Origin of the sequence: Nostoc sp. (assembly GCF_036917415.1) — a bacterium.
Classification (GTDB): Bacteria; Cyanobacteriota; Cyanobacteriia; order Cyanobacteriales; family Nostocaceae; genus Nostoc.
On sequence record NZ_JBALDJ010000084.1, the window covers coordinates 1 to 57,671 of the forward strand.

A 57,671-nucleotide genomic window follows, 5' to 3' on the forward strand; every position below is an offset into this window, starting at 1 on the left:
CTCTCCCAATTTTGGGAGAGGGGTTGGGGGTGAGGGTCAAACCTGGAAAGTTCGCCAAATCTAGCTTATACGTTAAGTTGACACCAATGAGCATTGCTGTGCCCTTACGACAGATGTGGTTCAAATACATGAAAACTGCTGTAAATACAGTTTTAGTGAATAGTGGTGACTCCTGCAATACACTGAGACTGCAAGATAATTGCGTGTATCTTCCCATGAATACAACAATACCGATTGAAATCGCCAGTATCTTACTGCGGTTTGCGGCGCTAGGCGATTAAAATTACGAACGCAGATATAATCAACTTTAGCCAACAATACCTGCAAACTATCCGCACCCATGTCGAAAGTTGAGAAACAAAATCTAACATCTACTCTATGCTAGAAGTAATTGCATTGAGCAATCAAATGCAAGGTGCTTTTGTAAGCACCTCGCAATCCGTGTCGCTTAACGATTAGAGAATCTAATTACGATTAAACAAGCACAAAATTCTTTTCGGTTAGTGACAGTCCAGCAGATAGTTGTGCAAATTTTACCTGAGTAAACCCAGATGCACTGCCGTCCTGGTCAAAGAACAATGCACCTGTAGAAAAGTCATAGATCAATCGTTGATTGGTTGTCGTTGCAGATGTTCCAATGGTAAACTGACTTGTTTGAAGTGAACCTCTTGATAACCCGCCACCAAAATCAATAGCATCTACCTGAATTAATTCATTAGTGGCGTTGAAGTCATAAATAGTGTCAACACCCCCAGTGTAATTATAGAAACCAAAGGTATCAGTCCCATCCCCTCCAGTTAGGCTGTCATTACCGTCTATACCAATAAGGATATCATTGCCATTGCTACCAACAATATTGTCATCATAGCTCGTACCTGAGATATTTAATTGTTCGATATTGTTGTAGTTAACTCGATACAAGCCCACCGTAATTGAGCCAGTGTTAGTAGTAGCATTGAATGTCGAAGTAATTCCCCCAGCAGCAAAGTAGTAATTGGTGAACAACGAATCATTACCATTACCCCCATCTACTGTTTGAGTCACTAAATCAGACAGGTCAGTATTTAGGGAGTTAGCGATTAGATTGAAGGAATCATTGCCATCACCCCCAGACAGAAGGTTATCACCTGTTAAACTACTGAAGCTCAAGTTATCGTCACCAGCGCCTCCTTCTAGGGTGTTATTACCAGACGGGCGAGAGTCGGAGTAGTCGTAGGAGGCATAATAGGAGTAGTCGCCAGAAATGTTAAGGGAATCATTGCCATCACCCCCAAAGAGCAAGTTATCACCTGTTGAACCACTAGCACTCAAGATGTCGTCACCTACACCTCCATTAAGAGTGTTATTGCCTAATGAGCGAGAGTCGGAGTCCTGGCCAGAACTGTTGCTGTAGCTGCCAAATATGTCAAGAGAATCATTGCCATCACCCCCAGAGAGCAGGTTATCACCTTTTGAACCACCAGCACGCAATGCATCGTTACCGGCACCTCCGTTGAGAGTGTTATTGCCTAATGAGCGAGAGTCAGAGGAGTAGCCATAATTGTTGCTGTAGCTGCCAGAGATATCAAGAGAATCATTGCCATCGCTCCCAGAGAGTAGGTTATCACCTTTTGAACCGCTAGCACTCAAGGTATCGTCACCTGCACCTCCATTGAGAGTGTTATTGCCTAATGAGCGAGAATCGAAATTGCTGAATCTGTCACTGAATGTGTCGCTGAATATGCTGCCAGAGATATCAAGAGAATCATTACCATCGCCCCCAAAGAGCAGGTTATCGCCTGTTGAACTGCTAGCACTCAAGGTATCGTCACCAATACCTCCTTCTAGGGTGTTATTTCCCGCACCACCTCTGAGCAGGTCATTACCACTCAAGCCGTCGATGATGTCGTCACCCCCCTGACCATTGATGACATCATTAGAGTTGTCAAAACCCTTAATGTTATTGTCGAGGTCATTGAGGAAGGTGACAGTGTTTTTATTGAACAAGCTAGTTTGAGTGGAATTAGCATCAAACACATCAAAACTGTCAACGATACTGGTTTCTCCATCAAACAGGATATTGCCAATAGCTGGTCGTGAAGAAGTTGCTGGCAGATTATCCAGGTTTTCTAACTTGAAGTTTTGCAAAATGACTTTGCTGCTATTATTGAAACCTTCAAAGTTAATTTCTAAGTTGTTACCGTTTTGAGTTAATTGAAGATTTTCAACAGTGAAACCTATAAATTGCAAAGTGTCTAAGGAGGCAATCACGGTTGCTGAGGGATTTGAACCTTTACCTAAGCCACCGAAATCGGTGATAATATCAGTGTTAGTGCCGTCATAGTAGCTGTCGCTCAAGCTATAAACAAATTTATCATTGCCCGCGCCACCAGTTAGGGTGTCGTCCCCACTCCCACCTGTCAAGATATCATTACCTACACCGCCAATAATCGTATCTTTGCCATTGCTCCCGGAGAGCGTATCGTTTCCACTGTTCCCCAGAATGTTGTCGTCGTAAGCTGTGCCTGAGATATTTAATCGTTCGATGTTCTTGTAGTTAACCCGATTTGTGCCCGCCGTAATTGAGCCAATCTTAGTAGTAGCATTGAATGTTGTTGCGATCCCCTTTGTACTATTATTGACATTAGATATGTAATCAACGGACAATACATCGTCACCCGCTCCCCCATCGATTGTATCTTTGCCACTATCGCCCGTAGAGAGTGTATCGTTTCCATTATTGCCAACAATATTGTCGTCGTAAGCTGTACCTGAGATATTTAATCGTTCGATATTCTTGTAGTTAACCCGATTTGTGCCCGCCGTAATTACTCCCTTGTTTGTAGTGGCATTGAATGTTGTTATGATACCCGCTGTAGCATTGCTGTAGCTGTAATCAACGGACAACAAATCCTCACCTGCTCCCCCATCGATTGTATCTTTGCCACCATACCCCCCAGAGAGCGTATCGTTCGCACTGCTTCCCACAATATTGTCATCATCGGCTGTACCTAAGATATTCAATCGTTCGATATTCTTGTAACTAACCCGATATGTGCCCGCCGTAATTTCTACCTTGTTTGTAGTGGCATTGAATGTCGTTGAAATACCCGCTGTAGCGAAGCTGTAATCAACGGATAACAAATCGTCACCCTTACCCCCATCTACCGTTTGAATTGCTAAATTAGAGGGGGCAGTATTTGAGGATGTGGGGCTTAGATAGAAGGAATCATTGCCATCATCCCCAGAGAAGAAGTTATTCCCTGTTGAATACTCAGCCTTTAAGGTATCGTCACCAGCACCACCACTAAGGGTGTTATTGCTTGAAGAAGGGTAATAAAACTCTCCACTGCTCGAGGGGATAACATAGCCAGAAAGGTCAAAAGAATCATTGCCATCGCCCCCAGAAAGTAAGTTATTCCCTGTTGAACCGCGAGCATTTAAGGTATCGTCACCAGCGCCACCATTGAGGGTGTTATTGCCCTCTGAGTTAAAATTAGGCTCCCCTTTATAAGTTCTCATTCCAGAGGTAGAGAGAAAATCATTGCCATCGCCCCCAAAGAGTAAGTTATTCCCTGATGGAGACTGAGCATTCAAGGTATCATCACCAGCGCCACCATTGAGGGTGTTATTGCTTGAGGAGGGGTAATAAATGTATCCGCTGACGCTGCTATAAACGTTAGAGGTGGAGAGAGAATCATCGCCATCGCCGCCAAAGAGTAAGTTATTCCCGGATGTTGCCCCAGCATCCAAGGTATCATCACCAACACCACCGTTGAGGGTATTATCGCCTGTTGAAAATTCAACATTTAAGTAATCGTTACCAGTAGCACCAACGAGGTAGTCATTGCCCGCACCACCAACGAGGGAGTGATTACCTGTGGAAGAGTCATTACCCGTACCGCCAATGAGAATATCATTCCCCACACCACCAATGAGGGAGTCATTGCCCGCACCACCTCTGAGCGTGTCGTTCCCACTTAAGCCGTTAATGATGTCATCACCGTCCTGACCATTGATGACATCATCTGAGTTGTCAAAGCCGCTAACATTATTGTTCAGGTCGTTAAGAAAAGTGACTGTATTCAAGTTGAAGATAGTGCTTTGGGTGGAGTTGGCATTGAAGACATCAAAGCTATCTATAGTGGTAGTTTCTTCAGAAAACAGAATATTGCCCAAGTCTACAGTGGCACCTGTAGATTTACTCAAGTTTTTCAGGTTTTCCAGGGCAAAGTTTTGCAGGATAACTGGGGCATCAAAAAACCTCGTTGTATAAGCATCCCCTGCAAAGCTGATTTCCAGATTGTTGCCTTTTTGGGTCAACAGCAAATTTTGGGCACTGGTGCCATCGCCCTGGAATTCTAGCGTATCCACTTCGGCAATGATTGCTGCTGTCGGGTTTGTCCCTTTACCTACACCACCAAAATCGGTGACGATCGTAGTATCGTTGTTATTGTAGTAGTAGTAGACGAATTTATCGTTGCCGCCTCCACCACTTAAGGTGTCTTTGCCACCGTTAGGATATATGGTATCGTTGCCTGCAAGACCCTTAATCGTATCCGCGTCATTATAAGTACCCTGTAGGGTATCATCACCGTTAGTTCCAATGATATCTGCCATAACTTTTACCTACCTGAATCGATTTTTTCAGTAACTTCAGTTGTCAATTTGCAGATTGTGCTGTTTAAGGGCGCAAAAATTCACCGAAATCTACATACTTTATACGTCACCCTTGAAAAACAGTAAAGTTCTCGAAAATTTCCCCGATTCCAAGGTTTTTACGTATACTTTTTTTAAGAGTCTCAAACTATCTAAGTCTTAAGCACTGTACAAATTAATTAGCGTGTGAATTTGCGATAACTGGTCATTTCAGGTTTTTTTATCATCCTTTTTGAGTAAAAATCGCTCTTTTAAGTATCGAAAAATTCAGCTTCAATGGTTAAAATTCATCCTTCATATTTATTTTTTTCCCAGCCCCTAAGTCCTACTAAAAGATAAAATAATCAACAGTTGATTCTTAATCGGGAAAAAGATTTTGATGCCTTCCTTGTAGGCTGTTATCCGTGGGCGTCTAGCTTGAAAATAGAGAACATCTCAAGAGCTTCAAAATAGCTACATAGTCAATATCATACTTAGATGTCTATACTTAAATACTCATCTTTGCATACTCTTCACATTACTTGCTGAAAAATGTATACACAAGTATTGAGCTTTGTATATTCTTCATGTTCTACTGGGGTCTAGGCAATAAGAAAGTAGAACCTAGTAGGCAAATATTTTAAGAAGTGATAAAAAATACATATTTTCTTTTTTAAAGGCTGCGATCGCCTGCGGTTTTTACTAGCCTACACCTTGGTTAACTTATACTACGATCAGAGCGATCGCGTGTCGATGTATTGTATGTAAGCAAGAATTGTTAGAAGTTGCTAGAATTACAAACGCAGACATGATCGAACTTAGCCAAGAACACTTGCAAATCATCCGCACCCATGCCGAAAGCACCTACCCAGATGAGTGCTGTGGTATAATTTTGGGCTATCTGGCTAATGAGGGCAAAACTGTGGTAGAAGTCATACCAACAGAAAATGCTTGGAATACAGAAGCGGCGGCTAAGTTTCCAGGAGAACGCACAACAGAAAGTAAAAGACGACAATATACGATCGCACCCGAAATTATGCTAAAAACACAAAGGGAAGCACGCGATCGCTCACTGAATATTATCGGCATTTTTCACTCCCACCCAGATCATCCTGCTATACCCTCAGAATGCGATCGCCTATACGCTTGGCAGGGATACTCGTATATAATAGTATCCGTCCAAAATGGCAAAGCTGGAGAACTCAAAAGTTGGAGCCTTGATGATACTCATCAGTTTCAAGCAGAGAAAATTGAAAATATAAAATAACTAGCTTAGTTTAAAGACAGTCACTCATCGCGGTTTTCGCCGCTATCACAGATGAAAATTCGTCTTTCCCACTCCTATCTCTATATAAGATCCAGTTTTTCGATAGGATTAATATTCCGCTTTCCCACATCATAACTGCTATGCTCAATCCCAATCTGGACGAAATCCAGTTGACCAAAGACGATTACGAACGCTACTCCCGACACCTGATTTTACCGGAAGTAGGGCTAGAAGGACAGAAGCGCCTGAAAGCCGCTAGTGTAATGTGTATCGGGACAGGTGGATTAGGTTCACCACTACTTTTATATTTGGCGGCGGCGGGTATTGGACGCATCGGGATTGTCGATTTTGATGTTGTCGATACTTCTAATCTGCAACGCCAAGTAATTCACGGTACATCCTGGGTGGGTAAACCCAAAATTGAATCGGCAAAAAACCGCATTCACGAGATTAACCCCTATTGTCAAGTTGATTTATACGAAACCCGTTTGAGTTCCGAAAACGCCCTGGAGCTTATTCAACCTTACGATATCGTAGTGGATGGTACTGATAACTTCCCCACCAGATATCTAGTTAACGACGCCTGCGTATTGCTGAATAAGCCCAACGTCTACGGTTCAATTTTACGCTTTGAAGGGCAAGCTAGTGTATTTAATTACGAAGGTGGCCCGAATTATCGTGACCTTTTCCCAGAACCACCACCACCAGGAATGGTTCCTTCTTGTGCAGAAGGTGGCGTACTAGGAATTTTGCCAGGAATTATTGGTTTAATTCAGGCAACCGAAACTGTTAAAATTATTCTGGGACAAGGCAACACTCTCAGCGGGCGATTGCTGCTATACAACGCCTTGGATATGAAATTTCGGGAGTTGAAACTGCGTCCGAACCCGATTCGCCCAGTGATTGAAAAGCTGATAGACTACGAAGAATTCTGCGGGATTCCACAAGCTAAGGCAGAGGAGGCAAAACAGCAGATGGAAAGTCAAGAAATGACCGTCAAGGATTTGAAGGAGTTGTTAGATAGCGGTGCGAAGGATTTTGTACTGCTAGATGTCCGCAACCCCCATGAGTACGACATTGCCAAGATTCCGGGTTCAGTGTTGGTGCCCTTACCAGACATTGAAAATGGGAATGGCGTTGCTAAGGTGAAGGAAATATTAAACGGTCATCGTTTAATTGCTCATTGTAAGATGGGCGGGCGATCGGCAAAAGCCCTCGCTATTCTCAAGGAAGCCGGCATTGTCGGGACAAATGTTAAAGGCGGAATTACCGCTTGGAGTCGAGAAATCGATCCTTCAGTTCCAGAGTATTAACAAGAGAGGCAGGAGGCAGAAGGCAGGAGGAATACTGCCATCTGTTTCCTGCGGCGACCAGAGGGAATTTTCGCTGTCAAAATTGGTAATCGTCAAGCAATGCTTTGTGGGATCTGTGCAATCATTCCTTCGTTATTGATAATGATATCTGTGGGCGCACAAATTCCGATAATTTTGTTAATCGTTGCTGCCTTTAGTTTAATCGTCAACGGGGCAATTCCTTTTGCTTTGGGACTAGTGCCTCAGCGGTGGGCGGGATTAGGAATTGGGATGTATTTTGGTGGGTTCACTTTAGCGATGAGTTTGTTTGGCGTTCTATTTCCCCAACCGCAAGCAATTAGGGATTTCCAGGAAATAAATTATCCAAAGAAACGAACCACAGAGGCGCAGAGAACACAGAGAGAAAAGAAATAGAGAAGATTTTTATGTCAGTTTTAAAATATTTTTTGATTTGGAAGTCCCTTACACCTCTTGTTGATGCCGTTGGGGGTGCATTGGCATTTTTCGTCGCTGGTGTTTGCATTGCGGTAAGTGGCATTTCTGAAACGCATAGGAACGCAGAGGTTTAACGCAGAGGGACGCAGAGAATAACTCTGCGTCTCGCTATAGTATGAACTCTGACTTTTCTAATTATGAATGAGCTACAGGTTTAACTTGACTCAACAAATTGTGCAGTTTTTCGCCTTCAATGACTTCTGTTTCCAAGAGTTGAGTAGCGATCGCTTCTAGCAAGTCTCGATTCTGTCTGAGAATCTCTAGGGCTTGTTCGTGGGCTGTTTCCACGATTTCCTTGACTTCGATATCAATCGCTTTTGCTGTATCTTCGCTTACCAATCTGCGGGGATTAGTAGCACCATTACCCAAAAATGCTGCTTGTTGTCCTTGTTGATAAGCCAATGGCCCTAAAACTTTGCTCATACCATAAGTTGTTACCATCCGTTCTGCCAAGTCAGTTGCTCGTTGCAAATCGTTGGAAGCACCTGTGGTAATACTGTTAAATACAACCTCTTCGGCGGAACGTCCACCTAATAAAGTTGCAATCTGACCCCGCAATTCTGTTTCATTCATCAAAAAGCGGTCTTCAGTTGGTAATTGCAGAGTGTAGCCCAAAGCTGCCATCCCACGAGGAATAATCGAAATCTTTTCTACGCGACCGTTTCCTGTTGTCAGCGCCCCGACCATTGCGTGACCAACTTCATGGTATGCAACAATCTTTTTCTCAGTCTCGTTCATCACGCGACTCTTCTTCTCTAAACCAGCGACTACCCGCTCAATTGCTTCGGCAAAGTCTTCTTGAGCAACCCTTTCACGCAGATTGCGTGCTGCCAATAATGCGGCTTCGTTGACCAAGTTTGCCAAATCTGCGCCAGCAAAACCAGGGGTACGAGTAGCGATCGCTTTTAAATCTACATCATCTCCTAATTTTACCTTTTGAGCATGAATTTTGAGAATTGCTTCACGACCAGATAAATCGGGACGGTCTACTAACACTTGGCGGTCAAAGCGACCTGGACGCAGCAATGCAGGGTCTAGGGTTTCGGGGCGGTTGGTAGCAGCTAGGACAATCACCGTTGCATCCCCAGCCGCAAACCCATCCATCTCAGTTAGTAATTGATTGAGGGTTTGTTCTCGTTCATCGTTACCACCGTAGAAGCCGTTACTGCTGCGAGACTTACCGATCGCATCCAATTCATCAATGAATACAATACAAGGAGCTTGTTTTTTAGCCTGTTCAAACAAATCTCGGACTCTGGAAGAACCTACACCGACGAACAATTCTACAAACTCGGAACCAGAGATGCTGAAGAATGGAACTCCTGCTTCTCCTGCTACGGCTTTCGCTAAAAGTGTCTTACCAGTACCAGGAGGGCCAACTAACAGCACACCTTTAGGAATCCTAGCGCCAATTTGGGTAAACCGTGCTGGAGTCTTGAGGAAATCTACAATTTCTACTAACTCAGTTTTCGCTTCTTCTACCCCAGCCACATCTGCAAAGGTGATTTTAGCAGATTCGCCTTCAACGTAAACTTTAGCTTTGCTCTTACCAATGGAAAGCGCACCTTGGGGGCCACCGCCACCACCACGAGCGAGAAAGAACTGCCAAATACCAATAAAAATCAGTGGTGGAATCACCCAACTTAAGAGGGTTGTAAACCAAGTATTTTTGGGTGGCGGTGTAGCAGCGAACTCAACTCCCTTTTCTTCTAGCAGTTTGGGTAACTCTAAATCAAAGATGGGTGTAGTTGCAAACACCTGGCCCGGTTCGGAATTTTCTGTTTTTATTTGGTAGACGATCTGATTTTGACCAACGGAAACGCGGTTGACTTCCCCTTCCTGTACTTGATGAATAAACAAGCTGTAAGGAACACCAGTCGGCCCAGAAGCAAATAAATTAGGCAAAAATAAATTTAAGAGCAGGAATAGCCCTGATACTGCCAGTAATATATTAGCAACGATCCGAAACCGAGGTGACTTAGGCTGTTCTTTAATTCCCATAAATGTTACCAATCCTTAATAATGAAAACTAACTTGAAAATTGGGCATGGGGGAGCCACTGCGGTCTTGGGGTCTCCCCAAGTGGAGCAAGTGGCGTCATTGGACGGAATTGGGGATTAATTATTCTCCTCTGCTCCCCTGCCTCCCCTGCCTCCCCTGCCTCCCCTGCCTCCCCTGCCTCCCCTGTCTCTCATTTTCCTTAACGCTTTGAAAAACTTGATTAAAGACTGGTCAAAAATGTTGGTATATTTGCCCAATCTAAGCAATGTCTACGATGGGCTGTGACGATCATGATGTTCGTTTGCTCTTGGCAGAAGACTTGCTAACGGCGACATAAAGTTGTTCAGCTTGTCTCGATTGTCAAGCATACTACTGCTTCTCATAAATCCTCCTTTGTAGCAATGTTTGCAGCATTTTTTTATTTATGTAACTAAACTTAACAATTAAATTAATCTTTGGGAACTAACGAGCAAATACGGTTTACCGTACTCAAAAAATATGCAGAGATTGGAAGACGCAAATAGAAATCCCCCACAAAGAGTTATTCTGAAGCTTTGGCGGAGCTTTCCTTGCTCCACTCCTGAATTCTTCTTGAATAATTTCACTTTGAACTTTGGAACTGCGTTCTCCATATATGCAGTTCCTCCTATCCATTAATGTCCATCATGCGACCAGTGGGGGCGATCGCTAGATAATTTAATCACACCGTAAGAACGGCCAACCTGCCATAAAGTAGAATTTTCATAACTCGTTCGTGGCTGATTAATACTAACTGTAGTTCCACTAGCGTTTTTGATATTTAAGGTTCCTGACCAAGTAATTTCCCAATCAATTGCTAATCTTTGGGTATGACGAGAGGTAAGAACAGGTCGAAAAGCAATATTATAAGCAAACACCATTTCTTTAGCAGCTTGGACAGAACCAGCATTGGTGTAATGTAGCCAATTAATATCTACATTAGGCATAGGTGGAACATCTTTGGCAGCAATTTCATTATTACCAATACGGAAAGCATAGTGCATTAAATAAGCTCTTTCTGATGGGCGAAATACTGAAGATATATCGATATTAGCTCCAGCATTTTTTAATGCTTGCTCAAAAGTTTGTACTTTTTGACGAAAGGGAGAAGCTAAATCATCAATTAAGTCGCTGTCTGGGAAAAAAATAACCCAAGCTTTTCCACTCAGTCGTTGTCTTAATTTTTTGGCGTATTCTGTGATGTTGTCTAAAGCCAACTCCAAATCAATGCCAAGCTTGGTTTTTGTTGTATTAGAAAGCTGTTGAGCTAATTCGGCTCGAAAATTGATGTCTCTTATTTTATAAGTTTCAGCTAGTCCTTTTGTACTGTTGGCCCCAAAGTCCCCATCAGCTACTAACGGCGGATTCAAACGACCGATCGCTGTTAAACTTTTTTGTAAGTCTTTGACCTCATTCTCTCCAAAGTTAAGATAGGTTAATAATTTATTCCCGGCATCGGTATAGATAGCAAAATAAATTGCAAAACCTTGCTCTAGCGCTTTTTTATAAGTAGCAGTATCGACAATTCCCGTTACTGTTAAAGCATTACTAGTCTGATAATCACGAGTTGCTTGAGCTGTAATATTCCCAAAATCCCCATCAACGGCAGCAATAGGGAAGTCATAATCTAAAAGAAATTTCTGCCAAGCAATTACAATCAGCCCTTCAGATTTTTTTTGGAGAGTAGGAAGTTGCAAAGCTTGAAGTTTAAAGCTCATAGTTTTTATTGAATGAAACAATTGTTTTCAACTAATTTTTCTGTCACTATTCGTCGTATAATTTCAGTTGCGATCGCTGCCAAATTTGGTATCTTGTACTTCATTAGAGCGATTGGAATCCAATAAACGCTGTTTGGCAAAACCCACTTTGAATTATAACATCCGCAGTTATGCTAGCTTTTCGCAGGGATACTTAAAATAGGAAACAGCGATCTCTTTGACTTGCCCCTAACAGCTGTCAGCAAACGGGGTCAGAAACTTTCTGGAGGTCAGCCAAAGCGAATTGCGTAGGCTAGCAAAAACCGCAGGCATCGCCCATACTATTGTCAAAGATTCGCCAATTCTGATTTGGGATGAGGATACTTCTGCGGTAGATAATGAAATCGGACGTCCCTTTGTCACCCCGTCAGACTGGAGCGGCTATTCAAAAATCTCTGGCTATGATTACCCAAAATTGTATAACCATAGCGATCGCTCATCGCCAATATAGACGCCTCTACCCTTTTTGTCTTTCTGTGGTATCTTGCGGTCAGTCGCTACGCGTAATTACGTTAATTAAATTCATCCTATTGGGTGAGTCTAATGGGTGAGGTACAAGAAACACGAAGTATTGTACCTTGAGGCTATAAATGGTTGTTTTGTACACCAATTTATAGGCTCAAAATTTAGGAAGCAGATAATGACTGTAAACCAAATTATTGGAGATTCAAAAAATCAGATTTTTGCAAACTTTGGTAAACATTTTTTTGCCTGGATGATGGCTCCAAGTCCTAGCAAATATGATAAAATTGTCAGCGATCGCAAACGTTCTCTTTTTGCTAATCTCCAAGGTAAAGTGTTAGAAATTGGCCCCGGAATAGATTCTAACTTACCCTACTATTCTAAAGATATCCACTGGATAGGAATCGAGCCAAACCCACAGACGCATTCCTCTCTCCAAAAACAAGCAGAAAAACTGGGTCTAAACATCGACCTCCGCATTGGTAATGCTGAATGGTTAGATGCCGAAGATAACAGCATAGATACTGTTGTTAGTACATTGGTTTTGTGCTCAGTGCCGAATATAGATTATACATTACAGGCAATTTTAAGAGTACTTAAACCAGGTGGACGCTTCTTATTTATTGAACATATCGCCGCACCTCAAGGAAGTTTATTGCGACAACTACAAAACACAATTAGTCCGATTTGGAAAGCGATCGGTAATAGTTGTCATCCAGATAGAGAAACTTGGATAGCATTAGGAAATGCTGGTTTTAGTAGCATCACTTATGAGCGATTTGATGCACAATTGCCAATTGTTAGTCCTCATATTATCGGCGTAGCGACAAAGTGATATCATGTCCGGTCAAAGACTTATCATTTAGACCGCAGTTCTTGCTGGGAGCAGGGAGCAGGGAGCAGGGGGAAAGAGACTTTTCCGATTTTTGCACAGAGCCGATAATCATAAGTGATTAACCGGACTTGATATGAAACAACTTTTAGCGGTTGCTGAATAAAAGTATGAATAAGCCCCCGGCTAAAGCCGTGGGGTTTGTGAGGTTTTCCAGCAGAGATTTTATGGATTCTGGCGCAGGAAAGTATCAATATCATTTAGTTCCTGCTGATTGAGGCGAAAGTCTCCAGCACCAATGATTCCTTCCACCTGCTTGGGATTGCGTCCGCCAACGATCGCCGCAGTCACCGCCGGATTATTTAAAGTCCAAGCGATCGCAACCTCACCTGATGAGCGATCGTGTTGTTGACCAATGTGTTGTAACACCTCGACTAGCTTTAGGTTACGAGATAGACGTGGCTCTTGAAATTCACTATTGTTTTTGCGCCAATCATCCTCTGGGAAATTAGCAACCCGCTCAGGTGTAATCGCGCCTGTAAGCAAGCCAGATTGCATAGGTGAATATACAATCACACCTATATTATTTTCTTTAGCAAAAGGCAGAATTTCTTTTTCGACATCACGCTTCACCAGTGAATAAGGCGGTTGCAATGACGTTACTGGTGCAATCTCCTGGATACGTTTCAACTGTTCGACATTGAAATTTGAAACTCCGATATAGCGAACTTTCCCCTCATCCTTGAGCTTGGCCAGAGTTGTCCAGCCTTCTTCTATGTCTGAGTCAGGATTGGGCCAATGGATCTGGTAGAGGTCAATGGTTTCAATGTCGAGCCGGCGCAGACTGGCTTCAACCTCTCGCCGCACAGAATCCGCCTTCAGGCTGCGACCAATTTCGCCCTTTTCATCCCAGATCATTGAGCATTTAGTGAAAATGTAGGGGCGACTAGATCGACCTTTGAGTGCCTTAGCAACAACCTCTTCAGAATGGCCCAGACCATAAATAGCTGCGGTGTCAATCCAATTAACGCCGAGGTCAAGAGCGCGATCGATCGCTGCGATCGATTCTTGGTCATCTTGCTCTCCCCAACCAAAAGCCCACCCACCTCCACCAATCGCCCAGGCACCAAAGCCGATTGGGGTAATGTTAAGCTCTGAATTACCCAGCTGTTTGGTTTGCATATCTACCTTCTGCAAGAATTTTTGAGTCAACTGCTACTTTAAGCTGCAAATATTCTCTCAACAGCTATCTGAAGTATGAATTACTACTAGTGCAAATATGACAGGCGATCGCTACTTGTGTAGGATTACTAAATCTTAAATATTGTGTTGATACACACTACTTGTATACTAAACTTGCTCAAAGATAGTAACAGTTGCCAGTGCCGATCAAAATAGAGAAGTAATATGTCAGAAGATTTAAAAGGCAAAGTTGCGCTGATCACAGGTGCAAACAAAGGTATTGGGTATGAGATTGCCCGCCAATTAGGTTCTAAAGGTGCTACTGTTCTTGTTGCTTCAAGAGATATAGGACGTGGTGAAGAAGCGGCGAATAAACTTCGTTTGAGCGAGATCGATGCCCGAACAATTCAACTTGATGTGATTGACCAAAAAACAATCGATTCTGCGCGTGAACAAATCGAGAGCGAATTCGGAAAACTTGATATCCTTGTGAACAATGCTGGAATACTAAGTGATGGCGATCGCCTTCCACCTAGTCAAGTTGATATTGAAACGCTACGACATACTTATGAAACGAATGTATTTGGAGTGTTTGCAGTTACAAAAGCGTTGTTGCCACTTTTAAATAAATCAAAAGTAGGGCGAATAGTGAATTTATCAAGTGGTTTAGGTTCTTTAACTCAGAACTCCGATCCAAATTATGAATTCGCTGATTTTAAACTTCTTGCTTATAACTCATCAAAGACAGCAGTGAATGCAATCACAGTTTTATTGGCTGCCGAACTTAAAGATACCCCGATTAAAATCAATGCTGTTGACCCTGGTTTTACAGCAACTGACATTAATCAATACCAAGGGTATCGCACTGTTGAGCAGGGTGCGATCGCAGCAGTAAGACTTGCTACTCTACCTGATGATGGTTTTAGCGGAGGTTTTTTTGATGAAAATGGTGTGGTTCCTTGGTAAAAGTAGAAGGCAGATCGCAAGCTAATGCAGCATCTCGTAGAGAGCTTCATTACGAATTACTAAAGCTACCGGATATTAACCTCTTGCAAGTAATTTACTTCTTGAAGAGATTCAATCTTAGTAACTGACTTTTTCGGGACAAATAAATTTGTTCTTTTTGCAGAAGCTATCCTTTGATTGTCGGCCAGTACACGTTGTTTTTGAGTATATTCATTCAATTTGACTTGAGCTTGAGCATAAACTAGAGTATCTTGGGGAACATTTCTGAGAAATTTTACAGCTCGATCGAAATCACCAATAGATGCTTTTTTATAGGCTTTCTGTAAAAAGTAAGCTGCTCTGATCTGCCGCTTTCGATTGTATTCAGCTAACTTGTCTTGAACTAAAGCACCTGCATGACTTTCTTGAGGAATTTGACGCAGATATTGTAAGGCGGCAGAAAAATCTTTTTCAGCAGCTTTTTCGTAAGCTTTTGCTAATAAATCTTGCGTCTGTATTTCAATGTTGACCGATGCTTGCTGAACTATTTTATCTATTTTAGATTGCCAATAAAAAATCTTTGGAACTTTAGCAGCAGTATGAAGAACATCTGACCATCTGCTCTCTTTAAAAGCTGTTTGTGCGATTTCGTATTGTTGTGCAGCTACTTGCCATTGCTCTTGCCATTCTTCAACTGTAGCTTGCGCTTCTGGATAAACATTGCTGTGAGAAGGAATTGATTTAGCGAGTGCGATCGCTTCTTCCAAATCTCCTGCTTGATATTCTTTTGTTGCTTTATATAATGTATCTGTTTCTGAGTATGCAGGTGCAGTATTAACTAAAGAATATACACCAAATCCCATTACTAAAGAATTAGCTGCCAATCCTACTTTCATTCCCGTTAATAATGGAGATGATTTTCCAGACGCAGGATTTTTCGCTACTTCAAGGGTAAATTGAGAATCTTCCTTTAATGTTTCTGATGGCTGAGGTTCCCAGATTATTTGTTTGAGTACCCGCAGCACTTCACCCGCAGACTGAAAGCGGTCTTGGTAATTATAGCGGATCATTTGGCTGAGAACAGCAGCTAGATAATCGTTAACTGGCGTGTTTTGAGAACGCCAAAAAATTTCATTAGTAGAAGGATCGGTTTTTAATTGTAGTGGTTCTAGCCCTGTTAAAGCCTGGATAGCAATCATACCCAAAGCATAAATATCACTATTGGGCTGTGTTTGACCAATAAATTGCTCTGGCGGTATGTATCCCAATGAAGTAACGGGAATTCTATAAATGGGTAATTCCGCACCTATGCCAAAATCGATCGACTGGATTGAGCCAAAGTCAATCATAACTAACTTGTTATCAACAGTACGTCTGATCAAGTTTTCCGGTTTGATATCGCAATGGATCACACCTTGAGAGTGAACAAATTCTAGAATACCTAAGACATCTATCAAAAATTCTACAACTTCGCTTTCACTCCACAGACAGCCCCATTGTTGATTGATGGGCAATTCCGCAGTCAGCGCATGTCCTTCAATGCACTCTTGCACTAAATAAAATCGCTCGTCTTCTTCAAAGCAGGCGATAAATTCAGGAATTTGGTCATGACTTCCCAGAAGCTTCAGGGTTTGAGTTTCACTCAGAAACAGTAACCTCAGCATCTCCAAGTAGCCGGATTCGGAACTGCTAACTTTAATCTGCTTAATAACGCATCTGGGATTCTCTGGATAATCTACGTCTACAGCAATGTATGTTTGTCCAAACACCCCTGCACCGAGGCTTTGGACAACTTGGTAACGCCCTTGTAGTAATTTACCGATTATGTGGTAGGTCATGACCTGGTTACTCAGTAAGTCCTTATTATTTAGTTTTTCTGACATTCCCTGCTGTTTCCGGAATGCTTTAGAAATAAATAACCAGAGTTTTGATACCTTGAATGCAAGTCTAATTTGTTAAGTATTTTTACGCAATAAAAGATAATATTTTATTAAATTTCTTAATCTTTCTAATACTATTTCCAAGACGTATAGAAATAACCCCACCTCCTGCGGTATGTCCCCTTACTAAGAGGACGTTGGGAGGGGTCAAAATAATGTGCAGCTTCACAGAGAATTGGATAAGAGTAACTGTACAGAAACCTGTTAAGTTAACTAAAGCTAATCCACTACTTTCACTAGCTAATGCAATATCTAGCTGATATTTCATATCTGCTGATATTCGTCTTCTTTCCTGCAAATAAACTATTTCGACTAAGCAAATTGTTGGTATATAGATTGTAATTTCACCTCGATCGCATTTGTCAAATGCTTCGTTGGCAGCAACACTAAGGTTAGGGCTATCCTCTAAATACCAAATTAGTGCATGAGTATCTGTTACCAAATCAGACATTAAATATCCTCATCCGAAAAGTTTCTCCAAACTTGTTGCCGCATCTGGTTAATATCCGATTCAGAAACATTACTACCTCGCCACAATCCTCGCAACGACTTTCGTGGTTTAGATTGAGTATTTGTTAACTCGTGTTCAATTTGGGGTGCAATTCGTTCGATTAAACGTATTTTATCTATCAACGAAAGCTGTTTTATTAATTCTAATGCATCTTCAATAGTTACTGTTTGATCCATTGTTCTTTTACCTTGACTTTTGTCAATAGGCTAGCACAGTTAAAAGCCTAATAACAGTAAGCATATAGGAATAATATAGGACTAGTATTTGATTTTTGAAATATACGTAGGGTGCGTTAGCGTAGCGTAACGCATCATCCCAAGCTTATGGTGCGTTACGACGTTCCGTCTAACACACCCTACAGGTACTTATATTTTTTCAATAATCAAATATGATTCCTATATTTAATTTTTAAAATATACGTCGTAGGGGAGCCAGTTGCTGAGGTTCCCGACCTCAATGATATCGTGTCCGGTGAAAGACTTATCATTAAGACCGCAGGGGGCAGGGAGCAGGGGGAAAGAGGGTTTTCCGATTTCTGCATAGATTACGGGAATTATAACTAATTAACCGGACATGATATGACTCGCTAAGGCTACGCTATCCGTTGTAGCAACTGGCGTTGCGTTAGCCAAAAGCTAACGCAATACCTCGGCTTTTAAGTGCGTTACGCTGCGCGATAACACACCCTAGATATACTTAGATTTTTTCAAAAATCAAATCAGATTGCTATATTTATTTTTTAATTGTTTAACTATTGACTTCTTCATCGTGTTCAACTATTTCAGCTTTATCTTGTAACGGCTTCACCACTCGCGCGATCGCTTCTTGAATAAAAGCTTTAATAAATTCATCTCGGCGATTAATTTGAAACTGTTTCTGCACAACTTCCGTCATTCCACCATCACCCCAATCTTGGTCATGACGAAAATATTCAATAAAACTTTTACCGGCAATTCGCGTTAAATAAGCTGCTGTCACGCCCTGAATTGCCCTACCAACCAGAAAGGTAGCAACGTTGAGTTGCAACGCTGTAGATAATAATTGAATTGCTCCTTTGACAATGCCCAAACTAGCGATGGTTTTCGCTAAAGAAAGAGCTAATTCTCGTCCCCGTTCCATATTCAATTCACAGCCATATACTCTGCCAATTTCTACAACCATTTGAGCGTTGACAGCGGCTGTCGCTAATAAATCTACCATTGGTATAGGCGTAACTGATACCACACCAGCACCAATCCATTGAAACCGTTCTACGATTTTGTCAGCTTGACGGCGACGCTGGCCATCAATGAGTTTTCGCGCCTCGTCTCCCAATCGCAGAGATTGCAAAAGAATATTATCTGCTACTAAATCCTCACCTTCGGCGCGTAAAACGGTAGCCGTGCGCCGCAACAAGGGAACAATATCCGGTTCTGGCTGGTAGGTTTCGCCAGTTTCTAGTTGTGCAGATTGGGGATTAGCAGCGATCGCCACTACATCATTAGTAGCAATAAATCCCCGTACCCGTTGACGCAATCTCGCGAGGATGGATTCTTTATCTTCATCTGTATATAAATCAGTTTTGTTGAGAACTAGGAGCGATCGCTTCCCAATTTCTGCCAACCCCCGCAGCGGCTCATATTCTGAGCGGCGTAAATCATTATCCACTACAAACAACAGTAAATCTGCTTCTGTTGCCAGTTCTCGCGCCATTTGTTCCCGTTCCGTTCCCGCCACCCCTGCTTCTAAAATCCCTGGCGTATCTGTAATTAAAATCTTGCGTTCTAATCCCTTCAACCGCAGACAATAGGTTTCCCCAACCTGAGTTGTACCCATTGGTGCATCCACCTGACCGACCATACGCCCCATAATCGCATTAACCAGGGAAGTTTTGCCAGCACTCCCCGTACCAAATACCACTACTTGAATTTCGCCCCGTGCTAGGTTGGCTTCAATCTCTCGCGATCGACTTAATAAAGCTTGGCGGGTTACTTCATCTTGAATTTGCGCTACCTGTTGCCGCACAGCCTGTAGAGTTGTAGAAGCAGCGTCAGATTTAGCAGCCGGAATTTGTGCCGCAGTCACTCGTTTCGGGTTGCGACGCGATCGCTTTTCCCCTGACTGAATCACCAATACATAATAGACAAAAGCGGCAACCAAAGCTCCAATCAGGACAATCAGCAATAACAGCAACAAATTGCCTAGCAACGGCGAATAGGACAATTGCCAATAGAGGCGTGATAGGGAATCAATTAGCCATAGGACTAGCCCCAAAATTACAATTAGACCGACAATCAGCGTTACTATGCGTGACAGAGGCATGGGTGGGAAAGTTTAGTAAGTATTCAGTAGGCAGATGCTTCTAATCTTAATAGTTTCAATATTTTTTACCAGAGTAGTGAGAAGGAGGCAGGAGGCAGGGGGCAGGGGGCAGGGGGCAGGGGGCAGGAGGCAGGAGGCAGGAGGCAGGAGGCAGGAGGCAGGGGGCAGGGGGCAGGAGGCAGGGGGCAGGAGGAAAACAGGCTTTCTTGATAAACCAACAATGCTCACTCCATTTTTTGTATCTTTAAAAAATTGCAACAATATAAAAATGCAATTGTCTACATTATCAATATTTCCAAAAGTTTTAGTATGCAGACTATTACTAAAAAGTCAATAAATAAGTCCTGGGCTGGTGCGATCGCAGAACCAGCAAAAGAATTTCCCCTGACTCAGCTATCAATTATTTCTGGCAAGATTCCAGATGGCTTGCGTGGCACACTTTACCGCAATGGCCCCGCACGGCTAGAACGCGGTGGCCAACACGTGGGACACTGGTTTGATGGAGATGGGGCAATTCTCGGTGTCCATTTCACAGATGCAGGTGCTACCGGAGTCTATCGCTATGTGCAAACAGCAGAATATCTAGCTGAAACTCAAGTGGATAGGTTTCTTTATGGTGTCTATGGGATGCATCCGCCAGGCCCCATCTGGAAACGCTGGGGTCAACAAATCAAGAATGCAGCGAATACTTCAGTGTTGGCTTTACCTGATAAATTGTTGGCTTTATGGGAAGCAACCAATCCTTATGCCCTTGATTTACAAACTTTAGAAACGAAGGGATTGGATGATTTAGGTGCTTTGGATAACGGATTACCTTATTCTGCTCATTACAAGCGTGATTCACAAACAGGCGAGATTTTTAACTTTGGAATCAGTATCGGCAGTTCTGTACAACTGAATCTCTACAAAAGCGATCGCACTGGCAAAATTATCCAAAAAACTGCTTTTAAGCTAGATCGCTACTCGATAATGCATGATTTTGTTTTAACCCAAAGGTATCTGGTGTTTTTTATGCCACCGATGCGGATGAAAATGCTGTCACTTTTGCTAGGTGTGACTACATTTAGTGAATCCCTATTGTGGGAACCTCAATTAGGAACCCAGGTGTTAATCTTCGACCGAGAAAACTTATCTTTAGTTAGTCGTGGCGAAACCGATCCTTGGTTTAATTGGCATTTTGGCAATGGTTATGAAGATGGAGACGGTTCCGTGATTCTGGATATGGTGCGATATTCAGATTTTCACCAAACTAATGAGTATCTTAGAGAATTTGCAAGTGGTGAGACGCACACAGTTCCTAGAGGAACATTGTGGCAAGTTCGCCTCAATCCGCAAACTGGGAAAGTGACGGCAATACAGGAAGTTGTCAATCGCAAGTGTGAATTTCCTATAGTGCAGCGTTCGCAAGTTGGGCAACCTTGGCGCTATACTTATGTATCATTAATGCCCCAAAGAGGGGATACAGACAAAGAATGGTTCGGTGCGATCGCCCGCTTCGACTACAAAACTGAAACCCTCACGGAAGCAGATTTAGGAGAAAACCGCTATCCTTCAGAACCCATCCACGCTCAAGATGCCCAAAACCCTGAGCAAGGCTGGGTGTTAACCGTTGTATACGATGGTAATTCTCATAGTAGTGAAGTTTGGGTATTTGATAGCGATCGCCTGGATGCAGAACCTGTTTGCAAATTAGGATTACCTAGCGTCATTCCCCACAGCTTCCACGGCACTTGGAACCCAGCATAATATCATGTCCGCTTAAAGACTTATCATGAAGACCGCAGGGGGCAGGGAACAGGGAGCAGGGGGAAAGAAGGTTTTCCGGTTATTGCACAGATGTGGTACTCATAGCTAATTAACCGGACATGATATAACAATTCAAAATTCCAGATTGAAGAGAAATCTTTGATAATTGCTAAAGTACAGTTTTGCGTAAAGCGTAGCGTTTTTAATGCAACCGACGCATTGGCATTGTAGAGAGATGCATTCACAATGCAACCGACGCATTGGCATTGTAGAGAGATGCATTCACAATGCAACGGCAAACATTGGCATTGTAGAGAGATGCATTCACAATGCAACGGCAAACATTGGCATTGTTAAGATATTGCCAAATTTAATTCGCTACAAATTTATGAGATGCTGTACTAAGTTAGAACTTATGCATATTTTCTTACTCAGCACTGAGTATGGTAAAAACGTAGTATTCTACATATTGGTATCTAAAAACAAGTCCAAAATCATGAGGAGAAACCCCATAGCATTACTACTTAGCACAGTGATTGTCAGCTTCGGACTGTCATCAATGTTAGCTCAAGCACAACAACAGGTTTCTGATGCCCAAGTCGCGGCAATGGTAGAGGCGCTGCGACTAGCTGCACCGCAGACCGGCATCGCCAATGATGGACTTTATAGTGAATGGCAAGTTAAACCAGAAACCTTAAAAGGCTGGTCGAAACATTGTCTCAAACAAGAACTAACACCAACGCAGTTTGAAAACAGTCCGGCGACGGCACGCCAAGTTGTATCTTGCATCACGCGCCGTGAGTTAAACAAGCAATTTCTTGCCACTAATAATAATGAAACCGCTGCTGTGCGTGGCGTCGGTTGTTGGTGGATGACTGGCAGCTATACAGGCTGCAACAGCGGATTTACTGCTACATATCTTCAAAAAGTTGTGGGTTTTTACCAGCAGCAGCGTTCAAAACCAGCAACTACTAGATAGACATCACCAAATTAATCGCTATGTGGCAATAGAAATATGAGTGAAAAAGAATGTAGAGACGTAGCAGTGCTACGTTTCTACAAAAATTATGGATAACGCATATTTAATTTCTAGAAATGTCTAATGATTAAGCGATCGCAATTAAGGAAAATCAACTCCTATGCGTCTACGTTGACTTTAATAACAAAGTTTTAGTCTTAACCCAACCGTATTGAGTTATATCTAAACAAGGGATTGTTTAAACTTTGTCAATCCTGTTAAAATGCATCGATGTCAAAAAAGCAACATTTCTTAAACAAAAAACCCGGTTGGTCTTTGGATGAGCGAGATCCAAAGTTCATAGAATCTCTGATGCCACTGTTTGACTTTTTGTATCACTACTATTTCCAAGTTCAAACTAGTGGCTGGGAGAATATTCCACCCCAACAAAAAGTCTTATTTGTTGGTTCACACAATGGTGGACTCGCAGCCCCTGATATGGCAATGATGATGTACGACTGGTTCCGAAGATTTGGTGTAGAGAAACCAGTTTATGGTTTGATGCATCCCAAGGTTTGGCAAGTTAGCACGCCACTAGCGCAACTAGTCGCTAAGGCTGGAGCAATCATCGCTCATCCAAAAATGGCTTACACTGCCTTACGCTCTGGAGCGAGTGTGCTAGTTTATCCCGGTGGAGCCGAAGATATCTTCCGGCCGAATTATTTACGTAACAAAATTTACTTAGCAGGGCGACAAGGATTTATCAAGTTAGCGTTACGGGAAAATGTGCCGATTGTGCCTGTGATTTCCTGGGGCGCTCACGATACACTCATTATAATTGCTGACTGCTACAAAGTTGTGCAGCAACTCCACAAGTGGGGAATGCCTTGGCTATTAGGTATCGATCCAGAAGTTTTTCCAATCTATCTCGGACTGCCTTGGGGATTAGGAATTGGCCCATTGCCTAATATTCCATTACCAGTGCCCATATATACGCGAGTTTGTCCGCCAATTGTATTTGAACGCTACGGCCCTGAAGCAGCTAGCGATCGCTATTATGTCAATGAATGTTATGAATTAGTTGTTAGTCAGATGCAGCAAGAGTTAGATAACTTAATAAAGCTAACTGCTAAGACCAATTCTCTTTGAATGAATCTTTAATTTGTCACTCCTAACTCCTAACTGCTTTCCTAGCCGCCGCTGACTGGTGGAATCAACACAACCTCATCCCCATCTTGTAGTAGGGTATCTGGTTCGACAAAGATCAAATTAATCCCAAAACGGGTTATATCTCGCCATTGTGAGAGTTCAGGGTGTTCAGCTATGAGGCGATCGCATACTGCTTTGACTGGCATACTATTAGGAAATTCCAGCACTAGTTCCGAAACCCTAAAGGCTTCTTGATAAGCAGCGAACAATTTGACGGTAACGGTGATTAGAGATTTAGACATATAACATACTTTGGCAGTACGAGCAAGTGTTTTAATAGTTACTCCTGCAAGTGTCGCAGACAAGCCTCTCGTAGCACTTCGTGAAAGCAAGCTACGCATAGCAGCGTCTCCCTTTGTGATAAGAGAAGGCTTTACGCTACGCTATCGTCAATCTAAAATTGCAAATCTAAAATCCCAAATTGTTTGACTATTCAGCATTGAGGATTTTTGGTACTTTGAAAAATTCGCCTTCCTGTTCAGGTGCACTGTTGAGAATACTTTCCCGGTCAGGATAGGGTTGCAATTCATCCTCTCGTGTGATATTGCTGACATCAATTGCGCGTGTTGTTGGCAGCACATTACTGACATCAAGTTCATTCAATTGTTCGATATAGTCCAGAATACTTCCCAACTGGGTAGTGAATTGTTCCTCCTCTTGTGAAGTCAATTCTAAACGAGCAAGATTAGCTACTTTGTGAACTTGTTCTCGATCAATCATAAATTGTCATTAGTCATTGGTCATTGGTCATTGGTCATTGGTCATTAGTTCTTAGCAAATGACAAAGAACTAATGACTAATGACTAAAAGAATACGTCAATTTGCGATCGCCCGGTGGTTTTCAGCCAATTTTGGGCTTCGACGTAGTTATTGGGGGCCATGCGAATAGCGCGAATCCAATAGTCTGCTGCTTGGTCAAAAAGTGCTTCGCCAGCCTCGTTATCTCCAGCTTCTTTTTCTTTTTCACCTTGGTAGTGATAAATCACAGCGATGTTGTTCAAGGCTTGGGGCATACGTGGGTTTAACTCAATTCCCTGGTGATACAGTTCTAAAGCTTTGCTGTGGTCGCCATTGCTGGCATAAATTAGCCCCATATTGTAGAAAATATAGCCGCGATCGTTGGTATCTTCCTCTAGTGTTAGAGCTTCTTCATAGTATTCCAATGCCTCAGCATATTCCCCTTCCGCTTGGGCCGACATACCATCTCGATAATAAACAAACGCTTCTTTAGCTTTTTTGTTGGTTGGCAGGATCTTCAGAATGATATCCGCCATCACTGTAAAGGATTTGTCAATAAAATTATCGTTTTTTTGTGTTCTTGGCATATTTGTCTCTGGGTATTAGGCATTGGGGTATTGGGGACTGGGAACTGGGGACTGGGGACTGGGAACTGGGCAATAATCTATAGTTTTTTTCCCTGCTCCCCCTGCTCCCCCTGCTTCCTCATCTCCCCAATCCCCTAGTTCACTCAATAGCTAATTTAACTGATTTGCGGGGGCATTCTTCTCACTGAGGGGTACGATACATTCTGAACTATTATGTCGAGAGTTGTTTACCAAGGTGCTAACTGGATGTGCAATCATTGCTGGCGCTGGATAGGGACGCAATAGCTGTTGTAGGGTTTGGGCCGTTTGTACTTGGGGATCTAGCCATAAATCGTAATCTTGTGGCTCCAAAATCACTGGCATCCGCTCGTGGATGGGTTGGAGTAATTCGTTAGCTGCCGTTGTCAAAATTGTACAAGAAATTATTTCTTCGTTCGCAGGCGAACGCCATTTCTCCCACAAACCTGCAAAACCGAAGGGTTGCCCATCTTGGAGACGAAAATAAAATGGCTGCTTCTTACCTTGTTGGCGTTGCCACTCATAAAAGCCATCAGCTAGCACTAAACAGCGTCTGTGCTTAAAAGCCGAACGAAAAGCAGGTTTTTCGACAACAGTTTCTGCCCTAGCATTAATCAGCTTTGCCCCCATTCCTGCATCTTTCGCCCATGACGGAATTAATCCCCAATGCAACTGCTTAAATTCCCGCTTTTCCCTTTCGGGATTTTGTAACACTGTCGCCACCATTTGCGTAGGCGCAATGTTATATTCGGCTGCCAAATCGGGAACTGACTCAACCTGGAAAACTTTAGATAATCCTGCTGCTGACTGGTTTAAAGTAAATCTTCCACACATAGTTTTCTTTTCGACCCCTAACTAAATTAAACATCTCAATCTAGAAATAAATAATATATTTTTTTATTTTCTCGAATAATTTTCTGTAGTACGTTCAAATACCAAATACAAAAAAAATATCCGGTTTTGGGAAAATCTTTTGGTAAAATATTGTATTTTGAACCTTCACTTCTCAACATATTCCTAACTGTATTTTAACATGGCACTACTGCATCTGTACGATTTTTTACCTTCTGGTCATGGTTATAAGATACGTCTTTTATTGACACAACTAGGTATGCCTTTTGAGAGGATAGAGCTTAACATCTTGAAAGGCGAGACTCGAACACCAGAATTTTTAAGTAAAAATCCTAACGGTAAGATACCTGTTCTGGAAATCGAGCCAGGGAAATATTTGGCAGAATCAAATGCCATATTGGTTTATCTGAGTGAAGGTACAGAGTTTTTACCTTATGACCGCTTTTTACGAGCGCAGGTACTGCAATGGTTATGTTTTGAACAATATAGCCATGAGCCTTTTATTGCTACATCAAGATTTTGGATTTCTATTTTAGGTAAAACTGAAGAATATAGTGAAGCTATCAAACAAAAACGCGAACCAGGCTATGCAGCACTTAACTTGATGGATAAACATTTAACTTCTCAAGATTTTTTTGTGGCAGAACGTTATACGATTGCTGATATTGCCTTATTCGCTTATACTCATGTAGCTGATGAAGGTGGGTTTGATTTAATACAATATCCTGCTATCCAAGCTTGGATAAAAAGAGTCAAAACTCAACCAAGGTATATCAGTATTACAGAGGCATAAAAATTAGATTTTGCAAGTTTCTATCTCTCGTTTCTTGTCTCTAGTAGAGAATGTACTGGGTGGAATGTAGCTCACATTCAGAAGGCAGCAAAGTCTTCAAAAAAGGTATTATGAAGCAGCAGTTAGGTATTCGTATTAATTTCCATCAGCTTTTGCCGAGAGGAGAAACCTGACTTAATTCTGACATGAGACTTGGGTAGATCAAATTTATCTGCTAGTAGTTTAATTAACTCTTCATTAGCCTTACCATCAATTGGGGGCGATTTTAAATAAACAGTTAGACTGCCATCAGGTTGTTCTTCAATTTTTTGCTGTTTTGAATTAGGTTTAACCTTGACTTTTTTTTGCATAACCTATTCCGTGTAATTGTCGCAGCCACAACCAGCCTAAAATAGAACCCAATACATAATGAGGAAAATCCCACCAAACAAAGGTCGTACCAAGTAACAATTTACCTATCAAGGTGGCGCGAATTTGCTCTAATAGTGGTGGATGCCAAAGTTGCAGGAATTCTAGTATACATGTGATGACAAAAACCCATATAGGAATTTGGATTACCGCTGCTCGACTTCTGAAAAACCAAAATGCGAACAGACACCAAAATATTTCGTAAAATACAGCTGCTCCGTAATCATTAAACCATTGATGGGCAGGCCCATTATAATACTTAAACAAAAATCCTATCGGTACAACGATGAGCGCAGAAATAATAATAAATATTGTTTGGTTACGGTATCGAAGCATTTTCTATAGACTAGAGACTATGCAAAATTTTAGCAGCGGAACGACTATAAGTCTCCTCTGGGTACTAGGGAAGAAAATATACAGCAGTTTGCAACAAGCGTGAGGTACAAAACCGAGGACTCAAAAATTAAATTATTCTTCTGCCTCCAGCATAGCTGCCTCCTGCCTCCTGCCTCAAAACTAGTGACTTTGTACTTCATCCAAACGAAAACTGCTGTAAGTAAGATTTGGTTGAGGTTTGAATCTCCATTCAAATTTTCAAGAGTCCCCAATTTACGCGCTCTGGTTTGGCTTCAGTCCCCTTTCAATCCTACATAGGCTATTGCTCCAAATACAGATTTGGGATGTATCGATCTGTAGGAAGCAATATATGACTAAATATTCATATTTATCATCCCACAGCTTGGTGCATGAGTTTTTATCAAAAATTAGTACTTTTCTATTAGTTTTGTTAGTACACAATCTGAAACATGTGTTTGAGATCGGCTTTTCTTCATTGACATTTGTTTAGATGGTTTTTGGGGGTATGCGTAGACTAGCAAAAACCGCAGAGATCGCTAATTTCCAAAAAAGCATATAAAATTTATGTAAAGCTAAAGTGTTATTAAGCATAAAAATATTCTAGATATATATCAATTTAACTTATCTATTTAAAAAATATTTCTTTAATACATAAATAGTTTTTTGTAATTAAACATAATAGTTCTTTAACAAAAAGAAATAATCTCGAAACCTAACTTAATCACAAACCCCATCAAGCTAAAAAAAACTGGCAACATTAACCAAATAAATCAATAGATTTTAAAAAGTGTTTAATTTAAGGTTTACAAACATATATCAATGTATTATGAATCGGATTTATTGAGTATTTTGAAGATTTAGTAAAGAAGTTTATGTAACCTTGTGCTTCATGATAATTAAATAACTACAGCATGGGTTCAACAAGTTGGAAAAAAACCAAAATATTTGACCTAATTACTCAATCATTTGCGTAATAAATTAATGGATTGTCAAGAAATAAATTATCTGATTTTTTAGAGTAGGCGTTTCGCTTGCAACCAAGGGCTGGCTTTTCGGATCAGCCCACAGTAAGTAATTGGATATTTTTTCTTGAGAAGTTCCTAACTAAATAGTTAATGTTTTTAACATGAGATTACGCAAATGACAAGTAATCTACATTGAACTGATAAACAGTTTTTTGATTGATGCTGAACTTACATATTTAGTGAGAAATTTAGGAGAGATAATATGGCTTTCGGTACTACAAATCCTGACACGATAAATGGGAGTTCGGGAAATGATACCATAGTTGGCTGGGCTAGTGGTGGTAATGCCAATAGTACCTCCGGTAACGATATCTTGAATGGTTTGGCTGGTAACGATTCCCTTGCAGGTGGGACGGCGAACGACATTCTCAACGGTGGAGATGGCAATGATACACTTGATGGGGGCACAGGAAACGACACTTCAAAAGGTGGTACAGGCAGTGACACCTTCAAAGGCAGTCAGGGTAACGACAACATTGATGGTGGAGATGGCATTGATACCGCAGATTACAGTCAATTAGGTCAAGCTATTACCTTGTCAGGTGTTGGAACCATTCAAAAAGCTGGGGGATTGGGAAAAGACCAACTCTTTAAAGTAGAAAAGGTTATTGCTAATGCTAAGGTCGCCAACAACACCATTGATGCATCCCAATCTTTGGCTGGGGTATCTATCGCCGTTAACCTGCAAACCCAAAGTTTGGCTGCTAGTAAGGTTCCTGGTTTGGGAACATTGTCATTTACCGCAGTCAACTTTGATAATGTCATCGGCACAAATGGAAATGACAGCATTGCTGGCGATAACCAAAATAACCGATTATCCGGTAATAATGGCAATGACACGCTTGATGGCGGTTTAGGTATTGACACTTTGAATGGGGGGGTAGGTGATGATACTTACATCGTTGACACTACTCTTGATACCATTACAGAGGCTGCGAATTCAGGCATAGATAACGTCCGGTCTTCTGTTAGCTACACACTAGGAGCCAATCTGGAGAACCTGAGGCTGAGAGAAGGTGGCAACATTACTGGGACAGGTAACAGTCTTAACAACTTTCTTTTTGGTAATACTTCTAATAACACTCTAAATGGAAGAGTAGGTGATGATACGCTAGACGGTAATAATGGCGATGATATCCTCAATGGTGAGGACGGTAATGATAGCCTACAAGGCGGGCCGGGTAATGAAATACTCAATGGGGGATCTGGAAACGATATCCTCATCGGTACTTTTCCTGGTAGTCCGCTTCCACCCGGATTAGGAGAAACTGATACCTTAACTGGCGGGACTGGGGCAGATAGATTTATTCTGGGGGACGCTGTAAATATTTTTTACGACGATAACAACAGCGCAAATCCTGGCTTTGGGGACTACGCTACTATTACTGACTTCGACTCTAGCCAAGATCGAATTGAACTCAAAGGATCTTTACAGGACTATCGCCTGCAAGTTGTTGGCAGCAACACACGAATATTCTCAGACAAACCGGGAGCAGAACCAGATGAGTTCATCGGTATTGCGCTGGGGAAAAACAATTTCAGACTTGATAGTGATGACTTCCTTTTCTTTGAGGGGGAAAATCCTGGAGAAGGTACAAACAACACACTGGCTACTGCTGAAGGGTTAGGTTCCTTATCATCAGGCTCAAACATTAATCTTTCAGCCCAGATTGCCACAGTTCAACTGGGGGACGATCCCGATTTCGACTTTTTTAAATTTTCTTTAGCAAATCCAGGAACTGTCACTATTAAGACAGTGACATCAGGAGATACAGTTCTGGGACTGTTTGACGATACTGGGATTGGGAATTTACTGCAAACGAACGACGATAGTAGCGGTAGCAATTCGTCATTAATTACCAGTTCCCTGGGTGCAGGTACGTACTACATTTCAGTGAGTAAATATGCTTTCTTGCCTGAAGATGGCGGAACTTTCTCTGGTAGCAGTTCTAATCCTGATTTTTCTTATACACTAGGAGTCAGTTTTGCATAAAAACATTGTCAAGTTAAGAAAGTACTAATATCAGAAAGCAGATTCAAGGATACTTTTCCTCGTGACTAGGGGAACACGGTAGCGTGTTCTCCTTTATCTGACATGAGACTATTTACAAACCAGTACTTATCTCCAGAAGCAACACATCTTAATTGTTTCTAATTGATTAGCGTTCTAAAATTATCTTGATAATTGCAATTTTGGGTAAATGATAATCAAAACTAATCACCTAGACAAATTGAATCGTCAATAGTTGCAATAAAACCGATGAAATCCCTCAAAAGTCCCTCATCCAGCTTTTCTAATTCCCAAGCATCAGAACAAACTTCTCAATTGGCCTATAGACCGTTTGGCGGCCAAACTCAAAAAGCATCTTTTACGCCCGTGACACAAACGGATGTAGAGAATGAAGCTTTTGCAGAAGAAAAGATGGAAGTAACTGGATTGGAATTACAAGCCAAACATGGGACGATTACGCCAGAGGGACAAGAACGGCTGACTGTATTGCAAGCCAAGATGGATCGATCGTTGAATTATCGACTGGAAAAAGCAACACGATTTGGTCATAACTTTGCCAATATTCCAGTCAGAAGACCAGATACACCAACACCAATTCAGGCAAAACTGACGATTGGGGAGCCTGGAGATCGGTACGAGCAAGAAGCTGACCAAACAGCACGTCAGGTGATGCAAAGAATTCATCAGCCACAGAGCGAGCAACTTCAGCGAGAAGAATTACCTGATGAAGAAGATGAATTGCAAATGAAACCAGAGGGCAGTATTCAGCGCAAAGAACTGCTAGAAGAAGTACAAATGAAATCTTTGGGAGAAACTCCCTCGCTGCAACGGGAGAAACTACCAGAGGAAGAATTGCAAATGAAGTCGCTTGGTACTTCATCCCAGATAGTGAATGAGGTAAAATCCCCAAACAAACCACTTGGACATGACATTAGTCGAATATCACTGCGGCGTCCACAAACAAAACTGACAGTTAACCAGCCTGGAGACATTTATGAGCAGGAAGCTGATAGTGTCGCCCAGTTGGTGATGCAGAGGGTGAGCGAACCTGTGCAGTCTATCCAACGGGAGGGATTGCCAGAGGAAGAAGACCAATTACAAATGAAATCCCTGGCGGGTTCTATTACTCCTTTGGTGCAGCGTCAGGGTGGAGGAAGAACAGCAGCAACATCTGAGCTAGAAACTTCTATCCAACAAGCACGTGGAAATGGGCAGCCGCTTGCAGATGATATCAAGCAACCAATGGAGCAAGCATTTGGGGCTGATTTCGCTAGTGTCCGCGTTCATACTGATGCTCAATCTAATAGCTTAAATGAATCTATACAAGCTCGTGCTTTCACCACAGGGCAGGATGTGTTCTTCCGTCACGGCGAATATTCTCCTGGAAGTAATGCAGGCAAGGAATTACTGGCCCATGAGTTGACGCACGTTGTCCAGCAAAATGGCAGTGCAGTACAGCCAAAATCTCTTCATGTAGCACCAAAAGAAAATAAACTCCAAACAAAAGTGCCGACAACCTCTGCGACGCATGGGCTAGCTATCCAACTGCGGGAGAATTTCCAAAAACCAAGTGATGAAGATAACCACAAAAATTTAGAAGCTGTAGAATCCAAAACTGATAAAGAAAACGGCGAACAACAAAATCAGGCTACAACAGAAAAACATCAAGCTACCCCCACACCCCCAGATGATGGTGGAAACGCGGCAACAGATCCACCCCCAACAAAAAAGGTTGGTGCAGCAATAACTCAGAAACAGGTTGAGGTTGGGGGAAATCAAGCAAAAGAGCCTGAGTCAAAAGATACCAAAGCTAATACAGAAAAGGTCGATTCTCAACAGCAAGCTCAAAGCAAAGGAGGATTACCAGGAGCAGACGTAGGTAAGGGAGCCGCAGATTTACCTGGAGGAAACGCAGGGAAAGCGATCGCCGGATTACCAGGAGCAAATGTAGCCAACACAACAGTAAAATTACCTGATGCAGCAGTTGATGCTAAAAAGGCTCCCACTTGCCCTGAAGATGACCCAGCATTTCAAGCGGTAGTCGGCACAACAAAAGAGGTTGCCGGACAAAAGAAAAAACACCCACCTGCCAATAGCAAAGCCCAAGAAGCCCAAGCGGCAGCTCAACCCCCAGGTAATGAAGTAGACAGCAAAGCGCAAGCCAATCAAGTTGGGGAGATGCAACAAGCCCCAACACCAGGATTTGATGCTGCTGCCTTCAAAGCCAAATTGATGCAGCGCATTGCTGATATGGCTCCCAAGAACTTGGAAGAGGCAGACAACTTTAAAAATAACAACAAACTGGACTCTGTTAAAGGCGATTTGAGTGGCCAGGTTAAAGAAGAACAGAAAAGTTCTCAGGGTCAGCTAGAAGAGAAAACTAAAGAAAAACCCGATGCCAGTGGTATTGAGGCTAAACAAGTAACACCACTGCCAAAGAATGAGCCAGGGACACCGCCAACAGGCGTTGATGCAGACAAAGCTGCACCCAAATCTAAGGGACAAGGTGAAGTCGAGGCACCACTGCAAGATGACAGTAAAAAACTTGACCAGCAGATGAAAGAGGCGGATATTACCGAGGAGCAATTGGCAAACTCCAATGAACCGGAGTTTCAAGGGGCACTTGCAGCCAAGAAAGACGCTCAAACTAATGCACAAGAAGCGCCACCACAATATCGCCAGCAAGAGCAAGGTATACTAGCAACCGCTCAAGCTACGGCAGAAGCTACAGCGCAGCAGCATTTACAAACAATGCACGGTATCCGTACCCAAAACCTGGGTCAGGTAACAGAACAGCAGGTGGGAGCCAAGGGCAAGGATGAGCAAGCACGGGCAAAAGTTGCTGGTGATATTAATAAGATTTATGACAAGACCAAAGGCAAAGTTGAAAAAACCCTCAGCGAACTAGACGGGCAAGTTATACAAGCCTTTGATGCTGGTGCTGCTGAGGCCAAGAAAGCCTTCGAGGATTACGTTGGCAAGCGGATGGACAAATATAAGAGCGATCGCTACAGTGGCATTTTAGGCCCAGCAAAATGGGTGTGGGACAAATTGTTTGGTATGCCTTCAGAGGTGAACGCTTTCTATCAAGAGGGTCGGCAGCTTTACATCAATCAGATGGATGGTGTAATTAACAAAGTTGTCGCCATTATCAGTAAAGGACTGACCCAAGCTAAAGCAGAAATTGCCAGTGGTAAGCAGGAGATTCAGAATTATGTTAACCAACTGCCGCAAGACTTAAAAGGAGTTGGTCAACAAGCCGCCGCAGATATTGACAGCAAATTTGAAGAATTGCAACAAAGTGTTGACGATAAGCAAGATGAGCTAATTGACACGCTAGCCCAGAAGTACAAAGAAAACCTGGAAGCTGTTGATGCCCGCATTGAAGAGATGAAGGCAGCAAATAAAGGTTTTATTCAAAAAGCTTTCGACTTCATCGTGGGAGTCATCAAGACAATCATTGAACTGACCAAAATGCTCTTGGAAGTGCTAGCACGAGTTGCTGGCGTAGTTGGGCAAATCCTCAAAAACCCGATTGGTTTCTTGACTAATTTGATCCAGGCGGTGAAGCAAGGCTTCCTCAACTTCATGAATAATATCGGGAAGCACCTCCAGCAAGGATTAATCGGCTGGCTGACAGGCACAATGGCAGAAACTGGTATTCAAATGCCAGAAAACTTCGACCTCAAAGGGATCTTTAGCCTAGCTATGCAGCTTTTGGGCTTCACTTATGAAGCAATTCGCGCCCAAGCTGTGAAACGATTGGGTGAAGAAAAGGTCAGTCGGTTGGAACAAACTGTTGATGTATTTCAAGTCTTAGCCAGTCAGGGTGTGGCTGGGATGTGGCAGTTTGTCCAAGACCAGATTGGCGACCTCAACGCTTTGGTGATTGAACCCATCAAGAATTTTATCATTGAAAAAGTGATTACAGCCGGGATTGAATGGGTTCTGAGCCTGTTGACCCCAGCTTCAGCCTTCGTGAAAGCCGCCAAGGCGATTTATGAGATTATCAAATTCTTTATTGAACGCGCCCAGCAGATTGCCGATTTAATTAATGCTGTTTTAGACGCGATTGGTGCGATCGCTAGTGGTGCGATCGATCAAGCAATCAAGGGTGTTGAAAATGCCCTTGCTAAATCTTTACCAGTTGTCATCAGTTTCCTAGCAAGTCTTTTGGGCTTAGATGGAATTGCTGGCAAGATTCAAGGAATATTCAAGAAGCTGCGTAAACCGATGGAAAAAGCAGTTGATTGGGTCATTGATAAAGGTGCAAAGGCGTTTAAGAAAGTTGGTAACAAGGTTAAGAATAGCAAGTTTGGTAAGAAGGCTGGAGAACTGAAAGATTCGGCGAAGGATAAATATCAAGCCGGTAAGCAGTGGGCTGAGGATAAAAAGGAAGTTGGTCAGCAGTGGGTTAATGATAAGAAGGAAGCGGCTCATAATTGGGTTGACGGTAAGAAAAAATCTGTCAAGGATAAGTTTGACAAGTTTGGCAATAAAGTCAAGGATAAGCTTGGATTTGGCAAGGATAACGAGAAAAGTAGGGATAAGAAACATAAAAAGGGTAAAGACGGCAAATCTGACAACCGCATGATGGAGCAGAAGGAAGCTGACGTTAAACGGGGTGTAGCAGAAGCCGATAAGTTATTACAAAATGAAAAGATATCCTTTGAGCAGGTTAAAGAACACCTACCCACCATTAAGACTAAGTATAAAATGACCGCGCTTGAACTCGTCATAGATAACGAGACAGCTAAAGAGGAAACTGTTCACATTCATGGTAAAATCAACCCCCAGGACAATGGAGAGCGAACAACTCGATCAAAATCAACCCCGTACGATAGACCATTCCCAAAGCAACCAGAGAAACGTTTAGATATATTCAAAAAGGAATTTAACTTTCAACCAAAAGATCAAAACCAGTTTAAATACCATAGCAACGGCAAGGACATCTTTCCAAAAACGTCTGACATATTTATCAAGCAGGTCTATATAGATCACATAACTGAACATCTGAAAAAAAATTATAAGAAAGAGTACCAGAAGTGGATTTCCGAAGCCTCCAGAAACCTTGGAAATGACATCAAAAAAGGAAAGCAGAAGAATATAGTCAAGCCTGTTGGCGGAGGAAGTTCAGGCAATTATGTCATGGTCGCTCCTCTGAATGGTGTTGAGTTTTTAGAAGATACTTCAGTCCCAGGACCAGATCCAGCCCTAACTAAGGCAGTCACAGATGCAATGGGGATAAAGTCCTTTATGAAGCAGATTGCCAATGGCGACACAGTAAACGGCATCGACTTAGCTAAACTCAATAAAATGTGTAACGAGAACGCCAAGAATGTAACATATTTGGGTGGCGAGGTTCGTCAGAACGAGAAACACGAATGGATTCCCTGTAACTATAGCTTGAATGTGATTAATCGCGCTGCGGAGCAGAATCAGTCAGCTTGGATCGATTTACAAGATGATCTGAGAAGTCATACAAAAGATATTATCTTTGAACCGAACAAGGCACAAACGGATAATACGATTCATCCAACGAAGTTGGTTATGCAAGGTCACTCTGGTGCGTTGTATGGGGAAAGACTAACTGGGGGATTGATCCCTTTAATTAAGGGTCAACCCGATTTTCACAATGACTTACGACAAACATTTGACAAGAATAAAAATATTCCAGGATGTATCAATAAGCTTGAAGGTGTCTTTAAATCATGGGTTTGGGATGGCATGACAGTTCCAGATGCAAACCAATATCACAACAAATATTACCGCTCCCCTAAAATAGGAACAAAATATAAATTGTCAGAACTGGCAAATGAGCAGAAACAAGGCTACAAAACGATAGAGGCTAAGTATAAAGAACTGAAGCAAAAATACAAAGTTAAAAAATGAAAAGAACCTTGACAAGCAATGATTTAGGACTGAAAGTAGCCTTGGAAAATGCTTTGAGTCATCCGGCTCCTTTCGATTTAGAAGAGTGTCAAAAGTTAAATGTACCACTCAGGATTTGTTGTGCAAGCGACTTATCATTGCTTCAGCACTGCCCTAACCTACACCACCTGGAAATTCATGCGTGTGATGTCGAGAATCTAGATATTTTAACAGACCTAGAGAAACTGAGAACCCTCAAAGTTACCTGCTCAACGGTAGAGAATATTCAATCTCTAGTAAATCTTCGAGGGATTGAGAATCTTGATCTGAGTTTCACCTTTATTCAGGATCTAAGTCCGCTGATGGGATTACCGAATCTCCGGCGAGGCACTTTATTAGGTAATCCCTGGAACGCCAAAAGCTATAACGAATTGAGACCTAAACTTTTAACAACACCCGTTAAGAAGTGGCAAAAACCGCCTGTTATAGAATTCTCACGTCAAGATGACTGGGAGCTAACCCGTCAGTTATGGGATAAGGAATTGCGAGCCTGTTTTGGTCGGATTGATGATAGTCGCTCATTACTTGTAATACCAGGCATCGGTAACAGGCAAAACTCGGAGTGCGATTATCTGGAAATTTATGCCATAATTCTGCGCGAGGCACTAGAGGATTCTGATTTTACTCTCGAATCGTTGTTTGAGGATCGTAACAGCGAGACAGAACTAGCTGTATCGAATCCATCATCGCCTTTCCAGAGTCACCGTAAGCTAGGAGACAGTGATGATGCAGTGGCATGGGTAAATGGCTCAAAACTATCACAAACCTCGAAGAAGGCATTGTTACGTTTTATTAAGCACTTCCCAACATTGGTCTTTTTTAAAGAGGATGCTGTATTTCTCGACCGTGTAGAAAGTCTCAAAAAAATTAAACTGCCAAAATGGCTTCGGGAAATTCGTCAAACTGTGGCTTATGTAATGCCAAATCAATACGTGCGAGTGCAGTTTGATAGCTTTGATCAATGGTCACTTAACTCAGACAACCTCAGTGAAATCTGGTATGACATTGGTTTAAGAGGTGTGAATAATACTGAGCAACAGGGTGTCACGGACTACAATAAACTTTTTCCCATCGGCGAATGGCTGGAAACGGGGTACTCAACATTGGCGATCAATCTTGGAGATCCCAAAGACCAGCGCGTCTATGAATACGATCAGGAGAACATAAATGACGATACTCAATTGGAACCCCATGCAATTGGGGTAGTTTTTAATTCTTATGCTGAGATGTTTAGCCATATCAGTGCCATACAGCTAGAGAATGAAGAGATTATTAGAGCAAGAAAGTAAGGTGAATTGTGAGTCAAAGCGTAAGCGTTCACACAAGGCTGCTCATGAGAAAGTGCGATCCCAGCAATTCAATTTGATAATGGTGTTTTACGGCGCAAAACTCAAATGCGATCACCTCATAGTGACTTGGCAGTAAGATAATGTGTAGGGCGATCGCGCCAAAACCCGATTTATTAGCGAAACACATTCCACTAACTCAGGTCAGCAATACTCACCAACTAAGTTTGCCATAATAATTCCAGTACCTCTCAAAAGTGCGACCGCTAGCTAGGAGAATATCATGCCGGAAAATTTATCGTATAATATTACACTTGATAACCAAGACATTATCATCAAATTCAATAGGAATATTCTTGATCTTGAAAGCCTGACTAAATTTTTAGAATATCTAGAGTTAGAGACAATTAGAAAACGCAGTAATCTCACTCAAGAACAAGCCACCACCTTAGCTGATGAAATAGACAGCGATGTGTGGTTAAAAATCAAGCATAAATTTGTAGGATAGTCGGTAGTGTCTAGAGAACAGCTGATTATTGTTGATACCAATATATTGTTCTCAGCGTTGCTAAAGAGTCAATCTAGTTTTACCGAGATACTCATAGGCTCAGATTGCCGTTTTTTCGTCTGCGAGCAAGTTGTGATCGAACTATTTAAACGCAAGGAGAAATTAGTTAAAGTTAGCCAACTATCAGAAGATGAAATAGTGCGAATTTACCAAATATTGCTGAAACGAATTACTCTTTATAAAGAAGATTTAATTTCCCCGGAAAATCGAGCAACAGCCTACGCGTTATGTCAAGATATTGACGAAAGCGATACTCCCCACGTAGCACTAACATTGGAGTTATAGGGCTTATTGTGGACAGGGGATAAAAAACTCAAAGAGGGATTGAAACGAAAAAACTTTAACCAGTTCTTTGAAAATAGCAGCTTGTAGGAAATGCCCAAAAACTTAAGAATCCCTTGAATTACCTCTGGAATTCGCTGCCAGCATATCCTAAAGATATTTGATGAAGATATTTTGCAACTTTAATCACATCTTTGTATGGCAGATCACACTGAAACTCATCAACTTAACAGCGAACTAACTCTACACGACTCCTCCGAATCTTCCCTAACCATTCGCGCGATCGCACTCACTTTCACCACACAAGACAACGAAATCATCGCGTGTCGTCTCACCTTCTGTGTCAACCCACAACTCTACCAACGCATCGACACCGCGGCCTTATTCAATCTCAAACCAGATGCGCGTAACCCTCTATCATCTGGTAAATTCCTCAGCGAACCAGACATCACCATCGAAACCAGCCTGAAACCCGATTTATTACCACTCCTTGCAGAACACGCCCTCAACATTGATGAAACTGCAAAATATATCCTGAATTTAAGCCAAGAACAACCCGATAATCAAATCCTGTTCACCGAAAGTTGGTTGGGTTTATCTGTTAAACAGCGACAAGAATCTGGCGAAATCGGCTATCGTACTCTTTGGTCTTATATTAGTCCAGAAAATCTAGCTCAAACAAGCACGAACGGTGAAGGAATTGCTGAAGGTATTGTCAACTTTTTTAAAGATTGGACTGAGGTGAATTTGTCAGCCAAAACTCAAAAATCTGCTGCCAAAATGTTAGAAGGAATAGATAAGTTTTTGACTGAATTCGCTGATATTAACCCAGATGAAATAGCACAAAAAATAGAGGCAAATTTTCCACCATCTCCTACAGATACTAATATTTTTGAAGCAATAATCAATTTCTTCCAAGCTGATAATTGGCCGTTTGTACAACTTCCAGGACAGCCAGCTTTACAAATACCGTTCCAAGGCGAAAATGGCAAATGGAATTGTTACGCTAGAGCCAGAAGTGAACAAAATCAATTTGTTTTTTACTCAATTTGTCCAGTCAATGCACCAGAAAATAAGCGGCTGGCTGTAGCAGAGTTTATCACTAGAGCTAATTCTGGCATGATTATCGGCAACTTGGAGCTAGATTTTACTGATGGTGAGATTAGCTATAAAACTAGCATTGATGTCGAAGGTGACAAACTCAGTTTTGCACTCATTCAACGGGTGGTTTACGCCAACGTGACGATGATGGATGAATACCTACCAGGGATTATGTCTGTTATTTATGGTAATGTATCGCCAGAAGAAGTGATCGCCAAAATTGAAGGTTAGTTGGATATTTGTTTTTTTGCTAGTCCCTAAACAGAAGCCATAGTAACAATTGCCACTATGACTTCTGCTGCGGTTGAGTATTTCTGAGTCTTGATTTAAATTCCCAACTAAACCTTTGCTTCCAGAGATTTGAGTAACTCGGTATTTACGCCCGACTCACGAGTCAGGGCAATTTTGCCAGTGCGGGCGATTTCTTTCAAACCAAATTTTTGTAATACTTGCACGATCGCTACCATTTTACCTGGATCTCCCACAACTTCTAAGGTGAGAGAATCTTCCGCCACGTCCACGACTCGCGCCCGGAAAATCTGAGACAATTCGATTACTTCTGAGCGATTGCTGCTACTAGCATTCACCTTCAAAAGCATCAATTCCCGCTCTACACAAGGAGTTTCGGTAATATCTTGGACTTTTAGGACATTGACTAACTTGTACAGTTGTTTAGTAAGTTGCTCGATGACGCGATCGTCACCAGGGACAACCATTGTAATTCGGGAGACTCCTCCTTGTTCAGCAGGGCCAACAGCAAGGCTTTCAATATTAAAGCCGCGACGCGCAAATAAACTAGAAATGCGGGAAAGAACACCCGCCTCATCTTCTACGAGAACTGAAAGGGTATGTTTCATCTTCGCCAACAGAGGCTAGAGCAGGAATTGAGTAACGCAGACACTAGCAAAGGGCAACGCTAGACCTACTACCGCACTAAATTTTCAGTGCGACCTCCTATTGTAAACTTAAGAGCTGCACTCATTGCATTCTGAATAGAGAAATTGTCTAGAAATCATACTGTCAGCAAAAATTTCATTGAATATATATCTTTTTGTTGGCAGATGCAGCATTTGTTGCAAATCTTTTATACTCAGATTTGATAAGCCTCTAATCGGAGAAAAGCTTTTATGGGTTGGCTACAAAGATTGTTTGGAATGGAAAAACCTCAAAATGCAGAAGTAAATCCGGCTCCACAAGCTGTACAGCAAGCTCCTAGTAGTGATGTCGCTGCTGCTACACAATCGATACCCCCAGAACGTCTGGGATTAAGCGGAGAATATGACCAAAGTGGTTTAGCAAAGCGGGTAGCGTTGGCATTTGATGAAGATCCCCAACTCGACGATGTTAATACCCTTTGGGTTGCTCAGACAGGTAGCACTGTGGTGTTGAAAGGTAAAGTCCCCAGTCAAGAAATTCTCAACAAAATGGTTTCTGTGGCGCGTTCTGTGAATGGTGCTACAGATGTTGACACTAACCAAGCGACGATTGGCTAGTTACTGCTGATGCGATCGCACCCATTGCATAACATTTAGGGAACAACCAATGGTTGGCGATCGCCAACCCATCTTTCAATCCAATCTAAAATCGCTTGGTTAACTTGTTCTGGACATTCATCATGGGGACAATGCCCTACATCCTCCAGATTTAGCAGTTCCAACTTCTCGTTGTATTGGGCAAATTGGCTAGCTAGGGCTGGCGGCACAAACCGATCTTTTTGTCCCCAAATTAAAAGCATGGGAATTGTTAAGGTTGGCAAAACTGTCTTGACACTGGGACTAAAATTAATTCCGATCGCAGCTTTGAACAAAGCACTAAACGCCCTTGCAGAACCCCGGTCTTGGGGAGGCCCTGCTAAAATTTCGATGAGTTCATCGGTAATCGCCTCTGGGTTAGCGTAGGCGAGACTAGCCCAGCGACGCAGTACCCCAGGACGGCGCACGAAGTTAAATACAGGTTTAAGTATCAACGGCGAAGCAACAACATTTTTAATTGCTGTAACAAGTGGGCGCAGCACAGGAGGAATTGCTTCTTGCTCTAACGATGGGTCGGGTAAACTCATCATCACCATACCCAGCACCATATCAGGGTGGGCGGCAGCGGCGGCCATCGAAATCAGTGAACCGTTGGAATTGCCTATTAATATTGCTGGTTGACGGATAAATGTTTTCCAGAAATCGTAAACCTGCTCAACCCAGAGTTCGATGCTGTAATTAGCTGCGGCTTTTTCAGAAGCGCCAAAACCCAACATATCTATGGCGTAAACTGTGTGATGCTCACCCAACACCTCTAAATTATGTCGCCAATGACCAATGGAAGCACCAAAGCCATGTAACAGAATTAAGGGTGTTGTATTGGGGTGACTTTGGCTAGGGCGAATGTAACTATAGCGAGTTTGCCAGCCACGCCAAATCCAATCTCTTTGATTACCAACCCGTTCCTGCCAGTGTACCGTAGCGATCGCACTTACCTCCAATTTATCAGCGCTGAAATACCATTATAAGAATTGGGGATTGAAAAGAGGCAGAGGGGCAGGGTGCAGGGGGCAGAGGGGAAAACTCTTCTCCCTATTCCCTAATCCCCAGTCCCTAATCCCCAGTCCCTAGTCCCCAGTCCCCATTCCCTATTTATCTAACAAATTGAGGCATAATTTCGGCAGCGGTGAATATTCCATAGATGCCGCGTTGGTGCAATTGTCTACCAGCTTTGAGATAGCCGAAAGCAGGGCCACAGACATTGGCTGCCATGCTGGTTTCATCTCCCAGAGTAAAGGTATGGGTAGAAATCTTTCCTTCAAAGGTACGTCCTGTTACCTTCACATTAGTGCTGAGGGGCTTTTTGGGATTGCGGGTATCGACTACACCACCAACTGTAACGCGATCGCGTCCTACTATCCCGGCTATTTCTAACATCACATCGTCAGCGTGTTCCATATTTGTCAAAGTCAGCACGCCATTTGTTTTATCTAGTAGTGCTTCTACTTGGGCGTCAGTCATCGCCCTCGCAATTTCCACGGTGTAACCAGGCATGTGGCCGATGTCCTCCCGAACAGTTGCACGGTAAGCTTCCCAGTTAGCAATTCCCACCCCAAAAGTAATTTCAACATGATGAATTTCGGCGTAGCTTTGGGCGGCTAAAGCTGCTGCTGCTGTTAATAGTCCAGGTGTAGCACCACATCCTGTCATGTAGGTAATGCCGGCTGCTTGCAGTTCCTCTTTCATCGCTAGGAGTTGTTCTACAGCAGTGGTGCGTTTAATTGCATCTACTAGTACCCCACGCCAACCAGATTTGATAAATTCCTTAGCGACAGTGGGAATAAAGTCATTAGGTAGGTTAGGTAAAGCCAAAAAATACCCATCTACTTCAGCTATTTCGATTAAATCCTGAATACTTTGATTTGTTAATGTACCAATTGGCTCTAAATAACCCACCGAACCTTGGGACTGATAGGTTGCAATGGATTCTTCAGTATTTAAACCCTCAGCAGCATAAGCATAGCCTTTATGATCTGCTGCTGCGACTAAAATCATTTCTCGTTTGCCAGCAACTACCTTAGCGGCTGCTTGTCCGAGTCCGCCGAAACCCAGTACTCCCACACGTATCGCTGGCGAAATATTTAGAGAATTTTTGATTTTTTCAGAATTCATAGTTAATTCGTTAAGTTGAATCAAAAGCCTTGAGCATTCCGCATCTCAGCTTCCAGTTTGTAACTGGTGGCTGATGGCTGATAACTCAAAGCTATAGAGATTAATTATGATTCATTATCCTGGGTTCTTTGGCCTGATATTGCAGATATTTATCTCTGAGCGATCGCTTTTGAGTTTTTTGATTGGGAATATACCAGATTTACAGCAATGGTCGCAACTGGCAACCCCGAAGAAAGCTTAAGAATACTGGCTAAACTTGATGCTCTCACAGAATAGAGTTTCTGGCACGATGATGCAAGCACTCATGGAGGCGATCGCTTAAAATATTTGTAATTAGTAATAACCCTTGCTCGATAGCGTCTTTTAGTTTTCATTCATATTTCTTTCCTTTTGCATTCTCTTATAAATTATTGGCATTCTGAGTATTATGAAGCGTATTTACACTATGTTTAATATTTTTACAATAACTTCATTATCTGCTTTTGTATTTGCTAGCACCACTAATTTATTGCTAGTGCAGACAGTCACAGCTCAACCTAAACCAGTACAGACAAAAAAGCAAATCAATCAACCAACGCGATTGAACTCAGGAGTACGAATATACCCTGCAAATAATAGCTTACCAGCAAGCCGTTTTATTCCCATTGAAAGTGTTCTTAAAAAGTCTAGTAAGATGCGAATCACAGAAGCAAAACTTACAACATACGAGGAATTTGCAGCCAAAACAGGAGAGTACAAATCATCGATTTCTAACAATCGAATGGTGTGGATAGTGACTGGTTTTGTCCAAGGTGAGTTCAGAATGTCTAAAGGTAGAAGTGTGTGTACTGATAACGCTAAACTTGTGGAATTAAGGGATGCAGAAACTGGCGATTCTTTTGGTAGAAGTGTTTACTGTCCACCAAACAACCAGATAAATTTTCTCTAAACAGAATTCAGGAGTCAGGAGTCAGAGTTCAGTAGGGATTCTGTACGAGTGGCGGATAGTGGAGGCTGCGTCAACGGCATGGCTTTGCTTAGAGGATGTTTGAAAATAGCTATACTCAGCAACAATACCGACTCAACCAATTAATTAACTCGCTACTTTTGCCCCGTCTTCAACTTCGCTTAGATGACATTCTGCCTCGTTAAGTATAGGTGTAACCGATCGTAGATATCGCCTCTACAAGAGTTACAAGTATAGCAATTTTGGCAGTAATTACGCTGGAGCGTAGGCGTAGCCCGTCGTAGACATCGCTTCATTATTTATAATGATGGCAAGCTTGCTTGTTAGCACTAATTTTAACGCTCATAAATTTCTAATGGTAAATTGTCTGGGTCTTTAAAAAAAGTAAATTTCTTACCTGTAATTTCATCAACTCTGATATTTTCTACCTCTAACCCTTTTGATTTTAAATAAAAAACAGTTTCCTTTACATCATCAACTTGAAAAGCAAGATGTCTTAAACCACAAGCCTCTGGTTTACTAGGCCGTTCTGGAGGATTTGGGAAAGAGAATAGTTCTATTTGAGTATTTTCCGCAACTTTTAAATCTAATTTATAAGAATTTCTTTCGGCGCGAAAAGTTTCTTGAATAATCGAAAAGCCTAAAACTTCTACATAAAATTTTTTTGAGCGATCGTAGTCAGAACAAATAATAGCTATATGATGAATGCCAATGGTTTTCATGTGTACTTCTCAAGCTACCAATCATTTACCATTAGCACTTTTAGCAGAATTTTACTAGTACATTATAGCGGAAGTTTACCCACCTTTAAACCAAAGTTTAATTTGACAAATTACATTTAATATGAATTCTAGTTTAGATGCAATACACTTTGACCTCTCTCCAAACCTCTCTCCTAAAAGGAGAGAGGCTTTGAATCTTACTCCCCAACGCTAGTAGGGAAGGGGCTGGGGGTTAAGTCTGTATTCTATGCAATTGAACTATTTTACTGATATCTCAGTGATTAAATGTTCATTTCATCGCCACCCTTACTTACAATTTTCTCGTTAACCATCTTGACAAATCCTGTTTGAAATGGAATGAAACAGCCCTGGGGATTAAGGGCAGGGCTGTTTCATTCCCCAAAGAGCTTTAAAAATCAAGGGTTCTAGCAATTAAAAATTGGTTATTTTGTTACCAGCGTGCCGAGAAAATAAACTATTTTACTGATATCTCAGTGATTAAATGTTCATTTCATCGCCACCCTTACTTACAATTTTCTCGCTAACCATCTTGACAAATCCTGTTTGAAATGGAATGAAACAGCCCTGGGGATTAAGGGGGGTCTATTCGACTTATGCAAGAGGTCTATTGAACTACCTAATTGATATGAACTGTTGCTCGATCAAGGATTACTACTATCTGCGACATTCCGCCACTCCATTAAAAATCGATTTTCATCACCACCCACCACTCTAAATCCAAGACGCTCATAAAGGGCTTTGGCTGGGTTCACTCGCATCACACTTAATTTAACCGGAATTCTCCTAAATATTGCTTGTTCTAATAATTTATCTAATATCTGAGTGCCAAGACCCTTACTTTGATGAAGAGGCAGAAAAGCAAGGTAATTTAAGAATAGTGCGTCTTCTTGCTCGATTACCGAAATAACTCCAATATCTATTCCTTCGTGACAAACGATTTCAAACAGTAAGCTGTCAAAGTCTTCCCTCATCCCATTAAGTTGAACTTCTTCTTTCCAGCCCCATGTCTGTTCAACGTATGAACAAAACGTCTGTCGATGCAAGTTGTAGATGAAATCAAAGTCTGAAGCTGTTGTTTTTCGGGTTTGAAGGGAACTTATGATATTTTGTATAAACATATCCCACTATTCTAAAAATCACTCCAAAACTTTTTGTTGCTTTTAGGATGTGAGTTCTCGCCAGTGTTCAAATAGTCGAACTTCATTACCCATAAATACTTCGCTATTGAATAATTTTTCTATTTTAGTGGCAGAAGTCTTATTTCCTGTTCCCTGCTAGAAAACTTTGCTTGGAGTACAATCGTCTATCATCAATATAAATTTAACTTAACTTTATATTTAATCAGCAAAAAGGCTTATTGCTTTCTCAAAACTTCATATTCAATAAGCAAAAAGGCATATTGCTTACTCAAAATGACATTTTACTTTCTCAAACCCCAGTTTGCTTTCTCATTTTGGTGTTTTCCGCAAGTAAAAAGAGCTTTTACTTTCTCAAACCCCAGTTTGCTTTCTCATTTTGGTGTTTTCCGCAAGTAAAACAAGCTTTTACTTTCTCAAACCCCAGTTTACTTTCTCATTTTGGTGTTTTCCGCAAGTAAAACAAGCTTTTACTTTCTCAAACCCCAGTTTACTTTCTCATTTTGGTGTTTTCCGCAAGTAAAAAGAGATGTTGCTTTCTCAAAACCCAGTTTGCTTGTTTACTTCGGTAAATTTAGCAAGTAAAAAGGCTTATTGCTTACTCATTTTAGTGTTTTCCGTAAGCCAAAAGGTATATCGCTTACTGATTTCAGTAGTTTACTCATTCATTTTGGTGTATCGTTAAGTTGAAAGCTTGTGATCGGTTCATTTGCGGTGAGACTTTTTCGATCTGGACTAGGACAAAAACCGAGTGAGTTGAACAAGCAAACCAACTAAAGCAGCTATGAGGGTGGCGATATCAGAAATGATTGCACCTTTGGAGAAATGTATGAAAGAACTGGAACAACAATTAACGGAACGACTAGAGAAAACGGCTAGGTAAAGCTTGCGTAGTGGACAAATGCTAGTTTACCAGGAAGAGTAACCATTAACACAACGCACAAAGAAGCTATGAAAACTGCTCAAATAATTAATAAATATTTACTTACTTGAATATATGGTTAATTTTATAGGTCGGGTTGTTAATCAAAGCAATGAACCTATTGATGGTGCTAGAGTTTCACTTAATTTTGAAGGAAATATATATGTTGCTTATACTGACTCAGAGGGAAAATATAGATTTTCTATTTATCTTTTAAGTCGCGGTAGTTTTAACGGAGACATAAAAGTAGAAGCTAATAATTATAAAATCTATAGCCGTCTTATTGAAATATCCTCAAGTAATCCACAAATTGAAGAATTTCGACTCATCGCTATTAATGACTCTACTTCTTCAGTACAAATTAAAGTGGCTCAAATAAGCAGGCAGACACTCATTTTAGTAGCAATTATAGGATTATTAGGTACTTTGATAACTTTATTGGTTCAACATTACTCATCTAAGAAACCAGATGATAAAAATAAATCTAGTATACAATCTCAGGTCGATACAAGTATAAATTTTCCAAATACAAAATTATCCTCAACACCTACTACAAAACCGAATATTGATACAATTTCTCCGTCTCCAAGTGCAACTTTTACTTTAAAACCAAACATTAACAGAAACTGTATCGGAGTTATCCACATCTTTTATAAAAAAATTTACACTCAACATTTTCAGAGCAAGTTGTTCGGTGATTTAGATTTACCTGTAGACGGTGTTGTAATAAAGGAAGTTTTTGAAGGTTCTCCAGCCGCTAAACAAAACTTGCAAGTTGGTGACATGGTTATTGCTGTTGATGATAAACCAATAATAAGTTCATCAGATTTTAAAAATAAAATTAAAAATTCAGTTTTATGGGTAAATTTAAAAGTTATAAGACCTTCTTTTTACTCTTTTAATATCAGTAGTAATAATTTAAGTTATAGCGGAAAACCACCATATAAAGAATATAAACTATTCATACTTCCAGAAGATTGTCAAAAATTGCAATAAGTATTTTAAACTTCTTAAACGCACCCCACCTGCGAAATGTGGGTTACTATTTCTGTAAAACGGTTTTTGATACAATCCTAGTTTTCTTGAGGTCTGCTTCAGAAAGTTCTTCCCCAGCTTGCAGGCGGGTGGCAGAAGTTTGCAATACTGTCGCCGCCCCTTTATCTCCTATTTGTAAAGCGGTTTTAGCAGCTGTTTGTAGCATCGTGGCTGCACCAGTGCGATCGCCTTGTTGCAATTTCGCCTCAGCTAACTGAGTTTGGCGATACTTCGCTAATGCTAGAATAAATTGTTGCACCTGGGCATTAAAATCTGGTTGATACGCCCGCACCACATCTGCATACACTGGCACGAGGGGCGAAAGTAAGCCTTGTTCGTTAACCAACGGGTTATCATAACGGATTTGCAAATGAGCGATCGCTTGTTTACCTTCTGGCAATTGTCCCAGATAAATGTTCGCCAAAACTACCCGTTCTACATCCTGCATCAAATCTCCCAAACGCACAGCAAAGCTACCATCAGCTTCGGGTTCTACTGGTAACTCGATTGTGTCTGGAGCAACTTGGGCAATGGGTTTCAATTCTGCTAGTCGGACATTGGGCACTAGAGATAACAGCAAGTAGGCATTAGTTAGCCCAATCGATTTAATCCGCCCAAACAATCGGCTAAATTGCTCCACAGCTTGTTCAGGATGTTCAATATGGGCTAAAGTCCCACCACCGACATCGGCAATGTTTTCTAGCAAATCCTGATTCCAGCTATTGCCAAATCCGAAAGTGTTGATAGTTAGGTTTAGCTTGGCAGCTTTTTGCGCCAGTTTAAGACAGCGTTTGTTATCATCTCGCCCTATATCCCACTTCCAAATTCGTAAACTGCTTTCACCATGTCCATCCGTCAGCAGAAACGCCTGGGAAACAGCGCCTCTTGTACCCTTCATCAATTCTGTAATTCCCAATTCCAAACCATCAGCGATCGCACTGCCGCCGCTAGCAGTCAGTTTGCTTTTTATTTGAAATTTGATGCTTTCAGGGTCTTCTATCGTTTGGTTAGTGATAATGACTTCCGCAGAACCAGAAAAAGCCACAACTGAGATGCGATCGCCTACTTTCAACCGATCGATTAATCCTTCCACCGCCTGGATCACCGTTTTAATTGGTTGTCCATGCATGGAACCACTTCTATCCAAAATCAAGCAGAGATTAAGGGGAAGATTTTGGTCAAGCTCACCAGCGATTGCAAAAATCGTCATTGCTAGTTGACGTTGGCTACTTGTTTGAGCCAGATCAACATTATTGTCATTTAACGCCGAGAGCAATTTAACTTTCATTGCGGAGGGGTATCTTGCAAAACTGTTTTTGAGACAATTCTGGTTTTCTTGCGATCGCTTTCAGATAAATCTTGTCCAGATTGTAGCTGGGTGGCAGAAGTTTGCAACACCGTTGCTGCCCCAGTATCTCCCATTTGCAAGGCAGTTTTCGCAGCCGTTTGTAACATCGTCGCTGCACCAGTGCGATCGCCCTGTTGCAATTTCGTTTCGGCTAGCTGGGTTTGGCGATACTTAGCTAATGCCAAAATAGAATGCTGCACTTGGGGATTCAGGTCTGCTTGATAATTTTTGACTACATGGGCATAAACTGAGATATTTGGTGTAACTAAACCTACTTTGTTGGCGGCTGGATCATCGTAGCGGACTTGCACATTAGCGATCGCTTGTTCACCTGTTGGCAATTGTCCCAAATAAATATTAGCTAAGATTACCCGTTCTGCATCTTTCATTAAATCTCCCAACCGCACAGCGAAACGTCCATCAGCTTCTTGTTGCAGTGGTAACTCAATTGTGTCTGGGGAAACTTGGGCGATAGGCTTGAGTTCCGCTAGCCGGACATTGGGCATTAGGGAAAATAATAGATAAGCATTAGTCAATCCCACAGTTTGAACACGGCTGAACAGGCGATTAAACTCTTCGGCTGCCTGTTCGGGTTTTTGAATATAAGATAAAGTACCTAAGCCAGCATCGGCAATTTTTTCTAAAACATCTTGGTTCCAGTTGTCACCAAATCCCAAAGTATTTAAAGTTAAATTATAGCTAGCAGCCAATTGAGCAAATTTCAAACAGCGGTTGTTATCACCGTGTTCATTTTCCCCATCAGTTAACAAAAAGGCTTGGGAAACAGTATCTTTTTTCCCCTTTGCCAACTCCTCAATCCCCAACCGCAGTCCTTCATCAATCGCAGTTCCACCATCGGCAGCTAGGCGGTTGATTTGCTGTTTTATTTTCTCTGGATTTTCGATACTTTGACTGGGTACTAAGACTTTGGCACGGTGATCGAAAACTACCACACTGAGGCGATCGCCAGGATTAAGTCTATCTACCAAACGATTTGCTGCTTTTTTCACCGTTTCTAGCGATCGCCCGTTCATCGAACCACTATGATCGAGAATTAAGCATAAATTCAGAGGTACATGACGGTCTTGAGTCTGGGCGATCGCCGAAATCGAAATTCCCAACTGACGTTGACTGTTCAGTTGATTTGCGTCCAAATTACCATCATTCAAGGCAGGCTGCAAACTAACCTTCATAACTTCAAGTCCCGATTCAGGATATACATATTAATAAATAACTTTAAAGCACTACTTTAGCTCTACGGAAAACCTATCCAATATAAATACACTAATATAATCAGAATATCTTAGAAGCCAAGCATTGGCAGATGCGAAGCCGCCTTCAGCATTAGGGAGAAATCCGCACCTTGAGGGAAGCGTGCATCGCGCTAGGATGTATTACAGTTAACGGCATAGTTTCAGGCGATCAGTTGCTATGGACATTTCCCCAATTAAGGCTGTTCAAGCCCCATATTACGGCGATAACTTTTACCGGACACCGCCGCCAGATTTACCTTCCCTCTTATTGAAGGAACGAATTGTCTATATTGGGATGCCACTGGTGCCTGCTGTCACCGAATTAATCGTGGCTGAATTGCTGTTTTTGCAATCCGACGACCCCGAAAAGCCAATTAAAATCTATATCAACTCCACCGGCACATCCGGTTACAGTGGCGAACCCATTGGCTTTGAAACCGAAGCCTTCGCCATTTATGACACCATGAGATATATCAAGCCTCCGATCCACACCATCTGCGTCGGTTCCGCGATGGGTATGTCAGCGATGCTACTCAGTGCTGGTACAAAAGGTTGCCGCGCTAGTTTGCCTCACTCCTCGATTATCCTGCATCAGCCTAAGAGCTACGCCCAAGGTCAAGCAACGGATATTCAAATTCGCGCTAGGGAAGTTTTGGTAAATAAAGGGGCATTAGTTGATATCTTACATAACACCACTGGACAGCCCTCAGAAAAAATTACTAAAGACATGGATAGATTGTTATATCTGACACCATATGAAGCGAAAGAATACGGCCTAATCGACCGAGTTTTTGAGAAAGAAGAACTCGCAAATCCCCCACTTCCTGCCAGTGTCCTTTAATTTGTCTTTTGTCCCTTGTCATTCGTCCTTTGTCCTTTGTTAATAACCAAAAATTATTAATGATTAATGACCAATGACCAATGACCAATGACTAATGACCAATGACCAATGACTAATTAAAAACGGAGTAAATTATGCCTATAGGCGTTCCTAAAGTTCCTTACCGGATGCCCGGAGGACAATATACAGATTGGATTAGCATCTACGATCGCCTTTACCGGGAACGGATTATTTTCTTGGGGCGAGATATTGATGATGAAATTGCCAATCAAATTATCGCTGTAATGCTGTATCTGGACTCAGACGATCCAGGTAAAGATATTTATTTATACATCAATTCTCCCGGTGGGATGGTTACATCTGGCATGGCTATTTTTGACACCATGCAACATATCAAATCAGATGTAGTGACGATTTGCGTGGGTTTAGCTGCTTCAATGGGGTCTTTCCTACTGGCAGCTGGCACCAAAGGCAAACGGCTAGCATTGCCTCACTCACGGATTATGATTCACCAGCCTTCAGGTGGCACCCGTGGACAAGCAACCGATATCGAAATTGAAGCTAGAGAGATTCTGCGGATTCGTCACCAGCTCAATGGCATTTATGCCGATAAAACAGGTCAGACCATAGATAAGATTGAAAAAGATATGGATCGTGACTTTTTCATGTCTGCTGAAGAGGCAAAACAATACGGTTTAATTGACCGTGTGATTGAAGAACGAACCTTGGTAGTAGCAGGGGAGTAGGAAGGCAGGGGGCAGGGAGCAGGGAGCAGGGGAGAAGAGTTTTCCCCTCTGCCCCCCGCACCCCGCCCCTCTGCCTCTTTTCAATGCCCAATGCCCTTTTATGAACAAACTGTCAAGATTGAACTTTAAAAAAGAAAATTAGCCCTTATCATTAATAGTCCAGGCTTGAAGCTGATATTGACAGATAATAGCCAATAGCTAAATATTCGATAGCTGATAGCTCAAGATGGATCTTGGAGATTGCTACCGTTTACTAGGTTTAAGATCGGGAGCTTCTTTTGCTGACATCAAAGCGTCTTACCGACGTCTGGCGCAGCAATATCATCCTGATATTAACCCAGATGACAACAAAGCCAAAGATAAGTTTATTGCGTTGACAGAGGCTTACAAACTCCTGCTGACGGTAGTACTACCAGAGGAAATTGGCGTACATTCAAGTCAGGTGTCAACGTCTGGACGTGATGACGCTAAGGCAACGCAACGGCAGAAAACACCAGTAACAACGGTGACAAGCCAAGAATCAGGGAAACCAAAGCCGCCGAATCTGTTGGAAATAGAAGAACGGCTCAAGTGGAAGACTTATGAGCAATTGCAGCGATTTTTGCAAGAAAAACGATTTCCACAAGCGATCGCCCTAGCGGAAGCTTTAGCAGAGCGTTTGTCAACAGATGCAGAAGTTCGTCAATGGCTAGCGATCGTCTATCAAATTTGGGGACGGGCGCTAATTTCCGAAAAACAACTACTAAAAGCCAGAATTTATCTCAAAAAAGCCTTGAAAACAGACCCACATAATAAAAGTCTCTGGTATGAAGTCCAGCGCGATTTCCAGCGCTTGGAGCAAATTTTTTAAAGTTTACAAAATTTTAAATTTCGTTTCCAGGTCTAATATCATGTCCGCTTGATTAGTTATTATTCCGGGCATCTATGCAAAAATCTTAAAACCCTCTTTCCCCCAGCTAAGAGCGCCCTGCCCCCTGCGCTCTTAATGATAAGTCTTTTACCGGACATGATATAACAAGGAAATCTTCTTGGTTCCGTTCTGCCGCCTATACGGGATGCAGGAGCCTTCCAAAAAGCATTCCCAGTGGGAGACTGGGAACAAGGTACTAATAATCAATTACAAATTACCGCCATCCCCTCAGCACTGCTCCCAAGGTAGCGATTCCCTCGACAATCTTCTTAGTTGGTTGAAAGCTAAAAGCTAACCTGATGGCATCATCTCCCTGTCCATTGGGGTAGCAGCGAGTTCCTGGCAGAAAGCTGATGCCCTGCTCATTGGCAGCAGTTAGGAGTGCTTTGGCGCTGATGTGTGGCGGCAATTTACACCAAACGAAAAAGCCACCACCTGGTCGCAAAGCAACTACATCACTGGGAAACTCTTGAGCGATCGCTTCTAACAACAAATTACACTTATGCTTGTACCAGGCGATTAGCTCCTGAATATGATAATCTAGTTTGCCTGTAGCACAGTAGCGGCCAACCACATGGCTGACAAACGGCCCCACAGGCCCTTCACTTTTGAACATTGCCAACCGCTCAATAATTGCTGGATCGCCACAAGCCCAGCCTAATCTGATACCAGGCGCAATGATTTTCGAGAAGGTATTCACGTATAACACCCACCCCTCCTTGTCAAGGCTTGCCAAGGATGGCACAGCTTCGCCTTGGAAGCGCAAATCGCTGTAGGCATCGTCTTCTACCACCAACACGCCATACTCGGCCGCTAACGCTACCAGTTTTTGGCGGCGAGATAACGGCATAGTAACACCTGTGGGATTATGAAAAGTGGGTATGGTGTAAATAAATCGGGGTCGAATGCCCCGTTTCTTCAAATTGCTCAAAGTTTCTTCTAACGCATCCACATCCATTCCCAATTCGTCTACAGGAATGGTAATTAGGCGTGCGCCAGCCTGGACAAATCTATTAACTACTTCTAAAAAGGTTGGCCCTTCGACAATTACGACATCACCAGGTTCAACAAACACATCTGGTAGCAAACCCAAAATCTGACCGGAACCGTAGCCAACGATCAGGCGATCGCGATCGGCAGGGATTCCTTGAGCTTGCAAGCGGAGGATAATTTGTTCATAAAGTTGGGCTGAAGGTGGTCCGTAATTGAGAGCGATCGGAGCTTCTTCTGCCAGTACAGCAGCACTTGCAGCAGACAAGTCAGCATGGGGAAAGAGAATTGGGTCAGCCAGACCATAGGCAAAGCTGACGGTGATGATTTTGGTTAACTCTGTGCCGTAAGTTGGTGGTGCTAGCTTTCTAGCTCGTTCGGCGAACAAATCAGCAATTTGGTAAGCAGAAGTGGTAGAAGCCATAAGCAATTCAAAATTAGGAGTCAGAATATAGAACACACAAAAAGGCAATTAGCGAAAAGTCATACGTATGTATTCTTTCTTATAACATCATGACAAGCATCGTAAATTTTGATTACTAGAACAAAATTACTATAGTGAAATTAATTAACTTCAAGTGGCAGCAGCTAATTCTAAGCTTAGGCTGCCTACTACTGATTATTGCCTGTCAGAGTTTATATCCCACTATTAACCCAGGCGCTAAACCTCTCAAGGTGGCCACAGACCCCACCTTTGTCCCTTTTGAGATCCAAACAGCTAGCGGGAACTTGGAAGGCTTTGATATTGATTTGATGAATGCGATTGCTAAAGTAGCAGGTTTTGCAGTCCAGTTTGAAAGTCTGCCCTTTGATGGCACGATCTCGACTTTGCAAGCTAAAAGAGTCGATGCAGCAATTAGCGGAATCACAATTACCGCAGAACGCCTGAAAACAATTGCTTTTTCACGACCTTATTTTAAAGCCGGACTTGCGATCGCTGTCCGCGAAGACAATCAAAATATTAAAAACTTCAATAGTCTCAAAGGCAAAAAAATTGCTGTCCAAATAGGTTCCACTGGGGCCGATTTTGCCAAAACCATCCCCAACGCCAAAATTAGTACTTTTAATTCTGGGCCAGAGTTTTTCCAAGACTTACTCAATGGCAACGTTGATGCTGTGATTAGTGATGCTTTCGCGACTTTGTATGCGATTAAAAATGGCAAACTCAAAGGCATTAGAGTTGTTGCGGATTTGCTCACTGAAGAATACTACGGGATTGCTATGCCCAAGAATTCCCTCCATTTGGATGCAATTAACAAAGGTATCGCGACTTTGTTATCCAATGGCAATTACAAGCAAATTTATCAAAAATGGTTTGACGCTGAACCTCCACAATTGCCAGACTCTTGAGCATTAGTCATTAGTCATTTGTCATTTGTCATTAGTCATTTGTCATTTGTCATTTGTCATTAATTCTTCTCTTTCACTCCCTCACTCCTGTACCCCTCTGTTCCCCTGCTCCCTCATCTTTCCCCACTCCCCATTCCCCATTTATAAGGAATTGCTTGCCAATATATGAAATATTTATCTAATATGCGTCACAATTAATACTGCCACCAAAATTCATCGATCAACTACAATCTACTGTAGTCAGGGACAGCCAATTGTGGCACCTTGGATATTAGTGGCTAGAAGCACCTTGGAACGAACGGGAATAAAGGAACTTCCACTATGCTGATTTGCCCTCAGTGTAAATTTGAAAACCCCAATAGCAACAAATTCTGTCAAAACTGTGGCACGTCCCTGACTCACAAGGTCTGTCCTGAATGCAGTACCGATGATGTACCTGTGAATGCATTACGTTGTCATAACTGTGACACAGAATGTGGAACAGTGTTTTGGGCAATTATTGCTAAAGAAATAACTGGAGAAGCTTTGGGAATTGAAGGAGATGTGGGAGGTGAGGGAGATGAGCAAGCAATACCTTCCCCATCTCTTCTATCGCCTAGTTCTCAAATTACATTAGGCTCCTATTTAGACTCCCAAGAGCGCTATCAATTGTTAGATCCGCTACCTGTCCAAACCGAAACTACCATTATTACTGATATAGGTGTGAGAGTTCTAGACTGCCAGCCGTATCAAATATCACCTATTGAGGCAATACTAGCAAGTCAGGAATCAGATTTGCTGACGCCATCAGTAGAAGCGAGTGAGATTCCTCGCTTTGCTAAACTTTATATTGCTTTACAATCTCAAGGTGAACTGGGGATACCACCGATTCACGACGCATGGCAGCAAGGTGATATACAGGTAGTAATAATCGAAAACCGCTCGGATTGGCAGTATTTACTCGACCTGTGGCAAGAAGAAACAACCAGTTCGTTAAAAATTTTACACTGGTGTTATGAAATGACCCAACTTTGGGCAGTATTGGAACGAGTAAATTGTCGTCAAAGCCTTTTAGATTTGTCGAATTTGCGATTGGATGAAGACCAAACCTTGGCGCTACAAAGGTTGTATGTGGAATCATCGAATTCTCAGCCCGCCACGGAGTCGCCAGAAGATGCCCAAAGCCAAGCATCTGCCATTCCAGAGGAGCCGTTAACTATCCAAGCTTTGGGACGGGTTTGGCAAGCACTATTTAGACAGTCTCAACGGACTCAATTTGGCTCCGTAGTCCAGATGTTGGGGGATTTAGAGGTAGGTAAGATTCAGACGATCGCACAATTGCGATCGCGTTTGGAGGAAATCTCTGTTGAACTGGAAACACTAGGAAGCGCAACTTTGCCCCCCATAAAGGAGAAAAATACTGCTGTGTCCACCATCCCGCAATCAGATGAGTTAGAAGATATCATTAGCAAAACTGATGATATGGCAACTGTTGTGCTGGCGATGCAGTTAAGTAGCTTAGAAGATGCAGGACGCACAGATGTGGGGCGTCAACGTCATCATAACGAAGACTACTTTGGCATTGAAACCAAAATTCATAAACTGGAGTTCCCCAAAAGTCGAGTCTTAGAAGGGCATGGTTTGTATATTCTTTGTGATGGTATGGGTGGACACGCTGGTGGCGAGATAGCCAGCGAGTTAGCAGTCAACACCCTACGGCAATACTTTCAAGAACACTGGATTGCCAACCAGTTGCCAACAGAAGATAGCATTCGTGAGGCAGTGTATTTAGCTAATGAGGCGATTTACAAGCTCAATCAACAAGATGCCCGTTCAGGAGTTGGGCGTATGGGTACAACTTTAGTAATGCTTTTAATTCAAGATACTCAAGCAGCAGTCGCTCATGTGGGAGATAGCCGTCTCTATCGCCTGACGCGCAAGCAGGGACTAGAACAAGTCACAGTAGATCACGAAGTTGGGCAACGGGAAATTAACCGAGGAGTGGAAGCAAGCATAGCTTACGCCCGCCCAGATGCCTACCAACTCACCCAAGCCTTGGGGCCTCGTGATGAAAACTCGATTAATCCCGACGTCGGCTTTTTCGACATCAATGAAGATACTCTGCTGCTGTTGGCATCGGACGGTCTATCAGATAATGATTTACTAGAAACCCATTGGCAAACTCATTTAGAACCCTTACTTAGTTCTGGTGTTAACTTAGAACGGGGCGTTACAGATTTAATTGATTTGGCAAATCAACACAACGGTCACGACAATATTACTGGTATACTTGTTCGGGCAAAAGTACGTCCAAATC

49 protein-coding genes and 2 pseudogenes (1 of these 51 running past the window's edge) are annotated in these 57,671 nt (G+C 42.1%); 28 read left to right on the top strand and 23 right to left on the bottom strand.

Annotation, left to right across the window (positions count from 1 at the left end):
- Nucleotides 1-281, top strand: a pseudogene (locus tag V7K41_RS17790) (hypothetical protein); the annotation flags it as partial.
- A 193-nt stretch (nucleotides 282-474) separates the two neighbouring features.
- On the opposite strand, the gene V7K41_RS17795 reads toward V7K41_RS17790, so the two are convergent.
- Nucleotides 475-4,599, bottom strand: a complete 4,125-nt coding sequence (locus V7K41_RS17795) for a beta strand repeat-containing protein (protein WP_334850213.1) — start codon at nucleotides 4,597-4,599, stop codon at nucleotides 475-477.
- A gap of 826 nt (nucleotides 4,600-5,425) precedes the next feature.
- Between V7K41_RS17795 and V7K41_RS17800 the strand changes: the two genes are divergently transcribed.
- The 3 genes from V7K41_RS17800 (at nucleotide 5,426) to V7K41_RS17810 (ending at nucleotide 7,611) form a co-directional block, all read left to right on the top strand.
- Nucleotides 5,426-5,884, top strand: a complete 459-nt coding sequence (locus V7K41_RS17800; protein WP_334850215.1) for a M67 family metallopeptidase — start codon at nucleotides 5,426-5,428, stop codon at nucleotides 5,882-5,884.
- Between the two features lie 140 nt (nucleotides 5,885-6,024).
- Complete coding sequence (gene moeB / locus V7K41_RS17805) at nucleotides 6,025-7,197, top strand: molybdopterin-synthase adenylyltransferase MoeB (RefSeq protein ID WP_334850217.1); 1,173 nt, start codon at nucleotides 6,025-6,027, stop codon at nucleotides 7,195-7,197.
- 141 nt (nucleotides 7,198-7,338) lie between these two features.
- Nucleotides 7,339-7,611: a hypothetical protein gene (locus tag V7K41_RS17810; protein WP_334850219.1), complete on the top strand. Its 273-nt coding sequence runs from the start codon at nucleotides 7,339-7,341 to the stop codon at nucleotides 7,609-7,611.
- Nucleotides 7,612-7,827: 216 nt separating this feature from the next.
- Here V7K41_RS17810 and ftsH4 read toward each other — a convergent pair whose 3' ends face one another.
- Together ftsH4 and V7K41_RS17820 are read right to left on the bottom strand one after the other, a co-directional pair.
- The gene (ftsH4, locus tag V7K41_RS17815) at nucleotides 7,828-9,693 is read right to left on the bottom strand and encodes an ATP-dependent zinc metalloprotease FtsH4 (RefSeq protein WP_334850221.1); all 1,866 of its coding nucleotides are present in this window, start codon (nucleotides 9,691-9,693) and stop codon (nucleotides 7,828-7,830) included.
- 653 nt (nucleotides 9,694-10,346) lie between these two features.
- Entirely contained in the window at nucleotides 10,347-11,429 is a 1,083-nt protein-coding gene (locus V7K41_RS17820; protein ID WP_334850223.1) for a peptidoglycan-binding domain-containing protein, read from the bottom strand.
- A 283-nt stretch (nucleotides 11,430-11,712) separates the two neighbouring features.
- Here V7K41_RS17820 and V7K41_RS17825 point away from each other — a divergent pair, with 283 nt between their 5' ends.
- Nucleotides 11,713-11,919: a hypothetical protein gene (locus V7K41_RS17825; RefSeq protein WP_334850225.1), complete on the top strand. Its 207-nt coding sequence runs from the start codon at nucleotides 11,713-11,715 to the stop codon at nucleotides 11,917-11,919.
- 189 nt (nucleotides 11,920-12,108) lie between these two features.
- A complete protein-coding gene (locus V7K41_RS17830; RefSeq protein WP_334850226.1) occupies nucleotides 12,109-12,765 on the top strand; it encodes a class I SAM-dependent methyltransferase in 657 nt (218 codons plus the stop codon).
- A gap of 222 nt (nucleotides 12,766-12,987) precedes the next feature.
- On the opposite strand, the gene V7K41_RS17835 is transcribed toward V7K41_RS17830, so the two are convergent.
- A complete protein-coding gene (locus V7K41_RS17835) occupies nucleotides 12,988-13,944 on the bottom strand; it encodes an aldo/keto reductase (RefSeq protein ID WP_334850228.1) in 957 nt (318 codons plus the stop codon).
- A 225-nt stretch (nucleotides 13,945-14,169) separates the two neighbouring features.
- On the opposite strand from V7K41_RS17835, the gene V7K41_RS17840 reads away from it, so the two are divergent.
- Nucleotides 14,170-14,910, top strand: coding sequence for an SDR family oxidoreductase (locus tag V7K41_RS17840; protein WP_334850230.1), 741 nt, complete (start codon nucleotides 14,170-14,172; stop codon nucleotides 14,908-14,910).
- Nucleotides 14,911-14,975: 65 nt separating this feature from the next.
- Here V7K41_RS17840 and V7K41_RS17845 read toward each other — a convergent pair whose 3' ends face one another.
- The 4 genes from V7K41_RS17845 to V7K41_RS17860 form a co-directional block, all read right to left on the bottom strand.
- A complete protein-coding gene (locus tag V7K41_RS17845; protein ID WP_334850358.1) occupies nucleotides 14,976-16,727 on the bottom strand; it encodes a protein kinase domain-containing protein in 1,752 nt (583 codons plus the stop codon).
- A gap of 127 nt (nucleotides 16,728-16,854) precedes the next feature.
- Entirely contained in the window at nucleotides 16,855-17,280 is a 426-nt protein-coding gene (locus tag V7K41_RS17850) for a type II toxin-antitoxin system VapC family toxin (protein WP_334850231.1), read from the bottom strand.
- The gene (locus V7K41_RS17855) at nucleotides 17,280-17,516 is read right to left on the bottom strand and encodes a hypothetical protein (RefSeq protein ID WP_334850233.1); all 237 of its coding nucleotides are present in this window, start codon (nucleotides 17,514-17,516) and stop codon (nucleotides 17,280-17,282) included. Before V7K41_RS17855 ends, V7K41_RS17850 begins: the two co-directional genes overlap by 1 nt.
- 571 nt (nucleotides 17,517-18,087) lie before the next feature.
- Nucleotides 18,088-19,641: a YcjF family protein gene (locus V7K41_RS17860; protein ID WP_334850235.1), complete on the bottom strand. Its 1,554-nt coding sequence runs from the start codon at nucleotides 19,639-19,641 to the stop codon at nucleotides 18,088-18,090.
- 34 nt (nucleotides 19,642-19,675) lie between these two features.
- Here V7K41_RS17860 and V7K41_RS17865 point away from each other — a divergent pair, with 34 nt between their 5' ends.
- The 4 genes from V7K41_RS17865 (at nucleotide 19,676) to V7K41_RS17880 (ending at nucleotide 23,494) form a co-directional block, all read left to right on the top strand.
- Complete coding sequence (locus V7K41_RS17865) at nucleotides 19,676-19,978, top strand: hypothetical protein (protein ID WP_334850237.1); 303 nt, start codon at nucleotides 19,676-19,678, stop codon at nucleotides 19,976-19,978.
- Entirely contained in the window at nucleotides 19,951-21,387 is a 1,437-nt protein-coding gene (locus V7K41_RS17870) for a carotenoid oxygenase family protein (protein WP_334850239.1), read from the top strand. Before V7K41_RS17865 ends, V7K41_RS17870 begins: the two co-directional genes overlap by 28 nt.
- A 496-nt stretch (nucleotides 21,388-21,883) precedes the next feature.
- Nucleotides 21,884-22,366, top strand: coding sequence for a hypothetical protein (locus V7K41_RS17875; RefSeq protein ID WP_334850241.1), 483 nt, complete (start codon nucleotides 21,884-21,886; stop codon nucleotides 22,364-22,366).
- 270 nt (nucleotides 22,367-22,636) lie between these two features.
- Nucleotides 22,637-23,494, top strand: a complete 858-nt coding sequence (locus V7K41_RS17880) for a lysophospholipid acyltransferase family protein (protein ID WP_334850243.1) — start codon at nucleotides 22,637-22,639, stop codon at nucleotides 23,492-23,494.
- 41 nt (nucleotides 23,495-23,535) lie between these two features.
- Here the strand turns inward: V7K41_RS17880 and V7K41_RS17885 are convergent, their stop codons facing one another.
- The 4 genes from V7K41_RS17885 to V7K41_RS17900 form a co-directional block, all read right to left on the bottom strand.
- On the bottom strand, nucleotides 23,536-23,796 hold the full coding sequence (locus V7K41_RS17885) for a MoaD/ThiS family protein (RefSeq protein ID WP_292856935.1): 261 nt from the start codon (nucleotides 23,794-23,796) through the stop codon (nucleotides 23,536-23,538).
- Nucleotides 23,797-23,983: 187 nt separating this feature from the next.
- Nucleotides 23,984-24,274 carry an Asp-tRNA(Asn)/Glu-tRNA(Gln) amidotransferase subunit GatC gene (gene gatC / locus V7K41_RS17890; RefSeq protein WP_334850244.1) on the bottom strand — a complete coding sequence of 97 codons (291 nt, stop codon included), beginning with the start codon at nucleotides 24,272-24,274 and terminating at the stop codon, nucleotides 23,984-23,986.
- A gap of 83 nt (nucleotides 24,275-24,357) precedes the next feature.
- Entirely contained in the window at nucleotides 24,358-24,879 is a 522-nt protein-coding gene (locus V7K41_RS17895; protein WP_334850246.1) for a photosystem I assembly protein Ycf3, read from the bottom strand.
- Between the two features lie 150 nt (nucleotides 24,880-25,029).
- Nucleotides 25,030-25,731 (bottom strand): SOS response-associated peptidase, encoded by a 702-nt coding sequence (locus tag V7K41_RS17900; protein ID WP_334850248.1) that lies wholly within the window; start codon nucleotides 25,729-25,731, stop codon nucleotides 25,030-25,032.
- Nucleotides 25,732-25,930: 199 nt separating this feature from the next.
- Between V7K41_RS17900 and V7K41_RS17905 the strand changes: the two genes are divergently transcribed.
- A complete protein-coding gene (locus tag V7K41_RS17905) occupies nucleotides 25,931-26,542 on the top strand; it encodes a glutathione S-transferase family protein (RefSeq protein WP_334850249.1) in 612 nt (203 codons plus the stop codon).
- Between the two features lie 122 nt (nucleotides 26,543-26,664).
- Here the strand turns inward: V7K41_RS17905 and V7K41_RS17910 are convergent, their stop codons facing one another.
- Together V7K41_RS17910 and V7K41_RS17915 are read right to left on the bottom strand one after the other, a co-directional pair.
- The gene (locus V7K41_RS17910) at nucleotides 26,665-26,892 is read right to left on the bottom strand and encodes a DUF167 domain-containing protein (protein ID WP_334850252.1); all 228 of its coding nucleotides are present in this window, start codon (nucleotides 26,890-26,892) and stop codon (nucleotides 26,665-26,667) included.
- The gene (locus V7K41_RS17915; protein WP_334850254.1) at nucleotides 26,870-27,286 is read right to left on the bottom strand and encodes a ribosomal maturation YjgA family protein; all 417 of its coding nucleotides are present in this window, start codon (nucleotides 27,284-27,286) and stop codon (nucleotides 26,870-26,872) included. The genes V7K41_RS17910 and V7K41_RS17915 overlap by 23 nt, the downstream gene beginning before the upstream one ends.
- Before the next feature lie 1,248 nt (nucleotides 27,287-28,534).
- Between V7K41_RS17915 and V7K41_RS17920 the strand changes: the two genes are divergently transcribed.
- The 3 genes from V7K41_RS17920 (at nucleotide 28,535) to V7K41_RS17930 (ending at nucleotide 37,563) form a co-directional block, all read left to right on the top strand.
- The gene (locus tag V7K41_RS17920; protein ID WP_334850256.1) at nucleotides 28,535-30,325 is read left to right on the top strand and encodes a calcium-binding protein; all 1,791 of its coding nucleotides are present in this window, start codon (nucleotides 28,535-28,537) and stop codon (nucleotides 30,323-30,325) included.
- Between the two features lie 267 nt (nucleotides 30,326-30,592).
- Nucleotides 30,593-36,235 (top strand): eCIS core domain-containing protein, encoded by a 5,643-nt coding sequence (locus V7K41_RS17925; protein WP_334850258.1) that lies wholly within the window; start codon nucleotides 30,593-30,595, stop codon nucleotides 36,233-36,235.
- Nucleotides 36,232-37,563 (top strand): hypothetical protein, encoded by a 1,332-nt coding sequence (locus V7K41_RS17930; protein WP_334850259.1) that lies wholly within the window; start codon nucleotides 36,232-36,234, stop codon nucleotides 37,561-37,563. The genes V7K41_RS17925 and V7K41_RS17930 overlap by 4 nt, the downstream gene beginning before the upstream one ends.
- A gap of 28 nt (nucleotides 37,564-37,591) precedes the next feature.
- On the opposite strand, the gene V7K41_RS17935 is transcribed toward V7K41_RS17930, so the two are convergent.
- Nucleotides 37,592-37,750, bottom strand: a complete 159-nt coding sequence (locus V7K41_RS17935) for a hypothetical protein (RefSeq protein ID WP_334850261.1) — start codon at nucleotides 37,748-37,750, stop codon at nucleotides 37,592-37,594.
- Between the two features lie 93 nt (nucleotides 37,751-37,843).
- On the opposite strand from V7K41_RS17935, the gene V7K41_RS17940 reads away from it, so the two are divergent.
- The 3 genes from V7K41_RS17940 to V7K41_RS17950 all read left to right on the top strand — a co-directional run bounded on the left by V7K41_RS17940 (nucleotide 37,844) and on the right by V7K41_RS17950 (nucleotide 39,742).
- A complete protein-coding gene (locus V7K41_RS17940; RefSeq protein ID WP_334850263.1) occupies nucleotides 37,844-38,068 on the top strand; it encodes a hypothetical protein in 225 nt (74 codons plus the stop codon).
- 6 nt (nucleotides 38,069-38,074) lie between these two features.
- On the top strand, nucleotides 38,075-38,413 hold the full coding sequence (locus V7K41_RS17945; protein WP_334850264.1) for a PIN domain-containing protein: 339 nt from the start codon (nucleotides 38,075-38,077) through the stop codon (nucleotides 38,411-38,413).
- Nucleotides 38,414-38,608: 195 nt separating this feature from the next.
- A complete protein-coding gene (locus tag V7K41_RS17950; protein WP_334850266.1) occupies nucleotides 38,609-39,742 on the top strand; it encodes a YbjN domain-containing protein in 1,134 nt (377 codons plus the stop codon).
- A 107-nt stretch (nucleotides 39,743-39,849) separates the two neighbouring features.
- Here V7K41_RS17950 and ilvN read toward each other — a convergent pair whose 3' ends face one another.
- The gene (gene ilvN, locus V7K41_RS17955; RefSeq protein WP_289797586.1) at nucleotides 39,850-40,368 is read right to left on the bottom strand and encodes an acetolactate synthase small subunit; all 519 of its coding nucleotides are present in this window, start codon (nucleotides 40,366-40,368) and stop codon (nucleotides 39,850-39,852) included.
- A gap of 270 nt (nucleotides 40,369-40,638) precedes the next feature.
- Between ilvN and V7K41_RS17960 the strand changes: the two genes are divergently transcribed.
- Nucleotides 40,639-41,004, top strand: coding sequence for a BON domain-containing protein (locus V7K41_RS17960; RefSeq protein ID WP_334850269.1), 366 nt, complete (start codon nucleotides 40,639-40,641; stop codon nucleotides 41,002-41,004).
- A gap of 35 nt (nucleotides 41,005-41,039) precedes the next feature.
- Here V7K41_RS17960 and V7K41_RS17965 read toward each other — a convergent pair whose 3' ends face one another.
- A complete protein-coding gene (locus V7K41_RS17965) occupies nucleotides 41,040-41,984 on the bottom strand; it encodes an alpha/beta fold hydrolase (RefSeq protein ID WP_334850271.1) in 945 nt (314 codons plus the stop codon).
- A gap of 151 nt (nucleotides 41,985-42,135) precedes the next feature.
- Entirely contained in the window at nucleotides 42,136-43,155 is a 1,020-nt protein-coding gene (gene bioU / locus V7K41_RS17970) for a (S)-8-amino-7-oxononanoate synthase BioU (RefSeq protein WP_334850273.1), read from the bottom strand.
- 106 nt (nucleotides 43,156-43,261) lie between these two features.
- Here bioU and V7K41_RS17975 point away from each other — a divergent pair, with 106 nt between their 5' ends.
- The 3 genes and pseudogenes from V7K41_RS17975 to V7K41_RS17985 form a co-directional block, all read left to right on the top strand.
- Nucleotides 43,262-43,396 (top strand): hypothetical protein, encoded by a 135-nt coding sequence (locus V7K41_RS17975; protein ID WP_334850274.1) that lies wholly within the window; start codon nucleotides 43,262-43,264, stop codon nucleotides 43,394-43,396.
- A gap of 204 nt (nucleotides 43,397-43,600) precedes the next feature.
- Nucleotides 43,601-44,083, top strand: coding sequence for a hypothetical protein (locus V7K41_RS17980; RefSeq protein WP_334850275.1), 483 nt, complete (start codon nucleotides 43,601-43,603; stop codon nucleotides 44,081-44,083).
- 107 nt (nucleotides 44,084-44,190) lie between these two features.
- A pseudogene (locus V7K41_RS17985) lies at nucleotides 44,191-44,286 on the top strand (Uma2 family endonuclease); the annotation flags it as partial.
- A 150-nt stretch (nucleotides 44,287-44,436) separates the two neighbouring features.
- Here the strand turns inward: V7K41_RS17985 and gloA2 are convergent.
- On the bottom strand, nucleotides 44,437-44,823 hold the full coding sequence (gloA2, locus tag V7K41_RS17990; protein WP_334850276.1) for an SMU1112c/YaeR family gloxylase I-like metalloprotein: 387 nt from the start codon (nucleotides 44,821-44,823) through the stop codon (nucleotides 44,437-44,439).
- A 662-nt stretch (nucleotides 44,824-45,485) separates the two neighbouring features.
- Nucleotides 45,486-45,962 carry a GNAT family N-acetyltransferase gene (locus V7K41_RS17995; RefSeq protein ID WP_334850278.1) on the bottom strand — a complete coding sequence of 159 codons (477 nt, stop codon included), beginning with the start codon at nucleotides 45,960-45,962 and terminating at the stop codon, nucleotides 45,486-45,488.
- Nucleotides 45,963-46,977: 1,015 nt separating this feature from the next.
- Here V7K41_RS17995 and V7K41_RS18000 point away from each other — a divergent pair.
- Entirely contained in the window at nucleotides 46,978-47,898 is a 921-nt protein-coding gene (locus V7K41_RS18000; RefSeq protein WP_334850280.1) for a PDZ domain-containing protein, read from the top strand.
- Between the two features lie 46 nt (nucleotides 47,899-47,944).
- On the opposite strand, the gene V7K41_RS18005 is transcribed toward V7K41_RS18000, so the two are convergent.
- Nucleotides 47,945-49,225, bottom strand: a complete 1,281-nt coding sequence (locus V7K41_RS18005; protein WP_334850281.1) for a vWA domain-containing protein — start codon at nucleotides 49,223-49,225, stop codon at nucleotides 47,945-47,947.
- Entirely contained in the window at nucleotides 49,222-50,478 is a 1,257-nt protein-coding gene (locus V7K41_RS18010) for a vWA domain-containing protein (RefSeq protein WP_334850283.1), read from the bottom strand. The genes V7K41_RS18005 and V7K41_RS18010 overlap by 4 nt, the downstream gene beginning before the upstream one ends.
- Before the next feature lie 238 nt (nucleotides 50,479-50,716).
- Here V7K41_RS18010 and V7K41_RS18015 point away from each other — a divergent pair, with 238 nt between their 5' ends.
- The 3 genes from V7K41_RS18015 to V7K41_RS18025 all read left to right on the top strand — a co-directional run bounded on the left by V7K41_RS18015 (nucleotide 50,717) and on the right by V7K41_RS18025 (nucleotide 52,975).
- Nucleotides 50,717-51,379, top strand: a complete 663-nt coding sequence (locus V7K41_RS18015; protein ID WP_334850284.1) for an ATP-dependent Clp protease proteolytic subunit — start codon at nucleotides 50,717-50,719, stop codon at nucleotides 51,377-51,379.
- 134 nt (nucleotides 51,380-51,513) lie between these two features.
- On the top strand, nucleotides 51,514-52,125 hold the full coding sequence (locus V7K41_RS18020; protein ID WP_334850285.1) for an ATP-dependent Clp protease proteolytic subunit: 612 nt from the start codon (nucleotides 51,514-51,516) through the stop codon (nucleotides 52,123-52,125).
- Between the two features lie 226 nt (nucleotides 52,126-52,351).
- Nucleotides 52,352-52,975 carry a J domain-containing protein gene (locus tag V7K41_RS18025; protein WP_334850287.1) on the top strand — a complete coding sequence of 208 codons (624 nt, stop codon included), beginning with the start codon at nucleotides 52,352-52,354 and terminating at the stop codon, nucleotides 52,973-52,975.
- A 274-nt stretch (nucleotides 52,976-53,249) separates the two neighbouring features.
- Here V7K41_RS18025 and V7K41_RS18030 read toward each other — a convergent pair whose 3' ends face one another.
- The gene (locus V7K41_RS18030; RefSeq protein WP_334850289.1) at nucleotides 53,250-54,449 is read right to left on the bottom strand and encodes an aminotransferase-like domain-containing protein; all 1,200 of its coding nucleotides are present in this window, start codon (nucleotides 54,447-54,449) and stop codon (nucleotides 53,250-53,252) included.
- A 134-nt stretch (nucleotides 54,450-54,583) separates the two neighbouring features.
- Between V7K41_RS18030 and V7K41_RS18035 the strand changes: the two genes are divergently transcribed.
- Complete coding sequence (locus V7K41_RS18035; protein ID WP_334850291.1) at nucleotides 54,584-55,375, top strand: basic amino acid ABC transporter substrate-binding protein; 792 nt, start codon at nucleotides 54,584-54,586, stop codon at nucleotides 55,373-55,375.
- 321 nt (nucleotides 55,376-55,696) lie between these two features.
- A protein-coding gene (locus V7K41_RS18040) for a serine/threonine phosphatase (RefSeq protein ID WP_334850293.1) crosses the window boundary here: on the top strand, nucleotides 55,697-57,671 show its 5' portion. It continues 11 nt past the right edge of the window; only the first 1,975 of its 1,986 coding nucleotides appear in the window; it begins with the start codon at nucleotides 55,697-55,699; its stop codon lies beyond the right edge, outside the window.

Bases quoted from the DNA above. Each gene is read 5' to 3' on its own strand.
- V7K41_RS17980 (WP_334850275.1), top strand. From the start codon at position 43,601: ATGTTTAATATTTTTACAATAACTTCATTATCTGCTTTTGTATTTGCT.
- V7K41_RS18005 (WP_334850281.1), bottom strand. From the start codon at position 49,225: ATGAAAGTTAAATTGCTCTCGGCGTTAAATGACAATAATGTTGATCTG.
- V7K41_RS17855 (WP_334850233.1), bottom strand. From the start codon at position 17,516: ATGGATCAAACAGTAACTATTGAAGATGCATTAGAATTAATAAAACAG.
- V7K41_RS17795 (WP_334850213.1), bottom strand. From the start codon at position 4,599: ATGGCAGATATCATTGGAACTAACGGTGATGATACCCTACAGGGTACT.
- V7K41_RS17810 (WP_334850219.1), top strand. From the start codon at position 7,339: ATGATATCTGTGGGCGCACAAATTCCGATAATTTTGTTAATCGTTGCT.
- moeB (WP_334850217.1), top strand. From the start codon at position 6,025: ATGCTCAATCCCAATCTGGACGAAATCCAGTTGACCAAAGACGATTAC.
- V7K41_RS17870 (WP_334850239.1), top strand. From the start codon at position 19,951: ATGCAGACTATTACTAAAAAGTCAATAAATAAGTCCTGGGCTGGTGCG.
- V7K41_RS17915 (WP_334850254.1), bottom strand. From the start codon at position 27,286: ATGCTTCGATACCGTAACCAAACAATATTTATTATTATTTCTGCGCTC.
- V7K41_RS17835 (WP_334850228.1), bottom strand. From the start codon at position 13,944: ATGCAAACCAAACAGCTGGGTAATTCAGAGCTTAACATTACCCCAATC.
- V7K41_RS17800 (WP_334850215.1), top strand. From the start codon at position 5,426: ATGATCGAACTTAGCCAAGAACACTTGCAAATCATCCGCACCCATGCC.
- V7K41_RS18020 (WP_334850285.1), top strand. From the start codon at position 51,514: ATGCCTATAGGCGTTCCTAAAGTTCCTTACCGGATGCCCGGAGGACAA.
- V7K41_RS17995 (WP_334850278.1), bottom strand. From the start codon at position 45,962: ATGTTTATACAAAATATCATAAGTTCCCTTCAAACCCGAAAAACAACA.
- V7K41_RS17920 (WP_334850256.1), top strand. From the start codon at position 28,535: ATGGCTTTCGGTACTACAAATCCTGACACGATAAATGGGAGTTCGGGA.
- V7K41_RS17820 (WP_334850223.1), bottom strand. From the start codon at position 11,429: ATGAGCTTTAAACTTCAAGCTTTGCAACTTCCTACTCTCCAAAAAAAA.
- ilvN (WP_289797586.1), bottom strand. From the start codon at position 40,368: ATGAAACATACCCTTTCAGTTCTCGTAGAAGATGAGGCGGGTGTTCTT.
- gloA2 (WP_334850276.1), bottom strand. From the start codon at position 44,823: ATGAAAACCATTGGCATTCATCATATAGCTATTATTTGTTCTGACTAC.
- ftsH4 (WP_334850221.1), bottom strand. From the start codon at position 9,693: ATGGGAATTAAAGAACAGCCTAAGTCACCTCGGTTTCGGATCGTTGCT.
- V7K41_RS18025 (WP_334850287.1), top strand. From the start codon at position 52,352: ATGGATCTTGGAGATTGCTACCGTTTACTAGGTTTAAGATCGGGAGCT.
- V7K41_RS17940 (WP_334850263.1), top strand. From the start codon at position 37,844: ATGCCGGAAAATTTATCGTATAATATTACACTTGATAACCAAGACATT.
- V7K41_RS17925 (WP_334850258.1), top strand. From the start codon at position 30,593: ATGAAATCCCTCAAAAGTCCCTCATCCAGCTTTTCTAATTCCCAAGCA.
- V7K41_RS17935 (WP_334850261.1), bottom strand. From the start codon at position 37,750: ATGTGTTTCGCTAATAAATCGGGTTTTGGCGCGATCGCCCTACACATT.
- V7K41_RS17900 (WP_334850248.1), bottom strand. From the start codon at position 25,731: ATGTGTGGAAGATTTACTTTAAACCAGTCAGCAGCAGGATTATCTAAA.
- V7K41_RS17845 (WP_334850358.1), bottom strand. From the start codon at position 16,727: ATGACCTACCACATAATCGGTAAATTACTACAAGGGCGTTACCAAGTT.
- V7K41_RS17960 (WP_334850269.1), top strand. From the start codon at position 40,639: ATGGGTTGGCTACAAAGATTGTTTGGAATGGAAAAACCTCAAAATGCA.
- V7K41_RS17840 (WP_334850230.1), top strand. From the start codon at position 14,170: ATGTCAGAAGATTTAAAAGGCAAAGTTGCGCTGATCACAGGTGCAAAC.
- V7K41_RS17830 (WP_334850226.1), top strand. From the start codon at position 12,109: ATGACTGTAAACCAAATTATTGGAGATTCAAAAAATCAGATTTTTGCA.
- V7K41_RS17975 (WP_334850274.1), top strand. From the start codon at position 43,262: ATGATTCATTATCCTGGGTTCTTTGGCCTGATATTGCAGATATTTATC.
- V7K41_RS17865 (WP_334850237.1), top strand. From the start codon at position 19,676: ATGCTTCTAATCTTAATAGTTTCAATATTTTTTACCAGAGTAGTGAGA.
- V7K41_RS18000 (WP_334850280.1), top strand. From the start codon at position 46,978: ATGGTTAATTTTATAGGTCGGGTTGTTAATCAAAGCAATGAACCTATT.
- V7K41_RS17850 (WP_334850231.1), bottom strand. From the start codon at position 17,280: ATGTCTGATTTGGTAACAGATACTCATGCACTAATTTGGTATTTAGAG.
- gatC (WP_334850244.1), bottom strand. From the start codon at position 24,274: ATGATTGATCGAGAACAAGTTCACAAAGTAGCTAATCTTGCTCGTTTA.
- V7K41_RS17875 (WP_334850241.1), top strand. From the start codon at position 21,884: ATGAGGAGAAACCCCATAGCATTACTACTTAGCACAGTGATTGTCAGC.
- V7K41_RS17880 (WP_334850243.1), top strand. From the start codon at position 22,637: ATGTCAAAAAAGCAACATTTCTTAAACAAAAAACCCGGTTGGTCTTTG.
- V7K41_RS17860 (WP_334850235.1), bottom strand. From the start codon at position 19,641: ATGCCTCTGTCACGCATAGTAACGCTGATTGTCGGTCTAATTGTAATT.
- V7K41_RS17895 (WP_334850246.1), bottom strand. From the start codon at position 24,879: ATGCCAAGAACACAAAAAAACGATAATTTTATTGACAAATCCTTTACA.
- V7K41_RS18030 (WP_334850289.1), bottom strand. From the start codon at position 54,449: ATGGCTTCTACCACTTCTGCTTACCAAATTGCTGATTTGTTCGCCGAA.
- bioU (WP_334850273.1), bottom strand. From the start codon at position 43,155: ATGAATTCTGAAAAAATCAAAAATTCTCTAAATATTTCGCCAGCGATA.
- V7K41_RS17930 (WP_334850259.1), top strand. From the start codon at position 36,232: ATGAAAAGAACCTTGACAAGCAATGATTTAGGACTGAAAGTAGCCTTG.
- V7K41_RS18015 (WP_334850284.1), top strand. From the start codon at position 50,717: ATGGACATTTCCCCAATTAAGGCTGTTCAAGCCCCATATTACGGCGAT.
- V7K41_RS18010 (WP_334850283.1), bottom strand. From the start codon at position 50,478: ATGAAGGTTAGTTTGCAGCCTGCCTTGAATGATGGTAATTTGGACGCA.
- V7K41_RS17885 (WP_292856935.1), bottom strand. From the start codon at position 23,796: ATGTCTAAATCTCTAATCACCGTTACCGTCAAATTGTTCGCTGCTTAT.
- V7K41_RS17905 (WP_334850249.1), top strand. From the start codon at position 25,931: ATGGCACTACTGCATCTGTACGATTTTTTACCTTCTGGTCATGGTTAT.
- V7K41_RS17950 (WP_334850266.1), top strand. From the start codon at position 38,609: ATGGCAGATCACACTGAAACTCATCAACTTAACAGCGAACTAACTCTA.
- V7K41_RS17910 (WP_334850252.1), bottom strand. From the start codon at position 26,892: ATGCAAAAAAAAGTCAAGGTTAAACCTAATTCAAAACAGCAAAAAATT.